Annotated in this window: 39 protein-coding genes, 2 tRNA genes, 3 rRNA genes and 1 pseudogene (1 of these 45 running past the window's edge); 22 read left to right on the top strand and 23 right to left on the bottom strand. The window is 42.0% G+C overall.

Going from position 1 to position 57671, the window contains the following annotated elements:
• The 6 genes from GKD17_RS17530 to GKD17_RS17505 all read right to left on the bottom strand — a co-directional run.
• A protein-coding gene (locus GKD17_RS17530; protein ID WP_007831188.1) for a copper resistance protein NlpE crosses the window boundary here: on the bottom strand, positions 1–291 show its 5' portion. The gene continues 135 nt to the left of window position 1, outside the view; 291 of the gene's 426 nt are visible here — the first part of the coding sequence; it begins with the start codon at positions 289–291; its stop codon lies off the left edge, out of view.
• Positions 292–329: 38 nt separating this feature from the next.
• Positions 330–1580 (bottom strand): ABC transporter permease, encoded by a 1251-nt coding sequence (locus tag GKD17_RS17525; RefSeq protein WP_007831189.1) that lies wholly within the window; start codon positions 1578–1580, stop codon positions 330–332.
• 14 nt (positions 1581–1594) lie between these two features.
• Entirely contained in the window at positions 1595–2770 is a 1176-nt protein-coding gene (locus tag GKD17_RS17520; protein ID WP_032935381.1) for an ABC transporter permease, read from the bottom strand.
• A 6-nt stretch (positions 2771–2776) separates the two neighbouring features.
• Positions 2777–3763 (bottom strand): HlyD family secretion protein, encoded by a 987-nt coding sequence (locus GKD17_RS17515; protein WP_007831193.1) that lies wholly within the window; start codon positions 3761–3763, stop codon positions 2777–2779.
• A gap of 26 nt (positions 3764–3789) precedes the next feature.
• Complete coding sequence (locus GKD17_RS17510) at positions 3790–5253, bottom strand: TolC family protein (RefSeq protein WP_007831204.1); 1464 nt, start codon at positions 5251–5253, stop codon at positions 3790–3792.
• Between the two features lie 215 nt (positions 5254–5468).
• Complete coding sequence (locus tag GKD17_RS17505; RefSeq protein ID WP_007831207.1) at positions 5469–6341, bottom strand: hypothetical protein; 873 nt, start codon at positions 6339–6341, stop codon at positions 5469–5471.
• 156 nt (positions 6342–6497) lie between these two features.
• Between GKD17_RS17505 and mdh the strand changes: the two genes are divergently transcribed.
• On the top strand, positions 6498–7439 hold the full coding sequence (mdh, locus tag GKD17_RS17500) for a malate dehydrogenase (protein WP_007831209.1): 942 nt from the start codon (positions 6498–6500) through the stop codon (positions 7437–7439).
• A gap of 158 nt (positions 7440–7597) precedes the next feature.
• Here mdh and GKD17_RS17495 read toward each other — a convergent pair whose 3' ends face one another.
• The 5 genes from GKD17_RS17495 to gdhA all read right to left on the bottom strand — a co-directional run bounded on the left by GKD17_RS17495 (position 7598) and on the right by gdhA (position 13107).
• Complete coding sequence (locus GKD17_RS17495; protein ID WP_032935382.1) at positions 7598–9385, bottom strand: GLUG motif-containing protein; 1788 nt, start codon at positions 9383–9385, stop codon at positions 7598–7600.
• A gap of 27 nt (positions 9386–9412) precedes the next feature.
• A complete protein-coding gene (locus tag GKD17_RS17490; RefSeq protein ID WP_005845588.1) occupies positions 9413–9925 on the bottom strand; it encodes an IbrB-like domain-containing protein in 513 nt (170 codons plus the stop codon).
• Positions 9922–11223: a DUF3440 domain-containing protein gene (locus GKD17_RS17485; protein ID WP_007831214.1), complete on the bottom strand. Its 1302-nt coding sequence runs from the start codon at positions 11221–11223 to the stop codon at positions 9922–9924. Before GKD17_RS17485 ends, GKD17_RS17490 begins: the two co-directional genes overlap by 4 nt.
• A complete protein-coding gene (locus GKD17_RS17480; protein ID WP_007831216.1) occupies positions 11216–11608 on the bottom strand; it encodes a hypothetical protein in 393 nt (130 codons plus the stop codon). The genes GKD17_RS17485 and GKD17_RS17480 overlap by 8 nt, the downstream gene beginning before the upstream one ends.
• A gap of 161 nt (positions 11609–11769) precedes the next feature.
• Positions 11770–13107, bottom strand: coding sequence for an NADP-specific glutamate dehydrogenase (gene gdhA / locus GKD17_RS17475; protein ID WP_005845584.1), 1338 nt, complete (start codon positions 13105–13107; stop codon positions 11770–11772).
• A 234-nt stretch (positions 13108–13341) separates the two neighbouring features.
• On the opposite strand from gdhA, the gene GKD17_RS17470 reads away from it, so the two are divergent.
• Positions 13342–16299, top strand: a complete 2958-nt coding sequence (locus GKD17_RS17470) for a PEP/pyruvate-binding domain-containing protein (RefSeq protein WP_007831220.1) — start codon at positions 13342–13344, stop codon at positions 16297–16299.
• Positions 16300–16408: 109 nt separating this feature from the next.
• Complete coding sequence (locus tag GKD17_RS17465) at positions 16409–16870, top strand: calycin-like domain-containing protein (RefSeq protein ID WP_007831221.1); 462 nt, start codon at positions 16409–16411, stop codon at positions 16868–16870.
• Positions 16871–16979: 109 nt separating this feature from the next.
• Here the strand turns inward: GKD17_RS17465 and GKD17_RS17460 are convergent, their stop codons facing one another.
• Positions 16980–17753, bottom strand: coding sequence for an IS5 family transposase (locus GKD17_RS17460; protein WP_007839296.1), 774 nt, complete (start codon positions 17751–17753; stop codon positions 16980–16982).
• A gap of 118 nt (positions 17754–17871) precedes the next feature.
• Between GKD17_RS17460 and GKD17_RS17455 the strand changes: the two genes are divergently transcribed.
• A complete protein-coding gene (locus GKD17_RS17455; RefSeq protein WP_007855744.1) occupies positions 17872–19074 on the top strand; it encodes a DUF4925 domain-containing protein in 1203 nt (400 codons plus the stop codon).
• A gap of 858 nt (positions 19075–19932) precedes the next feature.
• Here GKD17_RS17455 and GKD17_RS17450 read toward each other — a convergent pair.
• The 5 genes from GKD17_RS17450 to GKD17_RS17435 form a co-directional block, all read right to left on the bottom strand.
• A complete protein-coding gene (locus tag GKD17_RS17450; RefSeq protein ID WP_007831225.1) occupies positions 19933–20709 on the bottom strand; it encodes a porin family protein in 777 nt (258 codons plus the stop codon).
• 8 nt (positions 20710–20717) lie between these two features.
• Positions 20718–21866, bottom strand: coding sequence for a PCMD domain-containing protein (locus GKD17_RS17445; RefSeq protein WP_007831226.1), 1149 nt, complete (start codon positions 21864–21866; stop codon positions 20718–20720).
• Positions 21867–22021: 155 nt separating this feature from the next.
• Positions 22022–23356 (bottom strand): NADP-specific glutamate dehydrogenase, encoded by a 1335-nt coding sequence (locus GKD17_RS17440; protein ID WP_007831228.1) that lies wholly within the window; start codon positions 23354–23356, stop codon positions 22022–22024.
• A gap of 155 nt (positions 23357–23511) precedes the next feature.
• Positions 23512–23694, bottom strand: coding sequence for a hypothetical protein (locus GKD17_RS23440; protein WP_007831230.1), 183 nt, complete (start codon positions 23692–23694; stop codon positions 23512–23514).
• Positions 23695–23817: 123 nt separating this feature from the next.
• Positions 23818–26103 carry an NADP-dependent malic enzyme gene (locus GKD17_RS17435; protein WP_007831232.1) on the bottom strand — a complete coding sequence of 762 codons (2286 nt, stop codon included), beginning with the start codon at positions 26101–26103 and terminating at the stop codon, positions 23818–23820.
• A 449-nt stretch (positions 26104–26552) separates the two neighbouring features.
• Between GKD17_RS17435 and GKD17_RS17430 the strand changes: the two genes are divergently transcribed.
• From GKD17_RS17430 to GKD17_RS17375, 12 genes are all read left to right on the top strand, one after another.
• Positions 26553–27764, top strand: coding sequence for an efflux RND transporter periplasmic adaptor subunit (locus tag GKD17_RS17430; RefSeq protein WP_007831233.1), 1212 nt, complete (start codon positions 26553–26555; stop codon positions 27762–27764).
• A 49-nt stretch (positions 27765–27813) separates the two neighbouring features.
• On the top strand, positions 27814–31032 hold the full coding sequence (locus tag GKD17_RS17425; protein ID WP_007831234.1) for an efflux RND transporter permease subunit: 3219 nt from the start codon (positions 27814–27816) through the stop codon (positions 31030–31032).
• A gap of 11 nt (positions 31033–31043) precedes the next feature.
• Complete coding sequence (locus tag GKD17_RS17420) at positions 31044–32429, top strand: efflux transporter outer membrane subunit (RefSeq protein WP_007843391.1); 1386 nt, start codon at positions 31044–31046, stop codon at positions 32427–32429.
• Positions 32430–32452: 23 nt separating this feature from the next.
• Positions 32453–33220: an acyl-ACP--UDP-N-acetylglucosamine O-acyltransferase gene (gene lpxA / locus GKD17_RS17415; RefSeq protein ID WP_007843388.1), complete on the top strand. Its 768-nt coding sequence runs from the start codon at positions 32453–32455 to the stop codon at positions 33218–33220.
• Positions 33221–33249: 29 nt separating this feature from the next.
• Positions 33250–33903 carry a TetR/AcrR family transcriptional regulator gene (locus tag GKD17_RS17410; protein WP_007831237.1) on the top strand — a complete coding sequence of 218 codons (654 nt, stop codon included), beginning with the start codon at positions 33250–33252 and terminating at the stop codon, positions 33901–33903.
• A 36-nt stretch (positions 33904–33939) separates the two neighbouring features.
• Positions 33940–35265, top strand: coding sequence for a TolC family protein (locus GKD17_RS17405; protein WP_007831238.1), 1326 nt, complete (start codon positions 33940–33942; stop codon positions 35263–35265).
• 23 nt (positions 35266–35288) lie between these two features.
• The gene (locus tag GKD17_RS17400) at positions 35289–36311 is read left to right on the top strand and encodes an efflux RND transporter periplasmic adaptor subunit (RefSeq protein WP_007831239.1); all 1023 of its coding nucleotides are present in this window, start codon (positions 35289–35291) and stop codon (positions 36309–36311) included.
• Between the two features lie 88 nt (positions 36312–36399).
• The gene (locus GKD17_RS17395; protein ID WP_007831240.1) at positions 36400–39570 is read left to right on the top strand and encodes an efflux RND transporter permease subunit; all 3171 of its coding nucleotides are present in this window, start codon (positions 36400–36402) and stop codon (positions 39568–39570) included.
• Between the two features lie 72 nt (positions 39571–39642).
• The gene (locus GKD17_RS17390) at positions 39643–39936 is read left to right on the top strand and encodes a PG0541 family transporter-associated protein (protein ID WP_007843382.1); all 294 of its coding nucleotides are present in this window, start codon (positions 39643–39645) and stop codon (positions 39934–39936) included.
• 136 nt (positions 39937–40072) lie between these two features.
• Complete coding sequence (locus GKD17_RS17385; RefSeq protein ID WP_007831242.1) at positions 40073–41440, top strand: SGNH/GDSL hydrolase family protein; 1368 nt, start codon at positions 40073–40075, stop codon at positions 41438–41440.
• The gene (locus GKD17_RS17380) at positions 41427–42389 is read left to right on the top strand and encodes an SGNH/GDSL hydrolase family protein (protein WP_007831243.1); all 963 of its coding nucleotides are present in this window, start codon (positions 41427–41429) and stop codon (positions 42387–42389) included. Before GKD17_RS17385 ends, GKD17_RS17380 begins: the two co-directional genes overlap by 14 nt.
• Positions 42367–43848 (top strand): MBOAT family O-acyltransferase, encoded by a 1482-nt coding sequence (locus tag GKD17_RS17375; protein ID WP_007855760.1) that lies wholly within the window; start codon positions 42367–42369, stop codon positions 43846–43848. Before GKD17_RS17380 ends, GKD17_RS17375 begins: the two co-directional genes overlap by 23 nt.
• A gap of 59 nt (positions 43849–43907) precedes the next feature.
• Here GKD17_RS17375 and GKD17_RS23620 read toward each other — a convergent pair.
• Positions 43908–44434 (bottom strand): annotated as a pseudogene (locus GKD17_RS23620) (LbetaH domain-containing protein).
• Between the two features lie 1970 nt (positions 44435–46404).
• On the opposite strand from GKD17_RS23620, the gene GKD17_RS17365 reads away from it, so the two are divergent.
• The 6 genes from GKD17_RS17365 (at position 46405) to GKD17_RS17340 (ending at position 52214) form a co-directional block, all read left to right on the top strand.
• Positions 46405–47936: ribosomal RNA gene (locus tag GKD17_RS17365) — 16S ribosomal RNA — on the top strand.
• A 131-nt stretch (positions 47937–48067) separates the two neighbouring features.
• Positions 48068–48141 (top strand) — tRNA-Ile (locus GKD17_RS17360).
• A gap of 15 nt (positions 48142–48156) precedes the next feature.
• Positions 48157–48230 (top strand) — tRNA-Ala (locus GKD17_RS17355).
• 129 nt (positions 48231–48359) lie between these two features.
• A 23S ribosomal RNA gene (locus GKD17_RS17350) occupies positions 48360–51248 on the top strand.
• A 78-nt stretch (positions 51249–51326) separates the two neighbouring features.
• Positions 51327–51437, top strand: a 5S ribosomal RNA gene (gene rrf / locus GKD17_RS17345).
• The 16S, 23S and 5S rRNA genes sit together here with 2 tRNA genes alongside, the layout of an rRNA operon.
• Before the next feature lie 132 nt (positions 51438–51569).
• Positions 51570–52214 carry a MarC family protein gene (locus GKD17_RS17340; protein WP_007839407.1) on the top strand — a complete coding sequence of 215 codons (645 nt, stop codon included), beginning with the start codon at positions 51570–51572 and terminating at the stop codon, positions 52212–52214.
• 80 nt (positions 52215–52294) lie between these two features.
• Here GKD17_RS17340 and GKD17_RS17335 read toward each other — a convergent pair whose 3' ends face one another.
• The 5 genes from GKD17_RS17335 to GKD17_RS17315 all read right to left on the bottom strand — a co-directional run bounded on the left by GKD17_RS17335 (position 52295) and on the right by GKD17_RS17315 (position 57475).
• Positions 52295–53314: a zinc-binding alcohol dehydrogenase family protein gene (locus tag GKD17_RS17335; protein WP_007831435.1), complete on the bottom strand. Its 1020-nt coding sequence runs from the start codon at positions 53312–53314 to the stop codon at positions 52295–52297.
• A 23-nt stretch (positions 53315–53337) separates the two neighbouring features.
• On the bottom strand, positions 53338–54597 hold the full coding sequence (gene fucP / locus GKD17_RS17330; RefSeq protein WP_007831438.1) for an L-fucose:H+ symporter permease: 1260 nt from the start codon (positions 54595–54597) through the stop codon (positions 53338–53340).
• Between the two features lie 26 nt (positions 54598–54623).
• Entirely contained in the window at positions 54624–55547 is a 924-nt protein-coding gene (gene lgaB, locus GKD17_RS17325; RefSeq protein ID WP_008653956.1) for an L-galacto-1,5-lactonase LgaB, read from the bottom strand.
• 17 nt (positions 55548–55564) lie between these two features.
• Positions 55565–56497 carry an aldo/keto reductase gene (locus GKD17_RS17320; RefSeq protein ID WP_007831447.1) on the bottom strand — a complete coding sequence of 311 codons (933 nt, stop codon included), beginning with the start codon at positions 56495–56497 and terminating at the stop codon, positions 55565–55567.
• Positions 56498–56614: 117 nt separating this feature from the next.
• On the bottom strand, positions 56615–57475 hold the full coding sequence (locus GKD17_RS17315; RefSeq protein ID WP_007831452.1) for a helix-turn-helix domain-containing protein: 861 nt from the start codon (positions 57473–57475) through the stop codon (positions 56615–56617).
• Positions 57476–57671: the final 196 nt, after the last annotated feature.

Below are 57671 nucleotides of genomic sequence, written 5' to 3'. Positions count from 1 at the left end.
ACCTTCAACGGAGTAAGTTCCATATTCTTTGAAAGTAGCATCCTGCCGGTCAATGTATTCTGATATCAACTCAAAAGTCTTGTCTTTTTTAATAGTCAGGGCCATGTTGATACCCGGACAGTCGGCAGCTGGAAAGGTTCCGGTGTAAGTACCGTCATAATCCAATGAATTTTCTGCATTGTGCATATCCGTTGTTTCGGTGGAGGTTGCAGAATCGTTAGTGTTTTTGGGGTTACTGTTACATGAAGTAATCAGTAGGCATACGCATGCCAGAATAAAAAGTTTTTTCATCCTAAATAATTCATTTGGTTTTTAATTTATAAACAAATTCAGACGATATTTGTTTTGCGTCTTTTCTTAATCTCTTTTAATCTTTCGTATACATGTCTGCGGCTTAAGGTGATCTGACGACGGTATACGATGCAGGTGGTAAGGAAATAAACGCCTGTTTGTATCCACAATATCCGGTACTCTGTCAGTACATCGGTCAGTGTGGCACCCATATTGTTGATGCGTACAAAACCGTTGATGCCGAAAGTGGAAGGGAACAGCCATGAAATCACCTCCCAGAATTTAGGAATGGCAGTACCTGGCCACGAGATACCTGAGATAAATAGTAACGGCACTGAGGTAAATACGTAGATCATCATACAGGCTTCCCGATGGTGAATAAAGATAGAACAAGTCATCGCGAAAAAAATGCATGCCAGTATGTAAGGAAACATGAATGCCGCTAGGGTTCCGGCTTGAGCTATTTGTACCAGGCTGAACATTTTGGGAACAAGGCAGAGCATATAGGTAGCCATGACAGCATATATCATAAGGTAAGTCAGTGATTTGCCTAAAACAATGCGCAGCGTGCCATGATAATGGCGGCTCATGGGGATAAGGTCTCGAAAACGGTTGTTCTCACGAGCAGTTCCGGCAGATAGACCTACTCCTAGCAGTAAAGTTTGTTGGATAATCAATATCAGTACGGCGGGTATCAGGAAGCTGGCAAAACCGTTCTGCGGATTGAAAATGGAAATATCCTCATACGCTATGGGAGACGTGCTCACTTCATCTTGTCGGATGGTTGTGTTGCCGGAGCGTTCTATCTTTATCTGTTTGTTCATCATCAGCGAGGCATTGGTGTTGGCTGTCAGCATGGCTTTGTAGTATAGCATACCGCTCATGTCACAGTAGATGGTAACATGGGTTTGAACTCCTTTAGTAATGTCGCGGCTGAAGCTTTCAGGAATATAGATGATGCCATACACTTTGCCGTTCTTCAATAAAGTTTTTGCTTCTTCCATATCACTGCAATGAGATACTATTTCCAAGTCGGCACCTGCATCTACCAGACGCAGGTATTCACGGCTGAGGCTGGAACGGTTATTATCTACTACAGCAGCAGGAACTTCACGCACTGTTTCATTGGTATATATAAAGGTATAGAGAAGCGGATAGCCTAGTGGTACCAGAATGAAGAAGATAAGTACACCCTGATCCTTCACAACTGCTTTCAGCTCTTGCCACCAGATGTAGAAAAGGTCTTTAGTTCCTTGTGAGATGATATCTTTGAGTTTATATGCTCTCATAACTGCTTGCCGTTTTAGGGAATATATACATAATGTAATAGTATTGTGCGCAGTCTTTTCAGTATAAAGAAAGGCAACAGCATGAATAACATCAACGCGACTATTGAATGCCATGCGTAAATCAGCGGATATCCGTTAAGCGCCAAATCTACATAAATCAGGAAGTAGTGGCGTAACGGGAATAGATTGGCCAGTGCCTGTAACACAGGATTCATTGCCATAACTGGAAAACTCATACCCGATATGGAGAAAGAAATCACTCCCCATAGGGAGGCAGTGCTCAGTGCCAATCGGACTGTTGTAAACAATCCGAACAGAAATACTCCGAAAGCCTGTGAAGCCAGTACTAATAACAGACCGGCAAACAGCATGGGCAGTATACCGCTATTACAGGGATAGTGCAGGAAACCGTATAGATAAACATTATAGAAGGTGCCCATGACAAAGAAAACTAAAGTCTGAGGCAGCAATTTGCCGGTCAGAGCTACGGTGATGGAATTGCCTGCCATACCCATCCATTCTTTTTGGGTGTTGGTTTTCATTTCACTTCCAATGGTATAGACGGTGGTCATAAAGATAAGCAGCATTAGAATACCTGGTATGATAGTGTTACTCAAATATACTGAATAGTTGAGCCATGGGTTGTTTAATACATGGGAGTCGATGACTATGGGCTGCAGGAACGTCATGGCTTGGTCTTCTGTAGCTCCTTTGGCATATAAGGTGGCACGGCCGATGGCTCCACCCGCCAGCTCGGACATGGTGCGCTGGTCTTTATAGAGTAATGAACCAGCTACCAGATAGGAATAGTTGGTATAAAAAGAAACCTTGGGTTGGCGGCTTGCTAATGCCTTGTCGGTAGTTCCTTTTGGAATATAGTAGAAAGCATAGATTTTCCCTTGCTGCATGGCTTTGCGGGCATCTGCGAAACTGGGGTAATGCGCTATGATTTTAGTCTGCTGAAAAGCGTCCAGATTACGGATGATGCTGCGTGTGGTAGCTGTGTTGTCCAAATCGACCACACCTGCCGGCATATCCGTAGGGAGTCCGTTCCACATTAATGTAGTAAAGAAGAGGTAACAGAACAAGGGAGCTATGATCATGCAGAACAGATATAGCGGTCTTGTGGCGATGCGGAACACTTCACGCCGGGCTATGCGGAATATACGGTTATGGACAGTATTGTTCATTGTTTGTTATTTCTCGATGATGGCACTCATTCCCGGACGCAATCCGTCTGTTCTCTCTACAGGAACAGCTTTTACCTCGAAGGTCTTCAGGTCGAATTGCCCCGTAGTCTTGGTTGCTTTCCAGGCGGCATATGTACCCAGATCTTTCATATAAGTAATCTTGAATTTTATTTCTTTGTCAAAGGCAGGAATAAATGCGTTAATCTCATTTCCTACGGTAAAGTCTTTTAGGAAATCTTCGCGTACATTGAATGTTACCCACATGTCATTCAAGCGGGCCACGTTCATAATGGGGGCACCGGTACCTACCAGTTCGCCTGCTTTGGGAAAGATTTCGGTTACTTCTCCATCAGCTGACGCGGTCAGTATCGTTTCGTCTATGTAGGAAGAAACTTCGGCTACAGCACCTTTGGCACGTTCTACTTGGGCTGCGGCTGCGGCTTTGTCTTCACGTTGTGCACCGTTCTTTGCCATTTCGTATTGGGAGCGTGCAGCTTTTTCTGTAGCACTCATGGCATCAAATTGTGCTTTGGCTTCATCACGTTTTTGCGCGGACATTACGCCTTCTTCAAAGAGTCGGTTGACACGGTTGTATGACTTTTCAGCAATTTCTACTCCGGCTTTAGCTTTCTGCCATATTTCGTAGGCAGCTTGCAGTTGCTCTTGGCGGGTACCTCGTTGTGCTTTTTCATTCAAGGCTTGTGCTGCTTGTTCGGCAGCTTGTGCTTGAGAAAGTTTGGCTTTTACATCGGGGGCTTCAAGGATAGCCAGTGTGTCACCGGCTTTTACTTTGTCTCCTTCTTTCACACGAAATTCCAGAATGCGTCCCGGTACTTTGCTGGAAACCCGATATTCGTCAGCTTCTGCTTGTCCCTGAATGATTTCCGGGCCTTTTCCCAATGTGAAGAAACCTATCAGCGATACAATAACGATGACTGCTGTCAGTGAAATAAATGCCAGCAAAATATTGCTGTGTTGTGATCTTTCTGCCATATCTTTTCGTTTTTAATCTTTAATTTTTATTTAAGCACTCCCATTGACTTGCGCAAATAGACTTCAGTCAGTTTTACATCAATCTGAGCGTCTATTTTGTCTGATTGGGCAGATAACCAAGCGGTTTGCGCTTCCAATACATTACTGGTGGGAATGACTCCTTCCATGAATCCCAGTTTGGCATAGCGCAGATTCTCGTCTGCTTTTTCCAGATTTTTTTCGGCCATGCTCAGGCGTTTGGCTGCTTCATTTACTTTATAGCTGGCTTGGCTTACCTGCAATTCTACCTTTTCTTTTGCATCTGCCAGTTGATAGCGGGCAATGTTTGCTTCCGCTTTGGCAGCTTTTACCTTATACATTCCTTCGCCCCAGTTCCATATTGGAATTTGTACCATAGCGCCAACAGCCCACATGCCACGGAATTTGCGTTCAAAGCCGTTTACCAATGAGGGATTGGTTACCATGTAGTTGGCGGTCAGAGCCACTGTAGGAAGAAATCCCGCGCGGGTGATATTGACTTTTTGGTCATAAATTTTATTAGCTAGATCCAAACTTCGTAATTCTTCGCGATTTGCCAAAGCGGTGGCTACATTATCACCTACATGATATTCAGGGAGAGTTAAGCTTTCTACGTCTTCATCTGCTAAACGTATTTCATCATTTAAAGGCAGACCGCATAATTGGCATAGTACCATTTTAGATAGGCTTAATCCGTTGTCTACTTGTGTGAGCTTCATTTCGGCTTCATTCACTTTTACTTTTACACTTAGTCCGTCGGCTTTGGTGGCGACACCTTCGGTTATCATTTTATCTACATCACTGTCCAGTTGGCTGACCAGTTGCAGATAGCTTTGGGCTAGTTTTTTCTTGTTTATCAGTGAGATGACTTGCCAGTAAGCTTGGTCTGTATTCAAAATGATATCCTGCATACCGGTGGCGTGCTGTGATTCGGCCAGCTGTTCTGCGTATTGGGTGATTTTATTGTAGGCAACAATTTTTCCTCCCATGAAGATGGGTTGGGTAAGGGTTACAGCTCCTGCATACATATTGCGTGTGTCGGTGCGCAGCGCATCTACCAAACCTTGTCCGACCTTGTTCAGTGCATTTCCAATACCTGGGATGAGGGGAGCAAGTGGTTGCAGTATTTGTGCGAGTTCGGGATTGGAAGCTGCCAGTTGTTGGAAAGTTTCCTGTATAGAGCCTTGGGCGGTAGTCCCTATCTGACTGATAACTCCCTTTTGTTCGTCACTTAATAAAGAGATTTCTTTCTGAGTGCGCATATACGTTCCTATAGCTGCAATCTTAGGAAGATAATTGGTAAAAGCCGCTTTCTTTTCATAATGTGCAGCTGTAATCTTTTCAGCTGAAATGCGCAACTCTTTATTGTTGGATAATGCTAAAGCACGACAACTATCTAAGGTGAGTGTGCTTTGGGCTGAAATACTATCTAAAACACCGATAAATAGGATAAAAGCTGCAATCTTTTTCATTATAGTGTTCTTGTTTTGTTGTTTTTAAGTTGTTTATGCAACAAAAATAAGACAAATCTTTAAGAAAGCCATATTCTAGATGTTATTTTAAAATATTTTTATAATTCTGCAATCTGTATGTTCACTGCTTTTGTTTATGTGGAGAAAAAACAGCCGGTTCGTTTTCAACCGGCTGATTTTTTTAATTAAATATATTTGGGGGAGAATGTTCCTTGTTATTTCATGCTGAAAGCTTGTTGTCCTATCATGGTTCCATCAGCGAAGATATAAACATGATAAGTTCCGGCAGGCAAATATTCTTCTACATCCCAATATACGGTTACATTTTGTTCTTCTCCGGTGTATTCTATGTATTTCTTGATGGAATAAACCAAACTACGGTTTTCGTATGGGAATGTGTTTGAAGGGTTTTTGGTTAGTATGTCATTGTCCGGTTTGGCAATACGTATATATAAAGTACGTTCACCTGTTTTGGCAGTAATATTCTTGACAATGGTGAACGAGATAGCTATCTTTTTTACATCTTTTACCTTCTTGGCTGTTTTACCGCGTTTGTTTCTAGGCTCTACACTAATTGCTGTGGCATCCAATTGAGCTGCCAAGGTGACCTTTTCATTCAGATTTTTTTTCTCTTGAGATAAATTATTGATTTGGCGGGTTGCCTGCGTATATTTTTGTTTCACTTCTTGATTTTCTTCAGCTAGTGCTTGGTTGAGTTTGTTCAGTGAATCTATTTGGATAACATAGGTGCGTAGTACGGCACGCACTGTTTTCAGTTCTTTCTTCAAACGCATGATTTCAGCTGCGTTACTGGTCTTTACTTGTCGTAATTCTTCTAGCAGCCGCTGTGTTTTCAGCTTCTCACTCTCCAGCTTTTCGCGCAAGGAATCATTGTTTATCTGTATCTGAAGTTCATCATATTGGGTGGCGAAAGTTGTATATTCGTTTTCCATTTCCAGTTTTTCCACAGCGAAGAGTTCGCTCATTTCTTTATTTTCTTTTGCTTGATGAAAAGCATAAAAAGAAACTCCGCCGATAATCACAACCAGCAGAATAATGACAATAATCAGTTTTTTGCTCTTATCCATAGTGTTACATTGAATTTTGGACAAAAGTACAATAATTTATGTAGACTGCTCGAAAAATATTATGGAAATTTTTCTTTAATTCGGAATATCATTGTAACTTTGCGGTGCTTTTAAGAAGGCGATTTTATTATCAACTTTAAACAAAATATAGAGATTATGTCAAAAGTAACCGTAGTAGGCGCAGGTAACGTAGGTGCTACATGTGCAAATGTTCTTGCTTTTAACGAAGTAGCAGACGAAGTAGTAATGCTGGACGTTAAAGAAGGCGTATCAGAAGGTAAGGCAATGGATATGATGCAGACTGCTCAGTTGTTGGGCTTCGACACAAACATTGTAGGTTGCACTAACGATTATGAAAAAACAGCTAACTCTGACGTTGTGGTTATCACTTCAGGTATTCCCCGTAAGCCGGGTATGACCCGTGAAGAACTGATTGGTGTTAATGCAGGCATCGTTAAGTCAGTTGCTCAGAATATCTTAAAGTATTCTCCTAATGCTATCATCGTAGTTATCTCTAACCCGATGGATACCATGACTTATTTGTCATTGAAAGCTTTGGGCTTGCCTAAGAATAGAATCATCGGTATGGGTGGTGCTTTGGATAGTTCACGTTTCAAATATTTCTTGTCTCAAGCTTTGGGTTGCAACGCTAATGAAGTGGAAGGTATGGTTATCGGTGGTCACGGTGATACTACTATGATTCCTTTGACTCGTTTTGCTACTTACAAAGGTATGCCTGTTTCTAACTTCTTGTCTGAAGAAAAATTGCAGGAAGTTGCTTCTGCTACTATGGTAGGCGGTGCTACTTTGACTAAGTTGCTGGGTACTTCTGCATGGTATGCTCCGGGTGCAGCTGGTGCATTTGTTGTTGAATCTATTATCCACAACCAAGGTAAGATGGTTCCTTGTTCAGTTTATTTGGAAGGTGAATATGGGGAATCAGATATTTGCTGTGGTGTGCCTGTAATCTTGGGTAAGAACGGTATTGAAAAGATCGTTGAATTGCCTTTGAACGAAGAAGAAAAAGCTAAATTTGCTGCAAGTGCTGCTGCTGTTCGCAAGACTAATGCTGCTTTGCATGAAGTAGGTGCTCTTTAATAAGAACAAACTATAATTTTATATGAAAGCCGTTTTTTCTGTGAAATGAGAAAGCGGCTTTTAATTTGTATAGAATCTTTGAAAAAGTAAGTGAACTTCGTGAGCAAAGTAAGTGGGCTTAAATGGCAAAGCAAGTGGACTTACTTGTCTCGCGAAGTTCACTTACTTTTTTGTGTTTCTGAAATGAAAACGGCAGGAAGATTTTCTCCTCCATCAGTCCATCGGGTAAAGAGGTAACCGGGATAAAGGGTAGGAGCGGTTTCATTTATCCATTGGTTGAGAAGCTGGTAGATAGGAATGTTTTCCTTATTCATAAAAGTACCTGTGTATTGGGCATTTTTAGACAACTGATTCCCACTGTTATTTTTTCCGATAAAGGTTATTTTTGCATTATCATAGTAGTTGTGGATGAAGAAAGAGTTGGCAGCTATACCTGCAAATAATCCTTTGGTCGTAATTAGATCTATGTTATAGACATAACAATTTTCAATGTGCGCTCCATCCAAAGCCTTTCCGCATATTCCACCATTGTAACTTTCTCTGTTCTTTATTATGTTGTTGGCAGAGTAGCAGTTTGTTATCAAACCTTGAGTTTGGATGGAACCTGCTATTCCGCCGGCTGGTTCTGCTTTTATTTTTGAATCTGCGTCATAAACGATTTGGGTGTTGGTAACATAGCAATTGGTGATTTCCCCTGTTGAAGTTCCTGCTATGCCTCCTGTATTGGCTGATTGGTTCGTTTTGGTTGGATTGGCTGTAATTTGGCACTCTTTAACGAAACAATTTAGTATTTTGCCTTTATTGCGTCCGACTAAAATGCTTGTACCTTCTGCTGTGCTCTTGCTTTTTGATGTGATAGATACTTTGCTGGATTCGATATGAAGATTTTTAACTATGCCGGTGATATTGACAGCTCCGAATACACCTGTGGTGCCATTGCTGGAATTGATAGGTATATTGTAAAGGGTGTGATTTTGTCCGTCAAAGATTTGGGAAAAGTAATAGTTTGTTTGGGCATATCCTATTTGCTTTAACTCAGTACAATCCACATCTTTAAAATCAATGTCATTCAATAAATAATAAATGGTTATTCCATTCATCGTTTCTCCGAAATCGTCCAATGTTTTTCCTTTGTATTGGGTAAATGTATTGCTATTAATAAGTTGGCTGAACGCAATCCAATCTTCAGCAGTAATAATTCCCGGAGTTTTTTCAGATGTCTTTAAGTGATAAGTATATTCTTTGTTACCAGTAAAAGACTTTGTTTCTAGTTGTGTTGTATATTTCTTTCCATTCGTCACCATATTTATGGCGATGACCATGTTTTTGACAGGAGGGACTATAAACGAATAATTTCCGGAAGGAGAAACTTGGGCAATAGTAGTCGTATGTGTTTCATTATCCGCTGGAACTATTTCAGCGGATTTTGGGATAATAGAGGAAACAGCAGGACATGTTATTTCTATTTTCTGAAGATTGGTCTGTAAATCTCTGTCCAAATACAGTGTCAGAAGAGAAAATAAATGTTTGAACTGTAAATGGATGGAATTTCCGGTTGGAAATTCATCCTTGACATACAGTATGTCTTCCAACGAATTGTTTTTATAAAGATTTTCTTGGATATAGTCCAAATCAGGATAGACAGGATATAGCGCCGTAATATTTGTTTTTCCTGTTATGTCACTCCAGCTAAATTCATTTTCTGCTTTCCATTGGTTGTCCATATAAGTCAGAATTCTGTTGTCTATTTGAAGACTGCCGGAAGCATTCAGCAGGATTTGATTGCCGGAGTTAAAAGTGGAAACAGGGGAGCTTTCTGTGAAAGCTGCTTTGTATGTATTGCCTGTGAGTACTACCTCGATATCGGCCCCTGTATAAACAAGATTGTCGGTGCAGCTTTGCAAAGCTAGGACCGACAATCCTATTATTAATGAGTTATATTTCAACTGAATAATGTATTAATGAAAATTGCTTTATGGTTCAGGTATTGTGAATTCCCTGTCAGCAAAGAGTTCCATTAAGCCGGATATCTGTTTGAGTCGTAAAAGTTCGTCGGCATCCATACCAATATTCTTTTTTATCCATTCGTCACTCATTCCGGCTTTGGTCAGTTCTGCCACGATATCTACCATCAATTCAATGCTGTGAGTGCCGCGGGCGCGGTTGTGGCGGATAGTGCTTGCCATTCTGTTTGAAAGGTCTTTTTCTATAACGACCACGGGAAGTAAACCTTTTTCTCGTTCGAACACACGTTTTGAAGTTTTAAGCACACAATAACGATGATACCCGTCTACCAGTTCATATATATCTTCATCGGGAATATAATAACATACACAAGGCATAGTATAGCCATCTTCCCAAATGCTTAATTCCAGCAACTTCATTTCAGGAGCAGCTACGTGGTTTGGATTATAACTGTTGGCACGTACCTTTTCCACCGGTACTCTGTGCACGTGATACACAGGACTTTCGAATTCTTCTTTCATCTGATAATGTTTTTATATTTCTGCATCACTCTGTCTCTTCTTAACTTTTCTTTTTTAGTTAGGGCAAATCCCATATATTTACATACATGGTCATTTTTCAGAATGCAAATACACATACGTTTATAAGTGGGGATTTCTTTGAACTCTGCGATGTCTATATCGTCTAGATAATCCATTTGAACAGGAAGTTTGTCTGTCTTGTAGTTTGTTTTCTTTTGTACGTAGAATTTTATGCCCAAATCAGTTAACTTGCGTATAGTTGATAAATCTAGGCATCCTCCCTTGTATTTCCAGAATTCCCGGCTTACTCTTAGTTTTTCCAAATAAGACTGTTTGGTTTCTTCGGGTAACGTATCTAACAGGAAGTACATATACTCTTTCCATGTGTAGCCTTCTGGTAATTTGATGTTTTGCCATCCCATGGCACGGGTTCCACCATAGATTCCGGTAAAGTTTACTCCGTTTACTCGGCCTAACATTCTCCCCCAAGTATTGGGATCGATGGCTTTGTACAATTTCAAGGTTTCCTGTGCTGTGCTGAGGAACGGACTGGCTACACGTTGTCTGTCCAAAGGTACTCCGGCTTTATAATAAAGCTCGTACATTTGGTTGAATGGCCATTTGAAACGGGCGTATGCTGTCCATATATCTTCGGTAGTCCAGTCATAGATAGGGTAGGCATTGTATAAATCGTATCCTAGTCTGCGGGTCCACATCAGGTTGTGATAGCTGTTCAGACGATTGTTACCGTGAATAGTTCTCCATCGGTCTAGGCTCTCTTGAGTTCGGATGCCAACCAGGCAGCAAGTGCGTACTGCATCATGCTTTTTATGGTACCACGAGGCGAATGAAGTTTGGAAGGTGTAGTCCCACATTTCCTCATTGTAGAATGGGAAATCTTCTTTCTTATAACAGTTTTTAGGCATAGGCCTTACCCAGTGGGCGTGCATGCTTTCGTCCCAAGGGCGCCAATAAGTTTGGAACATAGAAGCACAAGTCACTACTTTGAAAGGGACACAGACATGGTAGATTTCCAATATATCCTGATTTTCTCTGAACGTTTGTTCCACATACTCTGTGGTCATTTGATACTGTGCTTCATAGTCCATGTGGTATACTCCGATTTTCCTGTCCAGATTATGCTCTCTGATATATTGGATACATAAATTGAGCAAGACACCACTATCTTTTCCTCCAGAAAAAGAAACATAGATATTATCAAATTCGTTGAATAAGAATTTGAGCCTCTTTTGAACGAGTTGATAAACATTTTCCCCTTTAGTTCTTTTATTATTCATTTTTGTTCGTGTTGTAAATCATTTTAATATAATTAGTCCAGCGGTGTTCGGTTTGAAAACCACAGTTGGAAAAAATTGCTTCGTGTTTGGTTTGAACAATTGCATACAAATTGTTTTTAGGCTTTACTGCTTCCAACAATCCAGCTAACACTTCCTGATCATCGTTATGGACATAGTAGTTGTTAATAACATAACCGCCACTTTTCTGCTCTACAGGGACAAAACCGGTTACGTCACTATCTTCGACAGCAATGTACCATTGAAAACGTTCGGTCGTTTTAAAGGGATAATTGTTATTTGCCCTCAGGACTTTAGGATTCATAGCCAATGGTCCAATTAAATTAAATAATTGAGGTTCAAGGCCATCTAGTTGTAATATTTCCATAACTTAAATTTTACATACGTTTACTTGAAGCTACAAATGTATAAAAAAGATTGGATATACCATAAAAAAACGCTGCCATACCTTCACAGGCGGGCAGCGCAAGCTACAATACAAAATACAAATACAACTAAACGAGATATTTTTATGCTAATAGAATGCTTTTAAACAATTCCTTGGGCCATCATGGCATGAGCTACTTTCATAAAGCCTGCAATATTTGCTCCTTTTACATAGTTGATATATCCATCAGGTTCAGTACCATATTTCACACATTGTTCATGAATACCATACATAATTTGATGTAACTTATCATCTACTTCTTGTGCACTCCAACTCATATGCATCGCATTTTGACTCATTTCCAAACCTGAGGTAGCTACACCTCCGGCATTTACGGCTTTACCTGGTGCATACATTAGTTTGTTTTCAATAAACGCATCAATTGCTTCCGGAGTACAACCCATATTAGAAATTTCTCCAATGCAAAGAACGGAATTTTTTATTAAATTACAAGCATCTTCGCCATTTAATTCGTTTTGAGTTGCACACGGAAGTGCAATATCTACTTTAACTTCCCACGGACGACGTCCGGCAACGAATGTTGAGTTTGGATATTTCTCTGCGTATGGAGCTACGATATCATTGCCTGACGCACGTAATTCCAACATATAATCAATTTTATCGCCACTTACACCGTCCGGATCATAAATATAGCCGTCGGGTCCGGAGATCGTGACTACTTTTGCGCCTAATTCAGTTGCTTTAGTCACGGCACCCCAAGCTACATTACCGAAACCGGAAACAGCTACCGTTTTACCTTTAATATCAATTCCTTTTGCTTTCAGCATTTGGTTTACGAAGTAAAGACCACCAAAACCGGTTGCTTCAGGCCGAATTAACGAACCGCCAAATTCCAAGCCTTTACCAGTGAAGGTACCTGTAAATTCACGGGTTAACTTTTTATACATACCGAACATATATCCTACTTCACGGCCACCTACACCGATGTCACCGGCAGGAACATCCATATCAGGACCTACGTGGCGCCACAATTCAAGCATGAATGCTTGGCAGAAACGCATGATCTCAGCATCGCTCTTACCACGTGGTGAGAAATCGGAGCCACCTTTACCACCGCCCATAGGCAATGTGGTCAGTGCATTTTTGAATGTTTGCTCAAATCCTAAGAATTTCAGAATGGAGAGGTTTACAGAAGCATGGAAACGGATACCGCCTTTGTACGGACCGATTGCATTATTGAATTGAACGCGGTAACCTAAGTTTACCTGTACTTTTCCTTTATCATCTACCCAAGGCACCTTAAATGTAAAGATACGGTCGGGTTCCACCAATCTCTCAATCAAGGACGCTTTCTCAAATTCCGGATGTTGATTGTATATATCCTCAATAGAAAGCAGGACTTCTTTTACAGCCTGCAAGTACTCTGATTCACCAGGGTGTTTTGCCTCCAGGGAGGTCATGATTTGATTAATATCCATAATTATTATGCATTTAAGGTTTTGACAAAATGAAAATCATTTCTGATGCAAAGGTATGTTTTTTGGTGAATTGGCAAAATATTTTGGGCTAAATTTTAGTTTGGTGGTGATAAAAAGTTAATCGTTGTGGTAAGACCACTCTACCCAAAAGTTCTTTTTTATTGCGAATAAGTTGCATAAAACAATATTATTGACGTATTTTGCTATTACATTATCCATGTAAATCGAATAACCATGCTCAGCAAGTTAAAATTAAATCAGTTGTATTTCAAGGATACCTCGTTTGTAAACCTCATGACCAAACGGATTTTTAATGTTCTTTTGGTAGCAAATCCGTATGATGCTTTTATGTTGGAGGATGACGGGCGTATAGATGAGAAGATATTTAATGAATATATGAACCTCAGTCTTCGCTATCCGCCGCGTTTTACACAAGTTTCTACTGAGGAGGCTGCCTGGAAGCAATTGGAGAATACTACATTTGATTTGGTGATTTGTATGCCCGGATCTGATAACAGTGATACATTTGAAATTGCACGCAGCATAAAAGAACAATACCCTCATATTCCGCTGGTGGTACTGACCCCGTTCTCGCATGGTATTACGGCACGTATGGAGCATGAGGATCTGAGCATTTTTGAATATGTGTTTTGCTGGTTGGGGAATACGGACCTGTTAGTATCTATCATCAAGCTGATAGAAGATAAGATGAATTTGGAACATGATATTAAAGAGGTGGGAGTGCAGATGATTTTATTGGTGGAAGATTCCATCCGGTTCTATTCTTCCGTGTTGCCTAACTTATATAAATTTGTGTTGAAGCAAAGTCAGGAATTTGCCACAGAGGCTTTGAATGCTCACCAGCGTACATTGCGTATGCGGGGACGTCCCAAAATTGTATTGGCACGTACTTACGAGGAGGCGATGGATTTATATAATAAATATCAGAATAATGTATTAGGTGTGATTACGGATGCACGTTACCCACGTGGTGGTGTGGTGGATCCAATGGCAGGTATTAAATTGCTGGCGGAGATACGTTCCAGGGATCCGTTTGTTCCTCTTATTTTACAGTCGGCCGAGGTAGATAACAAGGTGTATGCTTCCCGGTATGGTGCTAGCTTTGTGGATAAGAATTCCAAGAAGATGAATATAGACTTGCGTGAAATTGTGTCTGATGATTTTGGTTTCGGGGATTTCATTTTCCGTAATCCCGATACATTGGAAGAAGTGGCCCGTGTTCATAATTTGAAGGAATTACAGAATGTTATTTTTGCTATTCCTAAAGAATCTCTTCTTTACCATATCAGTCGTAATCACGTATCCCGCTGGCTGTATTCTCGTGCCATGTTTCCACCTGCCGAGTTTTTAAAGCAGATAACTTGGGATTCTTTGCAGGATATTGATGCTCATCGCCGTATAATCTTTGAGGCTATTGTGAAGTATCGTAAGATGAAGAATCAAGGTGTGGTGGCTGTGTTCCAACGTGATCGTTTTGACCGTTATTCTAATTTTGCCCGTATCGGTGAGGGGTCATTGGGGGGGAAAGGACGTGGTTTGGCTTTTATAGACAATATGGTAAAGCGTCACGTGGAATTTGATGAGTTTGAAAATGCGACGGTAGTCATTCCTAAAACGGTGGTGCTTTGTACAGATATCTTTGATGAATTCATGGATACCAACAGCCTATATCAAGTAGCATTGAGTGATGCGGATGATGACACGATATTGAAGGCTTTTCTTCGTGCCAAGTTGCCCGACCGTCTGGTGGAAGATTTCTTTGCTTTCTTTGATGTGGTGAAATCGCCTATAGCCATCCGTTCCTCTAGCTTGCTTGAAGATTCTCATTATCAGCCTTTTGCTGGAATATATTCTACTTATATGATTCCTTATTTAGATGATAAATATGAGATGCTCCGTATGTTGAGCGATGCCATAAAAGGGGTGTATGCTTCTGTTTTCTTCAGAGACAGCAAGGCGTATATGCAGGCAACCAGCAATGTGATAGACCAGGAGAAGATGGCTGTTATTTTGCAACAGGTGGTCGGTACACAGTATGGTGACCGTTTTTATCCTTCTATTTCGGGGGTGGCACGTTCGCTCAACTACTACCCCATAGGAGATGAAAAAGCCGAAGAGGGAACTGTGAGTCTTGCTTTGGGGCTGGGTAAATATATTGTAGACGGAGGTCTGACTCTGAGGGTGTGTCCTTATCATCCTAACCAAGTGTTGCAGACCAGTGAGATGGAAATTGCTCTTCGTGAGACGCAGACTCAGTTTTATGCGCTTGATTTGAAGAATACGGGGCATAACTTTTCTTTGGATGACGGTTTTAATTTGTTGAAGCTTCCGGTGAAAGAAGCTGATAATGATGGAGCCTTAACTTTCATTGCTTCCACGTATGATCCGTATGATATGATTATCCGTGACGGAATTTATCCGGGAGGCCGGAAGGTGATAACATTTGCCAATGTGTTGCAACATGATGTATTTCCTTTGCCTCGTATTTTGCAATTGGTACAGGAATACGGGCAAAGTGAGATGAGGCGTCCTGTTGAGATAGAGTTTGCTGTGACATTGAACCAGCAAAAGAAGAATGGTACTTTCTATTTATTGCAGATTCGTCCGATGGTCGATGTGAAAGCCAATCTTGAGGAGGATTTGAACCTTATTAAGGATAAGGATGTTCTTTTAAAGAGTAATAATTCACTGGGACATGGCATTATGGAGGACATTCAGGATGTGATTTATGTGAAAACAGATGGTTATACTGCTTCCAATAATCCGACCATTGCTTATGAAATAGAAAAGATGAACCGTAAATTCTTGGATGAAGGGAAACATTATATATTGGTAGGTCCGGGACGCTGGGGAAGCAGCGATTCGTGGCTGGGCATTCCTGTGAAATGGCCCCATATTTCGGCCGCACGTGTCATTGTGGAGGCGGGGCTGACTAATTATCGTGTGGATCCTAGTCAGGGAACTCACTTCTTTCAGAATCTGACTTCCTTCGGAGTCGGTTATTTCACAATCAATGCCTATATGAAGGATGGTATCTATAACCAAGAGGTACTGGATACCCGGCCGGCTATTGAAGAAACCAGGTTCATTCGTCATGTACGGTTTGATAAACCATTGATAGTGAAGATGGATGGAAAGAAGAAGCTGGGGGTAGTGATGTTGCCGGAATAATGTTCTAAATTACGTAAAATGTGTCCTAATTTTCGATAAAAATAGTTATACGCTTAACTTTTTATTATATTTGCACGATTTTTCGAGTATAAATTAAATTAACTAAACAATGAAAAAGAATTTGTTTTATTACCTGTTTGCAATGATCTGCTCAGTGGCATTGTTCGCATCTTGTAGCGATGATGACGATGAGGTAACAGGATTGACTATTGATCAGGTGGTGGGTACTTTCACTGGCCAATTGGAAGTGTTGAATCAATCAATTCCTGGCACTTCTATCTTTGTAACTAAGGTAGATGCCAATACAGTGAAAGTGGAATTGAAAGATTTTAAATTCAGTGGATTGACAATTGGTGACATTAGTGCAGAGTGCAAAGTTGCTTTGGATAGAGAAGGGGATGATTTTGACCTGAATGGACAGGCTACTTTGACTGTGGCAGCTTTGGGGAACATTGAATTGCCTATTTCTATTACAGGTGAGGTGGATGCCAAAGAACTGGATATTGATATCAATATCACCAATGTACCGGCACTTAACACGTTGAAAGTGGAATTTGAAGGAACTAAATAATCGGGTTAAGGAAAAATAAAAAAAAGGTAGGAGCTTGCAAGGAAAGGTTCTGCCTTTTGTTTGTTGATGACAAATACTATTTAAAGAATAATTAGAAGCTGTTTTGATTTCATTCGATAAATCTGTTAAGCATGATTTGGATGAATGCAATCTGTACCATAGCTTCTGCGGTTTCAGCAAGGAATTCGTAATCGATGGTCAGCCTTCTGAAGTTTTCCAGCCATGAGAAAGAGCGTTCCACAATCCAGCGTTTGGGCAGTACCTGAAATTTGGATGGACATTCGTCCGGTCTGAGTACGACCTCCAATATCCATCCGAATTTCTTCTTGACCCAATCAGCCAAATCTCCCCTGTAGCCTCCGTCCGCCAGGATTTTCACCAAACGCGGAAATTTATAAGCGAGTTTTTCTATGGCTTGTGGGGCGCCCTTGCTGTCATGCAGGTTGGCCTCATGGATTGCGACGGCTAACGGAAGGCCAAGCGTATCGACAATGATGTGCTCTTTCCGTCCTTTGATTTTCTTGTTCCCGTCTATACCACGGTCTGAATCAACATGATGGGAAGTCTTTACGCTTCTGGAATCCATGATGCCAAGACTGGGACTTTCCTGCCGTCCTGCCTGTTTACGGATGAAAGCGTGCAAGGTATCCATCACTTCTTCAAACACGCCTTCAAGCTTCCATTTACGGAAGTAGTAATAGACGGTTTGCCAAGGGGCGAAGTCAGAAGGAAGCATACGCCACTGGCAGCCGGTCTTGTTGATATAAAGGATGGCATTCATTATCTCTTTAAGCGAATGTTTTCGGTTCCTCGCTTGCGGCTCTAAAATATTTTTTATAACTTGCCACTGTTTTTCAGTCAGGTCGGTTGGATACTGTGTCATAACTTTATTGTTTGGTACCTTTAAAGATATAACATTTTTCCAATTGACCGGCTGATTCTGAATTGTATGTAGCCCTATAACATTATTCTTAAATCAATTCAAAACAGTTTCTTAGACAATGAAAAAAAATTTATTTTATTACCTGTTTACAGTGATTTGTTCGGTGACATTGTTTGCATCGTGTAGTGATGATGATGAAAAAGTGGTAAATCCTGTGCCTCAGACAACTTTTACTGGTGAAAACGGTTTGCAACTTACATATAATGGTGCGCCGATGCTGGGTAAGAAAGTTACTTTTACTCCCGATGCAACCAATGCTCAGAAGGCAACTCTACGTTTGGAAGGGGAATTTGACTTAAATGGCATCTTGGGGAAAGCAAAGAGTGCTGCAGCTCGTGAAGAGGTATCGATGCCTACTGCTCCCGGTGTGTTACCAGGAAGTCCGGTGGTTACCTTGCCGGTTGATTTGACTATCAATGGTGATCAATGTTCTTTTGCCGGTACATCAGAAACAGATTATTGTACTTTCTCTTATAAAGGTGAGGTTTCAGCCGGAGCTATGGAGCTGGCTTTGAGTGAAGTGAAATTGAAGAATGCGAAACTGGCTGGAATGACTTGGAAGTTGAAACCGTATAACCAGGAAGTAGAAGAGTCGGATCCTGTTCGTCTGGTATGGGAGTCAGAAAAAGGAATTCCTCTTTTCGGTTCTTTTGAAATACCGGTTGAGTCGGTTTTGAAAATCGCATTACGCATGCCGCTGATTGCTGTTGGAGCAGAAAATAAAGTTTCCGCTACTGATATGTTGGGAACAGTTTTGCAGGATGTCACTTTCATGGAAGACGGTAACATCGTGGCTACTTATAAAGATGCTGCTAATGGTGGTACAGAATGGACGAAGTCTCCTGTAAACTTGGCTCAATACGTAGTAGAGAATGACAATCAGATAAAGGTGTTTCTGAATCCTGCTGCTATCATCGCTGCTGTCAATAATGCAGGGAGAGCTGTTGATATTCAGACAGTTATCCAGCAGGCCATTCAAATGTTGTATCCTATGTTAGTGAATGGTGTACCTGTAGCTTTTGAACAAACAGAGGATGCTTTAAGTGTATATCTGAATACAGAATTACTGTTGCCTTTGTTGAAAACACTAGTTGTTCCTTTGCTGTCAGACGAAGAAGTGGTTGCTATGCTGGTGGAATTGATGAAAAAAGACCCTGATTTCGGTGATATGGCTGGTTTAGCTGAGCCAATGTTGAAAGCTTTTCCTGAGATCATAGAATCTACTACTAAAGTGGAGATTGGTTTGAACTTTGTTAAGTAAAGAAGAAAAGCTGAAATTATTTGTATAGTAGTAAGGCGAAGAGAGCTACCTCTCTTCGCCTTTTTTCATAGTTATTTTTATTTTTGTATTTCACCTTCGATTACCTGAGCAAAGTTTTTTTATTTTCTACTACAACTAGGATCACCTGTAAAAATATGAGAAGTGTAATGGACACACTGTTTTTCTCATATCAGAAAATGGATTTTTGTACGTATATCTGTATAGAATTATATAGACGTATGTGAAATCTTATATGTCTCAAATAAAATTCTACATCAAAGATAAGGACGTTTTTTAAAAAGATCAAGAGCTTTTAAAAAAAGACAAAGAGCTTTTTTAAAAACGTCTTGATCTTTTTTACTACTACTGGGACTTTGTAAGCTATCATTCTGTGGAAGTACAAAGTCTTTATGCGTATTATTGCGAGGAAAAATCCTGAAAATATCTACTTTGTATCAAGTCGAAACAACTTATAAAAAAGAATATATAGCTGAAAACAAGTAGATTACGAGAATATCTGTTTCGGAACGTAATGAGGGCATGAGAGTATAAGTGAGAGCATATATTATTACTACTTATGTATAAGTCATTTATAATTAACATATTATACATGTAGTGAGAGCATGAGGGTATAAACGTCCCCAACTTTCTAGAGAAAAAAACTGATATGTCAAGAACACTTCTAAAAGTTGCCGGAGAACAAAATGATCCTTTAAGAGTAAAAGTCTTCCCTCATGATTTTGTAAATAAACCACTACTCCTCCTTATCCTACTTCAGAAATGTGTTGTTTATCGGGAAATTGAAGTAAGATAAGGGGGAGTAGAATAACAAATCTTCAGTGGTGGAAAACTTTTGGATTAGAACGCATACCCGAATCCTACATTCAGGTAGATGGCATACATATCAAAAGTAACGGTCTTGAAATCTTTGTTGAATATATCGTTCAGGCCCCAATTCAGGTCGGCGTGTACCTTCAGGTGCTTGAACGCTTTCCAATCCACACCTGCCTGAACTCCCCATTGGAACTTGCGTAGATCGCCGGAGAAGTCGTAAGTAGCAATGGCTCCGTTGGTGAAATTTATCTTGTCTCCGGTGGGATTGGTTTCACGTAAATAGCCTTCATATACATGACCACTGAAATCTCCGTCCATCAGATAAGAAAAGTACGGACCGAGTTTCAGCGTGGTGCGTGGATTCAGTTTGTAGGCTGCTAGTACGGGGATGGTGATGTAAGAGTTCTGTACTTTGGTGCGTACTCCTCCGGTCCAGTTTCCTTTTAGGCGGTTTCCGTCATAGCCTATGATTTCCATATTGTAATTCTTCACAGTTGCTTTGGTACGCATGCCTTTATTTTCCAAACGCAGTCCAGTGATGATCCCCCATTTTTTTTTCGAGTCCAGCCACTTGGTCATGTTTCCCTCGATAGTGATAGACAGGGTTGGATTATATCCGTCTATGCTGCGTATTTCTTCGGGGAAAGGCAATGGGGCGGTACCTCCTAGGTTGACTCCCGCTTTGATTTCGTACTCCCAACCATGCAATGCTGCATTGATGATTGTTTTGTTTCTGTTTGTCTGCGCATACAGTCCGAGGCTTACCAAAGCCAGTATCAGGGTTAATGTATATTTTTTCATATCTGTTTTTATCTAAGTGGTTGTTTGCATACCAGTTCCAGGTCATCAATAAGCAGGGTGCTACCCGGTGCGCCTTGGAATACATCACCGTCCTTGCTTGCCGACAGGACAATGCTGACGTTGTATCCTCCGTTTGCCAATTTTTGAGGATCTATTGTTTTTCCATAATGCTCATAGTCGAATTCCAGTTCAAAGCGGGTCCATTCGCTTGTTTCATGCGTGTCGGTTATGACAGCAGCGGCTACCATGTTTTCATGCTCGTAATTGTTCTTTGTGATATGACCGTCCAGCATCTGCACATCTTTGGTCTTTTCGTAAAACAGGGCATAGATATTGAAAACGTCTTTTCGGTTAGTATATTCTCCGTTCTCATAGAATTTTGGTCCTGCCTTGTATTTGTAGTAGCCGACCAATTTAATGGGTTCGTAATAGAAGGTTGTTCCGAATTTGGTTGCAGACAACGCATCGCTCATGGCGGAGCCTATGTCGAAACTGCCAATGAACAGGTTACCTGCTGCAATGGGCATACCTACCAGAGTCCCCAAGCTTCCTGTCTCGCGAGTAATCAGTTGCAAGCAGTTACCTGTGCGGCCGTTTGGACTGATGCTGGTGGGGAAGTCATTCGGAGCGTAACCGCTTCCGGTTAAGGCAAATCCCTGATTGCCACTGGACCATGTCAGTGTGGAGTAGCCAGAGGCTGCTTCGTATAGCACATAATATTCATTTTTATTATAAGGTACAGTTTTTACGTTTTCAAAGTTAAAGACCGTCGGGATACTTTTGGTTTCTGGATAATGGATATTGATAGCGTAGGTGCGGTGCCAATTCTTGTCCTCAGATGTTACAGTATAGCGCACTGGGTTGGTGAAGTTCTGTGTGCTTCCGCTGGCCGGTTCGATAGATGCTCCTTCAGTCAGCTCGAAAGTGGGGGCTAGTCGGGTCAAGTCGGTGCCGTTGTTTACTTCTATGTAAATAGGGTAAGCATTCAGGCTTTTGTCGTAAGGACGGTTATAGTCAATGTCTGTACCTGTTAGCATCTCGGCAGGGAGGATGCAGCTCAAGATGTCCGCTTCCGCATTGGGGGCTTCGTCCTTGATACAGGAGGTGCAAAGGAGCAGTCCTGTTACTGTGCAGGTGAATAAGTTTTTCAGCTTCATGAATTTGTAATTTAATAGTTGTTCTTATACATAACAGATTGCAAAGGTACTGATTTTCCGTGAAAGTGTTTGCATTCAAAATAGAAAGGTGCGGAAAATTGTCTTTCCCGCACCTTGAACTGCAAATATACTTAATAATAAAGGAATGGTTTTTATTAAACAATACCTTGAGCCATCATAGCTTTGGCTACTTTCATGAATCCTGCTACATTAGCACCTTTCACATAGTTTACATAACCGTCTGCTTCAGTACCATATTGTACACAAGCTTCATGAATATTTTTCATGATACTTTTCAATTTTTCATCTACTTCTTCTTGACTCCAGCTTAGTTTGATAGAATTTTGAGTCATTTCCAATCCAGATACAGATACGCCGCCTGCATTGGCTGCTTTGCCCGGGGCATACAGGATTTTGGCTTCTTGGAATACGCGGATAGCTTCAGGGGTAGAAGGCATGTTTGCACCTTCGCTGACAGCTATGACACCATTGGCAACCAATTGTTTGGCTTCATCACCGTTCAATTCGTTCTGAGTGGCAGAGGGTAATGCGATATCTGCCTTTTCACTCCAAGGACGAGCGCCTGCTACATATTTGCAACCATATTTTTCAGCATATTCACGAATACGTCCACGGTATAAATTTTTCAGTTCCATGATGAAATCCAATTTTTCACGGTCTATTCCATCCGGATCATAGATGTAACCATCTGAGTCGGACATGGTAACTACTTTACCGCCCAACTCTATTACTTTTTCTACCGTGTATTGAGCTACGTTACCTGAACCTGAAACCAAACAAGTTTTTCCCTTCAGGTCTGTGCCTTTGGTTTTCAGCATTTCCATCAAGAAATAGATATTACCATATCCGGTTGCTTCAGGGCGAATCAGAGAACCACCGAATTCGCGACCCTTGCCGGTCAGTACACCGGAGAATTCATGAGAGAGTTTCTTGTACATGCCGAACATGAAACCTACTTCACGGCCACCTACACCGATATCACCTGCAGGTACGTCAGTCTCAGGACCGATATGACGCCATAATTCTAACATGAACGCCTGACAGAAACGCATTACTTCAGCGTTTGATTTGCCACGCGGAGAGAAGTCGGAACCTCCTTTGCCACCACCCATCGGAAGAGTAGTTAGTGAATTTTTGAATGTCTGCTCGAAGGCAAGGAATTTCAAAATTCCCAAGTTTACAGAAGAGTGAAAACGGATACCACCTTTGTAGGGACCAATGGCATTATTATGTTGTACGCGGTAACCCATGTTTGTCTGGATGTTACCTTTGTCATCCATCCATGTTACACGGAATTGATACACACGATCAGGAATACACAAACGTTCAATCAGGTTTACCTTATCGAATTCGGGATGTTTGTTGTATTCTTCTTCGATTGTACTTAGTACTTCCTCTACCGCTTGATGATATTCAGGCTCATTGGGGAATCTTCTTTTCAGATCTTCTAATACCTTAGCTGCATTCATAATCTACTTCTTTTTATAATTGTTAATTAATTCTTCTTGTTTCTTTTGATGGCGCAAAATTATAGATAAAAATTGAAATGTGCAACAAATTATAAAGAAAATGCATGTAAAAATATCAATCTGTACAAAATGTAAGCTAAAAAGCGGATAAAAGATTATTTTTCTCTTTCCTTGAGATATTTTAATAGTGGAATAAAGACTAAAGCTCCCGAAATGATAATGGATAGTATTAAAGGACCGTCAATATGTTCGCTTCCTGTTAGAATAATATAGCAAATGGTAATCCATAATAGGGCTAGGATTACGATTTGTGGGAGGGAAAGCGGTTTTCTTCTCATAGTATTGTTTTAACGAATTGAATATAATTTCACCACAAATTGCATTGATTTACACAGATAGAATTTGCTGGTACTAATAACTAATAATCTGTGTAAATCTATGCAACCTGTGGTGAATGTTATTTATTTTTCTTTCTTTTTCTTGTCAACGATAGCGTCAATAACCGCAACCGCAGTGATGTTTACGATATCGCGTACGGAAGCTTCACAATCAGTGAAATGGATAGGTTTGTTCAATCCCATTTGTATCGGGCCGATTACCTCAGTTTCACTCATAGACTGAATGAGCTGGTAGGTAGCATTGGCGGAACTTAGATTCGGGAATACTAACGTGTTTACTTCTTTACCTTTCAAACGTGTGAAGGGATATTTCTCATCACGTAATTTAGTGTTCAGTGCAAAATTGACCTGCATCTCACCATCTATAGCCAGTTCCGGATATTCTTTCTGCATGTAGTCCACCGCATCATGTACTTTAGCCGGGCTGCCTTCTGTATCTGAGCCGAAGTTGGAGTAAGACAGCATGGCCATTGTCGGAGTGTGATTAAAGAATTCTACCGTTTTCTTTGACAATTTAGCGATGTCAATCAGCGTGTCGGTGTCCGGGTGACGGTTAATCAGAGTATCGGCTACAAAGTAAGTACCTTTCTTTGAATTCAAGATATGCATTGTACCGAAATGTTTATATTCCGGTTGGATGCCGATAACTTCTTTCGCTACCTTGATCGTGTTGGAATATTTGGTATATAGTCCGGTGATGAATGCATCGGCCTCTCCCGTTTCAACCATCATCATACCAAAGTAGTTACGCTCGAACATTTTGTCGTTGGATTCCTGGAGGTTGGCTCCTTGGCGTGCGCGTTTTTCCGAGAGGATGCGAGCATAACGTTCACGACGTTCAGCTTCACGGTCATGACGAAGGTTGATGATTTCAATTCCTTCCAAGCTCAGATCCAGTTCTTTTGCCAGTTTCTCGATGCGCTCGTCATTACCTAATAGGATAGGATGGCAGATTCCTTCGGCTTTGGCTTCTACTGCAGCTTTTAACATGGTAGGATGGATACCTTCGGCAAATACTACTCGCTGTGGGGCGCGACGGGCTGTTTCGTAAAGTTGACGGGTTAATTTGCTTTCTTGTCCCATCAATTCGCGCAGCCGGGTCTTGTAGGCTTCCCAGTTGGTGATGTTTTTGCGTGCCACTCCTGATTCCATTGCTGCTTTTGCCACAGCCATGGAAACTTCGGTAATTAAACGAGGGTCAACCGGTTTCGGGATGAAATAATCAGGACCGAAAGTAAAATTATTCACATGGTAGGCTTCGTTCACTACGTCGGGAACAGGTTGTTTTGCCAAATCGGCGATAGCATGCACGGCAGCCAGCTTCATTTCTTCATTGATAGCTTTGGCCTGAGTATCCAAAGCTCCGCGGAAAATATAGGGGAAACCAATTACGTTATTGATCTGGTTAGGATAGTCTGAACGTCCGGTAGACATCAGTACATCGGGGCGGGATGCCATGGCGTCTTCGTAAGAGATTTCCGGAGTCGGATTGGCTAATGCGAATACGATAGGATGATCTGCCATGCTGCGGACCATATCCTGAGTCAACACATTACCTTTTGATAGTCCTAAAAATACATCTGCGCCTTTGATGGCTTCTTCCAATGTATGTACATCGCGACGGTCAGTAGCAAAAAATTTCTTACTTTCTGTCAAGTTAGGACGGTCACTGGTAATCACGCCTTTGCTGTCTAGCATCAAAATGTTTTCTTTCCGTGCTCCTAATGCTACGTACAGTTTTGTACAGGAAGTGGCTGAAGCTCCGGCACCATTTACTACGATTCTTACATTTTCAATTTTCTTTCCGGCAACTTCCAATGCATTTAATAAGCCGGCGGATGAAATGATAGCTGTACCGTGTTGGTCATCATGCATTACTGGGATATCCAGTTCTTCTTTCAGCCGGTTTTCTATCTCGAAACATTCGGGAGCCTTGATATCTTCCAGATTGATACCTCCGAAAGTGGGAGCGATGGCCTTTACTGCCTGAATAAATTTTTCAGGGTCTTTCTCATTCACTTCGATGTCAAAAACATCAATACCTGCATAGATTTTGAAAAGCAATCCTTTACCTTCCATGACAGGCTTTCCGCTCAATGCACCTATGTCGCCTAGTCCTAAAACGGCTGTACCATTAGAAATAACGGCTACTAAGTTGCCTTTCGCAGTATAGTCGTATGCAGTTTGTGGGTCTTTCTCTATTTCCAGACAAGGCTCAGCTACTCCGGGAGAGTAAGCCAGTGACAGGTCTGTTTGTGTGCTGTACGGTTTTGTCGGTACAACTTCAATCTTTCCGGGCTTGCCTTGCGAGTGGTATAGCAAAGCAGCTTCTTTGGTAATCTTGACCATAATCTTTTTCTTTTAATTAGATGTCGTTTTAAATTGGTGGCAAAAATACAAATAAAATTATAATTTGAAGTCTAAAGAGTGTAAAATGATGTCGAATTGATGATTTTTAAAGTATTAGTTTTGATCAGTGTGAAAATCAGATTTCATTCTTTCGTGTTTTGTAGGACAAAGATAGTGAAAAAATAGTTTCATTCATGTCCGTATTATGTATGAGTTATAGTATGGTTTACTTGTTTAGATCTGGAAACAGATTGAATATATGTGAAATATATTTTACATAATCAGTATCCTTCTATTGCGCACGTTATTTATAGTTAAAGCTAATGGGCTAAGCGAACAAATGCCGGAAAAATGACTAATTTTGCGGCAGTAAAAACTAATTGGGTTCAAAAAGTTTTCTATAAACCTCTGTTAATTCGATAAATAAGTAAAGTTCAATAATATTAGTTATGAAGATGACAGTAAATAGTATGAAATGTTTTTCATGGAGCCGCCTCGCGATATTTACGGCGGCAATGGCCGTTTTAAGCAGTTGTGGAGGCGGTCAGAGCGGTATGAAGTTGGGTGATGACGAGTTTACCGTCGTGGCTGTACAGTCTACAGCCAGCCAGCAGTCTACTTCTTATCCCGCTACCATCAAAGGTGTTCAGGATATCGAGGTGCGTCCTCAGGTTTCCGGCTTTATCGTAAGGCTTTGTGTAGACGAAGGTGCAACGGTAAAGAAAGGTCAGGCACTCTTTCAGATCGATCCTACACAGTATGCGGCTGCCGAACGTCAGGCAAAAGCTGCTGTAGAGATGGCAAAATCGAATGTCAATACGCTGACTTTGAACGAACAACAGAAGAAAAATTTGTATGATAAGAAAATTATCAGTGATTTTGAGTATCAAAGCGCAGTAGACCAATTGCTTTCTGCAAAAGCCAGTTTGGCACAAGCTGAGGCTCAGTTGACCAGCGCTCGTCAGAATTTAGGTTTCTGTACAGTGACCAGTCCTTCAGATGGTGTGGTGGGTACATTCCCGTATCGTATTGGTAGTTTGGTGAGTCCTTCGGTTACACAACCGTTAACTACCGTGAGTGAAATCGGTGAAATGTATGTGTATTTCTCTATGACTGAAAAGCAGTTGTTGGGTTTAACAAGAGCCGGTGGCACACTGAAAGAACAACTGGAGAAGATGCCGGCTGTGAAATTGGAGTTGGCTGACGGTACGATGTATACTGAAGAAGGTAAGATTGACGCTGTAAGTGGTGTTATTGATCAGACTACCGGTTCGGTAAGTATGCGTGCCGTTTTCCCGAACAAACAGCTTGTATTGCGTAGTGGTGGTATGGCTAATGTAATTTTCCCTTATACTATGGAGGATATTATTTTGATTCCTCAGTCGGCTACACAGGAAATTCAGGACAAAAAGTTTGTTTATGTGCTTCAGTCGGATAATACATTGAAGCATACTGAGATCAAGGTATCGAATTTGAGTGACGGTAAGAATTATATTGTTACCAGTGGTTTGAAGCCCGGCGATAAAATTGTAGTTGAAGGTGTACAAACGTTGAAGGACGGACAAACAATTACTCCGATTACTCCGGAACAGAAAGAGGCGAAATATCAACAACACCTGAAAGATCAGAAGGAAGGAAATATTGCCACGGCCTTTAAATAATCAAAAATAAACAGATTAACTTCGTTTATATAAATAAGGTATATAGAGAATGAAACTAGATAGATTTATTAACCGTCCGGTGCTATCAACGGTAATCTCCGTCTTGATAGTTATTCTGGGTATCATCGGACTTGCTACATTGCCGGTTACGCAATATCCGGATATTGCACCTCCTACGGTGCAGGTACGTGCCACCTATACCGGTGCGAACTCCACAGCTGTATTGAATTCGGTCATTGCTCCGTTGGAAGACCAGATAAACGGCGTGGAGAACATGATGTATATCCAGTCATCAGCATCCAATAACGGTGCTGCCGATATTAACGTTTACTTTAATCAGGGAACAGATCCGGATATGGCGGCTGTTAATGTGCAGAACCGTGTTTCTATGGCACAAGGATTGTTGCCTGCTGAAGTAACCAAAGTGGGTGTGACTACTCAGAAACGCCAGAACTCCATGTTGATGGTCTTTTCATTGTATGATGAAACCGACTCGTATAATATCGAGTTCATTGAAAACTATGCTAATATTAACTTGATTCCTGAAATCAAGCGTGTAAAGGGGGTAGGTGACGCTAATGTGTTGGGACAGGATTATTCTATGCGTATCTGGTTGAAACCGGATGTGATGGCACAGTACAAACTGGTTCCTACTGATGTTTCGGCAGCATTGGCCGAACAGAATATTGAGGCGGCTCCGGGACAGTTCGGTGAACGTGGTGATCAGACTTTCCAATATACGATCCGTTATAAAGGACGTTTGCAGCAAACAAATGAATTTGAAGATATTGTTATCAAGGCCTTGCCGGATGGTAATGTACTTCGTTTGGGAGATGTAGCCGATATAGAATTAGGGCGTCTGGCTTATACATTCAATAATACGGTAAATGGCCACAAGGCTGTATCTTGTATCGTTTATCAGATGGCAGGTACTAATGCTACCGAAACTATTTCTAATTTGGAGGAAGTGCTTGCAAAGGCACAGGAATCACTGCCGACAGGTTTGAATATCAATATTGCCCAAAATGCCAATGACTTCTTGTTCGCTTCTATCCATGAGGTAATTAAGACATTGATTGAAGCATTTATTTTGGTGTTTATTGTGGTATATATCTTCTTGCAGGATATGCGTTCAACACTGATTCCGGCTATTGCCATTCCGGTGGCGCTGGTGGCTACTTTCTTTGTGCTGAAACTGATTGGTTTCAGTGTGAACCTGCTGACTCTTTCGGCGATGGTGCTTGCCATTGCGATTGTGGTCGATGATGCCATTGTCGTCGTCGAGGGGGTTCATGCCAAGTTGGATCAGGGATATAAGTCTTCCCGTGAGGCTTCTATTGATGCCATGAGCGAATTGGGTGGCGCTATCGTTTCTATTACATTAGTCATGATGTCTGTGTTCATTCCGGTAAGTTTCATGGGAGGTACCGCTGGTACGTTTTATCGTCAGTTTGGTATCACTATGGCTATCGCTATAGGTTTCTCTGCTTTAAATGCGTTGACTTTGTCACCAGCATTGTGCGCTATTTTCTTGAAACCGCATGATGAAGGACATGGAACAAAGAAGATGACTCGTGTGGAACGATTCCATACAGCCTTTAATGCGGCTTATGATTCTATATTGAAGAAGTATAAGAAGCATGTAGTGTTCTTTATCCATAAGAAATGGTTGTCATTCGGGTTGGTTACCGCTTCTATCATTTTGTTGGTATTCTTTATGAAGGTTACTCCGACGGGCATGGTGCCTAATGAAGATACCGGTACCATTATGGGTGCAGTGACGCTGCCTCCTGGTACTTCACAGGAACGTGCAATGGAAATCTTAAACCGTGTAGACAGCTTGGTGGCTGCCGAACCGGCTGTAGATTCCCGCACGGTGATTTCCGGTTTCGGTTTTATTGGTGGTCAGGGTCCTTCTTACGGTTCTATCATTATTAAACTGAAAGATTGGGAAGAACGTTCCATGATGCAGAATTCGGATATTGTGGTAGGTACGTTGTTTATGCGTGCACAGAAGATCATCAAGGATGCGCAGGTATTGTTCTTTGCTCCTCCTATGATTCCGGGTTATTCGGCATCCAGTGATATCGAGTTGAATATGCAGGATAAGACCGGTGGAGACTTGAATCATTTTTATGACGTCGTTTTGGACTATATGGATGCGTTGAAGGCACGTCCCGAAATTAATTCGGCTCAGACTACCTTCAACCCGAACTTCCCCCAATATATGTTGGATATTGATGCTGCTGCTTGTAAAAAGGCAGGTATCAGCCCCAGTGATATTCTAACTACCATGCAGGGATATTTCGGTGGTTTGTATGCTTCTAACTTCAACCGTTTCGGTAAGATGTATCGTGTTATGATTCAGGCGGAACCCGAAGCAACTAAGAATCTGGAATCTTTGAATAGTATCAAGATACGTAATGGGAATGAGATGGCTCCTATTTCCCAGTTCGTTTCTGTCAAGAAAGTATATGGACCGGATGTTATCAGCCGTTTCAATCTTTATACTTCTATCAAAGTGATGGTGGCTCCTGCCAGTGGCTATACTTCCGGACAGGCTTTGCAGGCTATTGCGGAAGTTGCCAAAGAGAATTTGCCTACCGGTTATGGTTATGAGTTGGGAGGTATGGCTCGTGAAGAGGCATCTACCAGTGGCAGTTCCACAGGTATCATCTTCATTCTGTGTTTTGTATTCGTTTACTTGTTGCTAAGTGCACAGTATGAAAGTTACATTCTGCCCTTGTCCGTATTGCTTTCAGTACCGTTCGGTCTGTTGGGTAGTTTCCTGTTTGTAAACGGATTTGCAGCATTGGGAAATATTCCGGCTTTGAAGATGATTTTAGGAACCATGTCAAATGATATTTATATGCAGATTGCATTGATCATGTTGATGGGGTTGTTGGCGAAGAATGCCATTCTTATTGTAGAGTTTGCTTTGGATCGCCGTAAGCAGGGAATGAGTATTTCCTGGGCTGCGGTCTTGGGTGCGGCGGCCCGTTTGCGACCGATCTTAATGACCTCATTGGCCATGATTGTAGGTTTGATTCCGTTGATGTTGGCTATGGGAGTTGGTGCTCATGGTAACCGTACTTTGGGAGCTTCGGCTATTGGTGGTATGTTGATTGGCATGATTTTCCAGATCTTTATCGTACCCGTATTGTTTGTGGTATTCCAATGGTTACAAGAGAAATTCAAACCGATTGAGTGGGAAAGTGTGGACAATACAGAGGTTGAACCCGAAATTGAACAATACACCCGTAAATGAACAGAAGAACAATGAAAAAGATAATAGGATTATGTTGCGCGACGTTTTTATTAAGCGGTTGCCACATCTATAAATCATACGATCGCCCCGAGTCGATAGATGCCACAGGCATCTATCGTGACCCGGTTGCCGCCAACGATACATTGGCTGCTAACGATACAACCAATATGGGTAACTTGTCATGGAAGGAAATTTTCCGTGATCCGAAATTGCAGATGCTGATTGAAGAGGGATTGGCAAACAATGTAGATATGCAGGCTGCTATCCTGCGTGTGAAGGAGGCGAAGGCGTTATTGACATCAGCTCGCTTGTCTTATCTCCCTTCTTTGGCCCTTGCCCCACAAGGTTCGTTGACTAGTGTGGACAAAAGTACTCCTGTAAAGAACTATACTTTACCTGCTTCTGCAAGTTGGGAAGTTGATTTGTTCGGCAAATTGCTGAATGCCCATCGTGGCCAGAAAGCATCTTATTTGCAAAGTAAGGCCTATCAGCAGGCAGTGCGTTCACAGTTGATTGGTGGTATAGCCAATGCTTATTATTCTTTATTGATGCTCGACCGTCAAGTCAGTGTGACCGAGCAGAATGTGGCGTTAATGAAAGAAACAGTGCGCACTATGGAAGCAATGAAGGAAGCCGGTATGACTACCGAAGCTGCTGTGGCACAGAGCAAGGGGACTTATCATCAGACGGAGGCTTCATTGGCTGACTTGAAACGTCAGGTGCGCGAAACTGAGAATTCTATTTCCGTATTGTTGGCAAAGGCTCCCCAGAATATAGATCGTGGAACATTAGAAGAACAAGTGATGCCTGCAGATTTGGCTGTGGGAGTTCCTTTACAGTTGCTTGAGAACCGTCCCGATGTAAAAGCGGCAGAATTGGCATTAGCTAGCGCTTATTATACTACCAATCAGGCGCGTTCCGCTTTTTATCCCAGTGTCAATATTACAGGTACTTTGGGATGGACTAATGGTTCCAATGGTACAGTGATTTCTAATCCTGCCGTTATGCTTTGGAATGCTATCGGCTCATTGACTCAGCCCATTTTCCAGCGTGGAAAATTGATAGCCAATTTAAAAGTATCGAAAGCGGAAGAACAGATTGCCAAGATGAATTATCAGCAGACTATTCTGGAAGCTGGTAAGGAAGTAAGTGATGCTTTGTTCCTGTATGATACGGCAGACAAAAAGTTGAGTGAGCACCAGGCACAGGTTTCCGAAATGCAAAAAGCGGTGGAGATGAACAATGATTTGTTTCAGGCGGGAAAGGCCACTTATCTGGAAATCATTACTGCACAACAGTCATTGCTGAGTGCACAGTTGAACGAAGTATCCGATACTTTCCAGCGTATGCAGGCTGTTATCAATCTGTACAGCGCATTGGGCGGTGGACGTGAATAATTAACCTTAAAAATAATATGAATATGATTAGTCCGTTAGCTTATGTAGACCCGTCAGCAAAAATCGGGAAAAACGTAACTATTCACCCGTTTGCCTACATTGATAAGAATGTGGAGATAGGTGATGATAATGTAATCATGCCCAACGCCAGCATTATGAGCGGCGCACGCATCGGTAACGGAAATACCATTTATAACGGAGCTGTAATTGCTGCTACTCCGCAAGATTTTAAATATACGGGTGATGATACCATCGCCCGTATAGGTAATAATAATACAATCCGTGAGAATGCGGTAATTATTCGCGCTACTTTCGCCGGAGATGAGACTGTGGTAGGAAGCGGTAACTTTATTATGCAGGGAGCACGTATCTCACATGATGTGACCATCGGTAACAACTGTATTATTGGTAACGGTTCGCAGGTGTCAGGTTGTTGTGTAGTCGAGGATTATGCTATTCTTACTTCCAATGTATTGATGCAGGGAAAGACTCGCTTGGGGGCTTATGCTGCCGTACAGGGTGGGTGTCGTTTTACCAAGGATATTCCTCCTTATTGTGTAGCTGCCCATGAGCCTACGGCTTTTTATAGCATCAATACCACCGTGTTGCAACATGAAGGTTTCTCGGAAACGGTTATTAAACATATAGCGCATGCTTTCCGTATATTGTATAAAGTGAATACATCTACAGAGGATGCATTGCGTCGTATTGAAGAACAGGTTCCGTTTAGTCCTGAAATTGCACATTTGATAGAGTTTGTCAGAAATTCTAAGTTGGGTATTATAAAATAAATGTATCTTTGTTTCCCTTTATGTTAAGAATGAACAGCGTCAGGAAAAAAAGAACGGATAAAACGGTAGTGAAGGAACACATTGTTTTGGCGGCAGCGAAAGCATTTGCACAGAAAGGTGTCAAAACAGTGAGAATGGATGATATTGCTACCGGATTATCTATATCTAAACGCACGCTTTATGAATTGTTCCATGACAAAGAGGATTTATTACTTGATGTTATGAAACTACATCGGGAGGAGATGCAGGAATATATGACTCAAGTGGCTTCCAAAGCAGAAAATGTTTTGGAAGTCCTCTTGAAGTTTTTTCAAAGAAGTGCTCAGGATTTTCAGAATACAAACAGGAAATTCTTTGAGGATATTGAGAAATATCCCAAGGTAATGCGTTACATTGATGAAAGCCGGAAGGAGAATTTAGATTCGGCTATGGAATTTTATCGCAAAGGAGTGGAACAAGGCATTTTTAGAAATGATGTAAATTATAATATTGTACGCGCCATGGTATGTGAGCAGATGGACTTGTTATTGCATTCGGAAATATGCAAGTCCTATTCGCTTGGTGAAATTTATGAAACAGTTGTATTTATGCATATGCGTGGCATTTCCACTGAAAAGGGGTTGAAGATTGTGGATGATTTTTTATTGAATTTAAAAGGAAACGAACATAATAAGTATGGTTAGAAACTAAATAAGTCACTAAATAAAGAGTAATAGTTAATGAAATTTTATTGCAAACCTACGTTAACCTTGTTTTTGCTGCTTTATGTAGCAATACAAAGTGCACAAGCACAAGACACATTGAGGATTACCTTACAGGACGCAGTCCGGATAGCATTGAGCGACAATCCCACCATTAAAGTCGCCGGTCAGGAAATCCTGTTAAAGAAAGAAGCCCGCCGGGAAGCTTATGCCGGTCTTTTCCCAGAAGCCAGTTTGGTGGGCAGTTATTCACGAGCCATAAAAAAGCAGTCATTTGCCATGATGGGAGAGGTGATTGAAGTCGGTACAGATAATACTTATAGTGGTGGTCTGTCTGTCAGTCTGCCTGTCTTTGCTCCGGCTCTTTACAAAAGTATAAGTTTGACAAGTACGGATGTGAACTTGGCTGTAGAGAAATCACGTGCTTCACGTCTGGATATGGTAAATCAAGTAACCAAAGCCTTTTTTCAGTTGCTTTTGGCACAAGACAGTTATGAAGTGCTGCTTAAAAGTTATAAGCAGAGTGAAGATAATTATAATGTGGTGAAAGCTAAATATGAACAGGGAACTGTCAGTGAATATGATAAGATTAGTGCGGATGTGCAGATGCGCAGCTTGAAACCTACCGTGGTGTCTGCCCGTAACGGAGTGAATTTGGCAAATCTGCAGTTGAAGGTCTTGATGGGAATGGAGTCTGATGTAAAGGTAGCGGTTGAAGGCAACCTGAAGGATTACGAAATGTCTATGTTTACTCGTCAGGCAATGCCTCGCCCAGACAATTTGATAAATAACAGTACGTTGAAACAATTGGAACTGAATGCATTGCAATTAAAGCAGACGCTGAAGTTGCAGTATACCAATTTTATGCCGACCCTTTCTGCTAGTTTCCAATATATGTATACTTCAATGAATGATAATTTCAAGTTCAAGGAATACGATTGGAGGCCCTATTCTACTATCGGTCTGAATCTAAGTATTCCTTTATTCAAAGGAAGTAATTTTACTCAATTGAAACAGACCCGTATCCAGATGAAGCAACTGGAAGAGAACCGTATCAATACAGAGCGGCAGCTCACTATGCAAGCTACCAGTTACTTGGATAATATGGCTGCTAGTACGGAACAGGTGGTAAGTAATAAAGAAGCTGTATTTCAGGCGGAGAAGGGGCGTACTATTGCCGAAAAAAGATATGAGGTAGGAAAAGGAACTATCTTGGAATTGAATAGTTCGGAAGTAGCTTTAACGGAGGCCCAACTGACTTATAACCAGTCCATCTATGACTATCTGGTAGCTAAAGCTGATTTGGACTTAGTCTTAGGCATTGATGAAGTAACGGAACAATAACACATTAACATAAAGATAACAGTATGAGAAAATATTTTCAATTCGCAGCTTTGCTGGTGGTAACTATGCTGAGTGCATGTTCAGGTGGAACGGAGAGTAAGGAAGCTGCTGATACCGCTATGGAGGACAAACCGGTAGTGCGGCTTGCTTCCGTAACTTCCCGCGATGTAGATCAGATAGAGGAATATACTGCCACTGTTGAAGCGGAAGCGAAAAATAATATAGCTCCGACCTCTCCCGGGCGTATAGACCGTATTTTTGTTGAAGTGGGAGATCATGTATCCAAGGGACAGAAATTAGTACAGATGGATGCGGCAAATCTGAAACAAATGAAATTGCAGTTAGAAAATGAAGAAACGGAATTCAGACGTATGGATGAACTGTACAAAGTGGGTGGAGCTTCCAAATCTGAATGGGATGCAGCGAAAACAACTTTAGATGTACGTCGTACTTCCTATAATAATTTGTTGGAGAATACGCAGTTATTAAGTCCTATTAATGGAGTGGTTACAGCGCGTAATTTTGATAACGGTGACTTATATTCTTCCGCCTCCACTCCTGTGTTGGTCATAGAACAGATCACTCCGGTTAAACTGTTGATTAATGTATCCGAACCTTATTTCCCGAAAGTAACTAAAGGTATGACCGTAAAGGTGAAATTTGATGTGTATGGTGATGAGGAATTCGAAGGAAAAGTTAGTTTGGTTTATCCTACTATTGATGCTACTACTCATACTTTTCCTGTAGAGGTAAAATTGGCTAATACCCATCAGCGTATACGTCCGGGAATGTTTGGCCGTGTGACTGTGAGTTTTGGTACATTGCGGCATGTGGTAGTTCCTGATCAGGCTATTGTGAAACGTGCCGGTTCGGGCGATCGTTATGTATATGTCTACAAAGACGGTAAGGTTTCCTATAATAAAGTAGAATTGGGACGTCGGATGGGAACCGAATATGAATTGATTTCCGGGGTGGAGGATAATTCGCAGGTGGTGGTCGCCGGTCAGACCCGTTTGGCCGATGGTGTGGAAGTGGCAGTAAATTAAAAATTGAGAGTTAGTTGATAATACTCTATATTTATTTACCTATATATGATTTTTTAGTTCTTAATTTTCAATTTTTAATTTAACAAACATGAGTCTATACGAAGGAGCGGTTAAAAAACCGATTATGACCTCGCTATGCTTTTTGGCCGTAGCAATCTTTGGTCTGTTCTCATTGTCGAAACTTCCGGTAGACTTGTATCCAGATATTGATACCAATACCATTATGGTTATGACATCTTATCAGGGTGCCAGTGCTTCCGATATAGAGAACAACGTAACCCGTCCGTTGGAAAATACGTTGAACTCGGTTAGTAATTTGAAACATATTACATCCAAGTCTTCAGAAAATATATCAGTTATCACTTTGGAATTCGAATATGGCTATGATATTGATGTGTTGACTAATGATGTGCGTGATAAATTGGATATGGTGAGTTCACAACTTCCCGATGAAGTCAATACTCCGATTATCTTTAAGTTCAGTACGGATATGATTCCTATCCTGCTGTTGTCCGTTCAGGCAGAAGAAAGTCAGCCGGCTCTATATAAGATATTGGATGATAATGTAGTAAATCCATTGGCTCGTGTTCCCGGCGTGGGAACGGTGTCCATTGCCGGTGCGCCAAAACGTGAGGTGAATATTTATTGTGATCCCAACAAACTGGAAGCGTATGATTTGACGATTGAGACCATCAGCTCCATTGTCGGGGCTGAAAATAAGAATACTCCGGGCGGAACTTTCGATGTGGGCAGTAATACCTATTCCTTGCGTGTGGAAGGGGAATTCAAGGACCCGAAAGAAATGGAGAATATCGTAGTGGGTACACGCAATGGTGCTTCGGTGTATTTGCGTGACGTGGCAACGGTAGTCGATTCTGTAGAAGAACGTGCTCAGGAAACCTATAATAACGGGGTGCAAGGAGCTATGATTGTTGTACAGAAACAATCGGGTGCAAACTCTGTGAACATTTCCCAGAAAGTAATGGACCAGTTGCCTAAGTTGCAGAAGTCACTACCCAGTGACGTGAAACTGGGGGTTATTGTGAATACTTCAGATAATATTTTGAATACCATCGACAGTTTGACGGAAACTATTATGTATGCCATTCTGTTTGTGGTTTTGGTGGTATTTGTTTTCTTAGGTCGTTGGCGTGCTACAGTGATTATCTGTATCACTATCCCCATGTCATTGATTGCCTCTTTTATTTATTTGGCCATCACGGATGGGGGATCGCTGAATATTATTTCTTTGTCGTGCCTTTCTATTGCGATTGGTAATGTGGTGGATGATGCTATTGTTGTTTTGGAAAACGTGACGACCCATATCGAGCGTGGCTCCGAGCCGAAACAGGCGGCTATCCATGGAACAAATGAGGTGGCAATTTCTGTTATCGCATCCACATTGACTATGATTGCGGTATTCTTCCCGTTGACGATGGTCAGTGGTATGTCGGGAGTTTTGTTCCGTCAGTTGGGCTGGATGATGTGTGTTATTATGACTATTTCTACTATCTCGGCGCTGTCATTTACTCCGATGATGTGTGCGCAGATGCTTCGCTTGCAAAAAAAACAAAGCAAGTGTTTTGTCACATTCTACAAACCAATAGAACGTGCGTTGGACGGGTTGGATAACTGGTATCAGAAACGTTTGAACTGGGCTGTTCGTCACCGCAGGACTATTATTGCCGGTTGTTTCGGGTTCTTTCTGCTGAGCCTGATTTGTGCGAAAGGAATTGGTACAGAGTTTTTTCCGTCACAAGACAACAGTCGTATTTCTGTTCAATTACAATTGCCTATCGGAGCTCGCGTAGAACGTGCCCAGGCATTGGCTCAGGAATTGACCGAAAAGTGGCTGAAGAAATATGAAGGGGTGATGCGTATCTGTAACTATACTGTGGGACAGGCTGATGCAGATAATACTTGGGCTTCTATTCAGGATAATGGTAGCCATATCATTTCATTCAATATCAACCTTTATAATCCCGATCAACGTTCTGTTACGTTGGCAGAAGTCTGCGATGGTATGCGTGAGGATCTGAAAGCCTATCCCGAATTGGATAAAGCTCAGGTTATCCTGGGTGGTAGTAGTGGAGGCATGGGTGGACAGGCCACTGCCGATTTTGAAATCTATGGATATGATTTTACAGAGACAGATAAAGCTGCAGCTGAATTGAAAGAAGCTTTATTGAAAGTGAACGGTGTATCTGAGGTGAATATCAGCCGTCAGGATTATCAGCCGGAATATCAAGTGGATTTTGATCGTGAAAAATTGGCTTTACATGGTTTGAATCTTTCTACAGCAGCTTTGTATCTGCGTAACCGTGTTAATGGTGCTTTATCTTCTTACTATCGGGAAGATGGTGACGAATATGATATCAAGGTGCGTTATGCTCCCCAGTTCCGTACCAGTATTGAAAGTTTGGAGAATATTCTGATTTATACTAATGAAGGTAAAGCGATTCGGGTGAAAGATATCGGTACGGTGGTGGAGCGTTCCGCTCCTCCTACTATTGAACGTAAAGACCGTGAACGTATTGTAACAGTTTCCGCTGTGATTTCAGGTGCGCCTTTAGGTAGTGTGGTGGTGGCAGGTGAGTCTATTATTGATAAGATGGATTTACCTAGCGGTATCAGTATCCAGGTGGCGGGTTCTTATGAGGATCAGCAGGATTCATTCAGCGATCTGGGAACTTTGGCTGTTTTGATTATTATATTGGTATTTATTGTAATGGCTGCCCAGTTTGAGTCTCTGACCTATCCGTTTATCATTATGTTCTCTATTCCGTTTGCATTCAGTGGGGTATTGATGGCATTGTATGGAACGGGGACTACATTGAATGTCATGAGTTTGTTGGGAGGTATCATGTTGATTGGTATCGTAGTGAAGAATGGTATCGTGCTTATTGATTACATTACCTTATGTCGTGAGCGGGGCATGTCTGTTATTCATTCGGTCGTTGTTTCGGGCCGTAGTCGTTTACGTCCGGTTTTAATGACCACTTTAACCACTATTCTAGGCATGGTGCCGATGGCGATAGGAGGAGGGGAAGGTTCTGAAATGTGGCAGCCTTTAGGGGTGTCCGTAATCGGTGGTTTGACTGTATCTACCGTGCTCACCTTGATTTTGGTTCCGGTGCTCTACTGTTCATTTGCCGGTACAGGTATCAAGTGTAACCGTAAGAAGATGAAAGCTGCCCGTGAGCTGAATGACTATTATCAAGCGCATAAGACAGAGATGACTAAAGGTAAAAAAGAATAATTAATATATTTGTTATCCGAATCGAAATGAATAGGGGACCGGATGACAGAACTTAAAATAAAAAATGGAATAATGAAATCTGTTTTCATCACTTTCGACCAAGCTTTTTACGAACGTATTCTGGCATTGTTGGATCGCCAGAATTGTCGTGGATTCAGTTATTGGCAGCAGTTGCAGGGGCGCGGCTCTGTAAAAGGAGAACCGCATTATGGCAGTCACGCGTGGCCCAGTATGTGCTCGGCTATTATGACAGTGGTAGATGACACCAAAGTGGATCCGTTATTGGACGCCTTGCATAAAATGGATAAGGAAACCGAACAATTGGGATTACGTGCTTTTGTGTGGAACATAGAAAAGACGATTTGAATCTGTCTTTTCATTATTAAAGAAAAAGACTGTTGCCCTCTTTCTGGCGCAGTCTTTTTTCTTTTTTTAGCCTCTATCATGAAGTACTCCGTCTAAAAAATCACTACTTTTGCGGTTAATTTACAAATATAGCAATATGAAAAACTATATACCGGCTACTTTTCTTCTCACTTTTATCGTAGTAGGAGCGTTAATGGGGCTGTATTTCCTTCCCCCCATGTCGGTGGGAGGCAAACCGTTGCGCAAGGTGGACCTGTTGGCTGATATCCGTCCGGATGTGGAAGAAGAAGTATGTGATTCCGACACCATTGTTCTTCCTCCTCCTGTAAAACCTATTTTTGTGGATACATGTAAAACGGGTATTACTTGTATTGAGGATTATTCGGATTCCACCATGCGGGGAATGAAACATTTTTATGAGGCACTTTCCAAAGTGAAAACCATGAAACGCCCTGTACGCATCGCTTACTTCGGTGATTCTTTTATAGAAGCTGATATTTTTACTGCCGATTTGCGCGAAATGCTTCAACAAGAATTTGGTGGGTGCGGAGTGGGATATGTTCCTGTAACCTCTTCCATCAGCGGTTACCGTCCTACGGTACGCCATACTTTTGGGGGATGGAGCAGTCATTCATCCAATGACTCTGTTGGTTTTGATAAAATACAGCAAGATATTTCCGGACATTATTTTTTCCCTCGTGAAGGTGCTTATGTGCAGTTAAAAGGACAGAGTAAATATGCTTCCCGACTGGATACCTGTGAGGTTTCTACTTTTTATTTCCTAAATAAAGGTTTTGCCGCTGTCCGTTCTAAAGTGAATAATGCTGCGGAAGGAGAGTTGCATGAGGAAGTAGGAACAGGAGGTGTGCAGGCTGTTTCGGTGAAAGGAAGGATAGGACAAGTACGGTGGAGTGTGGAACATGCTGATTCTGCTACTTTCTATGGAGTGGCTATGGATGGCAAGCAGGGAATATCTTTGGATAATTTTAGCGTACGTGGTAGCAGTGGGCTTCATTTACGTAGTATTCCTTTACATACGCTTCGCGATTTCCAACGTCTTCGTCCATACGATTTGATTGTGGTCCAATATGGTTTGAATGTGGCTACGGAACGAGGCGTAAAATACGATGGCTATAAGAAAGGGATGCTTACGGTGATAGAGCATTTGAAGACAGCTTTTCCTGAAACCAGCATTTTACTGGTCAGTGTGGGTGACCGTGAATATAAAAACGAGAATGGAGATCTCCGCACCATGCCCGGAGTCAAGAATCTTATCCGTTATCAACAGTCCATTGCGGCTGATAGCCATATCGCTTTTTGGAATATGTATGAGGCAATGGGAGGTCAAGGAAGCATTGTCGATATGATCGGGCAAAAAATGGCGAATCTTGATTATACCCATATCAATTTTAAGGGAGGCAGGCATTTGGCAGGTATCTTATTTGAAACATTGATGTATGGCAAAGAGCAATACGAAAAGCGGAAAGCCTATGAGGAGGAATAACAGATTTCTTGGTCTGTCCGGTGTAGCAATGGTATTGTTTTTGTTCTTGCTGTTTCCATGTCTTTATGCCCAGGATGCTATTCCGGCATTGTCCCGACCGTTGGAGCCGCTTCGCATACCCGGTGAAACAAAGGAAATGCATCGTGGTATGCGGCTGATAACAGTACATGATTCACTTCCGGCGAGTTTTACTCATTCTTTAGATAATGTGATAGAAGATGAGAGCCGTTCGCTTTCTCCTTTCTTTCAAAAACTGAATGATATGACGGGACCGGTACGGATAGTCCATATAGGTGATTCTCATGTGCGGGGGCATCTTTATCCATTAATAACCCGTCGTTGTCTGGAACATGATTTTGGTGCTGAGGCTGTTTATCCTGATACCATTTCATATCGTACCGAAGGGTTGGCACATGAGACGGGCGAACCGGGTATTGTTTATCATATGCTTGGCATTAATGGAGCTACTTCTGTTACTTTCTCTGACGATGAAAAAATAAAAAAAATAGCTTCTTTGCATCCTGATCTGATTATTGTTTCTTTTGGAACCAATGAGGCACATAGCCGCCGTTATCTGGCTCAGGCTCACAAAATGCAGATAGGCAGACTGTTGGGTATGTTGAAAGCTGCCTGTCCTGAAGCGTTTTTTTTACTTACTACACCTCCCGGAGCATATGTGGGACGTCGTCGTGCACGTACTATTAATCCGAGAACCGTAACGGCTGCACGTATTATAAAGGAGTATGCACAAGAGCATAAAATGGCAGTTTGGGATATGTATAATATAGTAGGAGGAAAGACAGATGCTTGTCGTAACTGGACGAAGCACCACATGTTTCGTGCGGATGGCATTCATTTCACTCCCGATGGATATCGTTTACAAGGTAATTTATTACATCAGGCACTGATTAAAGCGTATAATGAATATGTGGCAACTGGATTGGAGTAAACTGGCTGAAGTATTGACTTATAATGCCAAGCAACCGATGATTTTTAGCAGCGGCTTGTTTTTGTTTCTGTTTTTGGGCTTTAGCCTGATTTATATGTTATTGCAGAAACAGGATACGGCACGCATCCTGTTTGTAACGCTGTTTTCTTATTATTTCTATTATAAGAGTAGCGGTTTTTATTTTTTCTTGCTGGGGGTGGTGACAGTGACGGATTTCTTGCTGGCAGGGCGTATGGCGCATACCGAAACTCAATGGAAACGGATGTTTTTGCTGCTGGCAAGTCTGGGAATAAATTTAGGATTGCTCTGTTATTTCAAGTATACCAATTTCTTTTATCAGATGCTGGCTCCTTTGTGGAATGGTAAATTCCAGCCGTTGGATATTTTCTTGCCGGTGGGGATATCGTTCTTCACTTTCCAGTCTTTAAGTTATACCATAGATGTTTACCGTCGTGAATTGGTTCCTTTGAACAGGTTGTTGGATTATACATTTTATGTGTCTTTTTTTCCACAGCTGGTAGCGGGTCCTATTGTACGTGCCCGCGATTTTATTCCTCAAATCAGGCAACCGCTGTTTGTTTCCTCGGAGATGTTTGGTACCGGTGTTTTCTTTATCATCAGCGGATTATTCAAGAAAGCTGTAATCTCCGATTATATCAGTGTAAATTTTGTGGAACGTATTTTTGATAATCCGGCTCTTTATTCCGGGGTTGAGAATTTGTTTGGTGTATATGGGTATGCTTTACAGATTTATTGTGACTTTTCCGGATATAGTGATATGGCTATCGGGCTTGCTTTGCTGTTGGGCTTCCGTTTTCCTATGAACTTTAATTCGCCTTATAAAGCCGATAGTATAACCGATTTTTGGCATCGTTGGCATATCTCTCTTTCTACATGGTTGCGAGATTATCTTTATATCTCATTGGGGGGAAACCGCAAGGGGAAGGCCCGTACTTATATTAATTTGTGCCTTACTATGTTGTTAGGTGGTTTGTGGCATGGCGCATCTTGGAATTTTGTGATATGGGGAGGATTTCATGGAATAGCACTGGCTGCACAGAAATTCTGGCGTAACTTGCTGCATAAGCCTAAGACGGCCACTAGTAAGGGCATTCGTAAATTTTTTGCAGTTCTTATTACTTTCAATTTTGTTTGTTTCTGCTGGATATTTTTCCGTAATACGACTTTTGAAGCTTCGGTTGTTATGCTGAAGCAGATATTTACAGCTTTTCATCCCGAGGTATTCATGCAGCTGATAGAAGGTTATTGGAAAGTGTTTGTTTTGATGGGAATAGGGTATTTGCTACATTTTGCTCCTGATAGTTGGCAGGATGCGTGTTGTCGTGGAGTTGTAAAATTACCTTTATTGGGAAAGGCATTATTGTTGGTAGTACTGATTTATTTGGTTATCCAGATAAAGAGCAGTGATATTCAGCCGTTTATTTATTTCCAGTTCTAACGGAATAGTTATCAATGGGGTGTCTGAAAAGATATCTAGTCAGACACCCTAAAATACGATTATAGTAAGTATTTATTGATATATCTACGATCCCAATTTATACCTCTCTTTATAATTTTTGCAGGGATGCCTGCTAATATTATATTCGGTTCGTGGAATACTTTTGTTACAATACTTCCCCAACCCACAATACTGTCATCGGGTATTTTTGTATTTTTACCAATCTTTACATCTTTTCCTACCCATACATATTTGCCAATTTCTATACTTTGAGCAAATTAATCGGTTTTCCCTTTAAATTTGTTATAGTATGTGCGTCGGTACACCAAATACCAATGCCCCAGCTTAATTAACCGTGTTACTGTTTCCTTTGATAATCAACAGAAAATATTCATTAAAAAGTAGTTTTTCAACATTCTCTTCTGAATCGAAATGCATGGAAACATGATTGTTGTTTCCTGTAATTATGATGTTGGATCGATTGATGATTTGATTGAATTGTTCATGATGGGAGGATGCACAATCTATTTTTGTCATGTGGTAAAATAATTGTAATTTCATTGCCTTGACCATTGATATTTTTCATCTCATTCTAATTTAATAGTTTATACAACTTCTTTTATTTTATATTTGAAGAATATTCTTGTATTATCGTGTTGGTTAGTTTAGAGAATATTTCTGGAGATAGTAAATAAAAAGGAGTGTCTTCTTTTTCTTTTTTAAAGCGTATAAATAGATGTTTGATGTCTCGGGCTTCCGGATATTCATAAGCTTCTATTCTTTCTATATGTATTCCTTCCTGTTCCAATAGTTTTAATATGTGTCTCCATTGTTGCTTGGATAGAAATCGGCATACATCATATAAGGAGAGGGGTGTTCCGTCCGAAGCTGTTATGATAGTAGAAGTTATATTCATTTTGATGATTTGATGAGGACAAATATAGCAATAAAAAATTATATAGTTTATTGGAGCATTGACTAAATGCTAGAATATTATTTATTTTCAGTTCCCTTTATGATATAAAGCGGGGATGAAACTTGCAAACTTGCAAAACTTGCAGCACTTCCACACCCACACACGTGCGCGTACATTATAATGTGGAAAAATGAGAGGGTACAAGGAGGGTATGACAAGCAACGGTGGAGGAGGACAAACGGACGATGCAGGGGAGAGCTGAAATGGAGGAAAGTATGACGGGACACAGAAGGTGGAGCGGGGGAAAAGGGAGAGATGTGACAGGATTTTTGGTGGAAAGAGGTGGGACCGTATAAGGAGAAAAAAGGAAAGTGGAAGACAGAAACCGGAATCGGACAGACACAGGTGGCAAAGGGATGACTGTCCGAACCTTCAGCAGGTATCTGTACAGACCGGAGACTTCCGCCAATCATGCTGGTACAGCTTGCATAATTCCGTGGAGAACAAGCTGTCGGCATGCAGAATAACGCGCTATCAATCTAAATGGAACACGTTACTAACGTGCAGACCTGTATGTTAGTAACGTATAGGGCCACACGTTACTAACTTTACGGAACACACGTTACTAACCCTTCGGAGCACATGAACTGTATGAAGACACACGGCACGACATCCCGTTTCCGAGGCACTGTCCTGTCAGAAGACCTGCCGCCTGCTGTTCTCCAGCCGGCATTGGCTGTAGTAATGGCCTTTTAAAGGAATCTCCTCATCAAGACGCATATATTTCACAAAAGAGAAAAAACGTGAACAAGAAAACAGGAGGGAGATCAGGTCATTCACAGATCACAATAAAGAAATAGAGTGGAATTTTGGAACATATTATTTTGTTGCATTATTAATGTACGCGCACGTGTGTGGGTGTGGAAGTGCTGCAAGTTTTGCAAGTTTGCAAGTTTGCCTTCCGTTTTTTTCTTTTTCCGTTTTTTCCGGCTTTTGTTTGCGTATTCGTTTTTTCTTTTTCCGTTTTTGTTTACGCGCGTGCGAATATTATAATGTGTCTGTCTTTTTCCTCCCGTGTCCTCCGTTATAAAAACCTTCTTTGTAACACATCTGTGATTCAGCGTATTACAAAAAAGTTTCAGGGAATCCGGATAATTTGTCTTGTGAAAGTTTGCCTGTTAGCGTTAAAAGGTCTACTTTTGCACCCGCAATCGAGAGAGATGCGGCACTTCAGACAGTGTTACTGACTTGGTGAAACAAACGTGGGAGATTTTCCTTGATAGTGATCTGCACCTGGTATCTTACCTTAGCGGGGCTAAGGGAGCGAGAACGGATAAGACCTCGGGAGGATGGGTGGTCCGCCTTTTATGGAAGTTTCGAAAAAAACTTTTTCAAAAAAACTTTCGAAAACATTTGGTGGTTACGATAAAATCTCTTACCTTTGCATCCGCTTTCGGAAACGATGGCAAACAAGAATAAGAGTTCTTTGAAAGATTTAAGATAAACAAACAAGTAGTACAAGCCGGTGCACCGTATATATATGGTGTACGGAAAAACAAGAACCGTCAATATTTTTATTGTATTGATAGATTTGGAGTCCTTGAGCGTAAAGTCAACTTAAGTGTTGAAAGAATATTTTTACAATGAAGAGTTTGATCCTGGCTCAGGATGAACGCTAGCTACAGGCTTAACACATGCAAGTCGAGGGGCAGCATGGTCTTAGCTTGCTAAGGCTGATGGCGACCGGCGCACGGGTGAGTAACACGTATCCAACCTGCCGTCTACTCTTGGCCAGCCTTCTGAAAGGAAGATTAATCCAGGATGGGATCATGAGTTCACATGTCCGCATGATTAAAGGTATTTTCCGGTAGACGATGGGGATGCGTTCCATTAGATAGTAGGCGGGGTAACGGCCCACCTAGTCAACGATGGATAGGGGTTCTGAGAGGAAGGTCCCCCACATTGGAACTGAGACACGGTCCAAACTCCTACGGGAGGCAGCAGTGAGGAATATTGGTCAATGGGCGATGGCCTGAACCAGCCAAGTAGCGTGAAGGATGACTGCCCTATGGGTTGTAAACTTCTTTTATAAAGGAATAAAGTCGGGTATGCATACCCGTTTGCATGTACTTTATGAATAAGGATCGGCTAACTCCGTGCCAGCAGCCGCGGTAATACGGAGGATCCGAGCGTTATCCGGATTTATTGGGTTTAAAGGGAGCGTAGATGGATGTTTAAGTCAGTTGTGAAAGTTTGCGGCTCAACCGTAAAATTGCAGTTGATACTGGATGTCTTGAGTGCAGTTGAGGCAGGCGGAATTCGTGGTGTAGCGGTGAAATGCTTAGATATCACGAAGAACTCCGATTGCGAAGGCAGCCTGCTAAGCTGCAACTGACATTGAGGCTCGAAAGTGTGGGTATCAAACAGGATTAGATACCCTGGTAGTCCACACGGTAAACGATGAATACTCGCTGTTTGCGATATACGGCAAGCGGCCAAGCGAAAGCGTTAAGTATTCCACCTGGGGAGTACGCCGGCAACGGTGAAACTCAAAGGAATTGACGGGGGCCCGCACAAGCGGAGGAACATGTGGTTTAATTCGATGATACGCGAGGAACCTTACCCGGGCTTAAATTGCACTCGAATGATCCGGAAACGGTTCAGCTAGCAATAGCGAGTGTGAAGGTGCTGCATGGTTGTCGTCAGCTCGTGCCGTGAGGTGTCGGCTTAAGTGCCATAACGAGCGCAACCCTTGTTGTCAGTTACTAACAGGTGATGCTGAGGACTCTGACAAGACTGCCATCGTAAGATGTGAGGAAGGTGGGGATGACGTCAAATCAGCACGGCCCTTACGTCCGGGGCTACACACGTGTTACAATGGGGGGTACAGAGGGCCGCTACCACGCGAGTGGATGCCAATCCCTAAAACCCCTCTCAGTTCGGACTGGAGTCTGCAACCCGACTCCACGAAGCTGGATTCGCTAGTAATCGCGCATCAGCCACGGCGCGGTGAATACGTTCCCGGGCCTTGTACACACCGCCCGTCAAGCCATGGGAGCCGGGGGTACCTGAAGTGCGTAACCGCGAGGATCGCCCTAGGGTAAAACTGGTGACTGGGGCTAAGTCGTAACAAGGTAGCCGTACCGGAAGGTGCGGCTGGAACACCTCCTTTCTGGAGAGGATCCAAAGTAAAGGTTTTTGTTTTTGTACTGCTGTTGTTGTTTATTCAAGATATGATTCCGTATTAAGACGGAAGAGAGAAAGTAAGAAGCCGGGTCTAATGAAACAGACTAGGTTGAACTTAGTCCTATAGCTCAGTTGGTTAGAGCGCTACACTGATAATGTAGAGGTCGGCAGTTCAACTCTGCCTGGGACTACGAATCTTGAGATTCGGGGGATTAGCTCAGCTGGCTAGAGCATCTGCCTTGCACGCAGAGGGTCAACGGTTCGAATCCGTTATTCTCCACTCCATCAGAGACGTAAGATACGAAGATGACCGATCTATGACATATTGTACAAGCAAACAGTAATTTTAGTAGTAAAGAGCTGAAAGTATATATCATCCCGCTGGCACGCAAGTGTGGGCGAATGAATAAGGAAAGTAAAGAAGGGCGCATGGCGGATGCCTTGGCTCTCGGAGGCGATGAAGGACGTGATAAGCTGCGATAAGCTCCGGGGAGGTGCAAATAACCTTTGATCCGGGGATTTCCGAATGGGACAACCCGGCGTGTTGAAGACACGCCACCTGATCATTTCAGGAGCTAACGCAGGGAACTGAAACATCTTAGTACCTGCAGGAAAAGAAAATAACAATGATTCCCCCAGTAGTGGCGAGCGAACGGGGAATAGCCCAAACCGTTCATGTTACGGCATGATCGGGGTTGTAGGACTACGTCGTTGCATGAAGACATCGGAGAAGAACTTTCTGGAAAGAAAGACCATAGAGCATGACAGTTGCGTATTCGTATGTTGTCGAAGCATAGTAGTATCCTGAGTAGCGCGGAGCACGAGGAATTCTGCGTGAATCTGCCGGGACCATCCGGTAAGGCTAAATACTCCCGAGAGACCGATAGCGAACCAGTACCGTGAGGGAAAGGTGAAAAGCACTTCGAACAGAAGAGTGAAATAGTTCCTGAAACCGTGCGCCTACAAGCGGTCGGAGCTGCTTAAAGCAGTGACGGCGTGCCTTTTGCATAATGAACCTACGAGTTGCCTTTGCCGGCAAGGTTAAGTGTGACGACACACGTATCCGAAGCGAAAGCGAGTCTGAAGAGGGCGTATAGTCGGCAGTGGCAGACGCGAAACCAAGTGATCTACCCTTGGCCAGGTTGAAGGCTGGGTAACACCAGCTGGAGGACCGCACCAATAAGCGTTGAAAAGCTTCTGGATGAGCTGAGGGTAGGGGTGAAAGGCTAATCAAACTTGGAGATAGCTCGTACTCCCCGAAATGCATTTAGGTGCAGCCTTGTGGGTTACTGATGTGAGGTAGAGCGACTGATAAGATGCGAGGGCTTCACCGCCTATCAAGTCTTGACAAACTCCGAATGCGCATCAGTTTTACCTCAGGAGTGAGGGCATGGGTGCTAAGGTCCGTGCCCGAGAGGAGAAGAATCCGGACCACCTGCTAAGGTCCCGAAATGACAGCTAAGTTAAACTAACGAAGTCTGACTGCTAAGACAGCTAGGATGTTGGCTTGGAAGCAGCCATTCATTTAAAGAGTGCGTAACAGCTCACTAGTCGAGGAGTCTGGCGTGGATAATAATCGGGTATTAAGTTGTCTACCGAAGCAGTGGGATCATTGAAATGATCGGTAGGGGAGCATTCCAGTCAGCGTCGAAGGCGTACCGCGAGGTATTCTGGAGCGTCTGGAAAAGCAAATGTAGGTATAAGTAACGATAAAGGGGGCGGGAAACCCCCTCGCCGAAAGACTAAGGTTTCCTGATCAACGCTAATCGGATCAGGGTAAGTCGGGTCCTAAGGCTCAGCCGAAGGGCGATGCCGATGGCAGAAACGGTTAATATTCCGTTACTACCTCCAGGAGTGATGTGGAGACGCAGTAGTGACAATGCCGCCATCTGACGGAATAGATGGTTGAAGGGTGTAGATGTTGATCTTGGCAGGCAAATCCACCATGAGAATCGAACCTGATAGTATGCCGCGTCCCTCGGGACAAGGCAATAGTGCATGTAATCATGCTGCCAAGAAAATCCGCTAAACTAAATCCTGTAGGTACCCGTACCGTAAACGGACACACGTAGTCGGGATGAATATTCTAAGGCGCTTGAGTGATTCACGGTTAAGGAACTAGGCAAACTGACCCTGTAACTTCGGGATAAAGGGTCCCTACCCGGTGACGGGAGGGCGCAGAGAATAGGTCCAGGCAACTGTTTAACAAAAACACAGGGCTGTGCTAAATCGAAAGATCCTGTATACAGCCTGACACCTGCCCGGTGCTGGAAGGTTAAGAGGAGACGTCATCGTTGAGAGAAGCGTTGAATTGAAGCCCCAGTAAACGGCGGCCGTAACTATAACGGTCCTAAGGTAGCGAAATTCCTTGTCGGGTAAGTTCCGACCTGCACGAATGGTGTAATGATCTGGACGCTGTCTCAACCGTGAGCTCAGTGAAATTGTAGTATCGGTGAAGATGCCGATTACCCGCGATGGGACGAAAAGACCCCGTGAACCTTTACTATAGCTTATCATTGAATCTGGGCACGTGATGTGTAGGATAGGTCGGAGGCTTTGAAGGGGGTACGCCAGTATCCTTGGAGCCGCTGTTGAAATACGACCCTTCATTTGTTTGGATTCTAACCCGTGTATATGGGGACACTGATTGGTGGGTAGTTTGACTGGGGTGGTCGCCTCCAAAAGCGTAACGGAGGCTTCTAAAGGTGCCCTCACGGCGATTGGTAACCGCCGTTAGAGTGTAATGGCATAAGGGCGCTTGACTGGGAGACTGACAAGTCGATCAGGTAGGAAACTAGAGCATAGTGATCCGGTGTTTCCGTATGGAAGGGACATCGCTCAAAGGATAAAAGGTACTCCGGGGATAACAGGCTGATCCCTCCCAAGAGCTCATATCGACGGAGTGGTTTGGCACCTCGATGTCGGCTCGTCACATCCTGGGGCTGGAGAAGGTCCCAAGGGTTGGGCTGTTCGCCCATTAAAGTGGCACGCGAGCTGGGTTCAGAACGTCGTGAGACAGTTCGGTCTCTATCTATCGTGGGCGTATGAAATTTGCGTGGCTCTGACACTAGTACGAGAGGACCGTGTTGGACAGACCTCTGGTTTACCGGTTGTGCCGCCAGGTGCATTGCCGGGTATCTAAGTCTGGATCGGATAAGTGCTGAAAGCATCTAAGTACGAAGCCGGCCACAAGATTAGATTTCTGAGGGTCGTTGTAGACTACGACGTTGATAGGATGCAGGTGTAAAGGTAGAGATACCAAAGCCGAGCATTACTAATTGCCCGTCCACTTTCCTTATATTTAGGATGGTGTATACGTTCGGTTATTACTACAGGATAAGATAACGCTGATGGCTTGTCGATATGTCGCCCTTATTCAGGTGGCTATAGCACAAGGGTTCCACCTCTTCCCATTCCGAACAGAGAAGTTAAGCCTTGTCACGCCGATGGTACTGCGTCACAGTGGGAGAGTAGGTAGCTGCCGTTTTTGATTGAAGCCTCCGGACTTGAAGAAGTTCCGGAGGCTTTTTTTTGTATCCACGTGTGAAATATGACCTCTACTATTGCTCATCTCCCAATTATGGATTACTTTTGCCCATAACCTAAAAATAATACGTCAATGGATACATTATTACCATTTGCATTACTATGCTTTACCTCTTTTTTCACATTAACCAACCCGTTGGGAACCATGCCTGTATTTTTGACTATGACTAAAGGAATGGATGATGAAGAACGGCGTCATATTGTGAAACGCGCTACTATCATTTCCTTTATTACACTTCTGGCTTTTACTTTCTCCGGGCAATTTTTATTCAAATTTTTTGGAATATCGACCAATGGCTTTCGTATTGCTGCCGGTTTTATTATTTTGAAGATTGGATATGATATGTTACAGGCACGTTTTACTAATACTAAGTTGAAAGACGAAGAAATTAAAACGTATGCCAATGATATTTCAATTACCCCATTATCTATTCCTATGCTTTGCGGTCCCGGTGCTATAGCTAACGGAATAATGTTAATGGATGATGCCAATACTTGGACTATGAAGGGGGTATTGATTGGGATGATTGGTTTGATTTATTTTATCACTTATCTTATATTGCGGGCGTCTACTCGGTTGGTTTCTATTCTTGGCGAAACTGGAAATAATGTAATGATGCGTTTGATGGGACTTATTTTGATGGTAATAGCTGTGGAATGTTTCGTTAGCGGACTTCGTCCGATATTAATTGATATTATCCAATCAAGTAGGGTTTAACCAACGAAAGAATGTGCTGAAAGTAGAATATGATTATTTAATTCACTTTGAGCACATTCTTTGTATCTGGGTGCTGGTTATTAGTCAAATTCAACTAATATACGGAATACTTTTTCGGGGGCTTTCGCCCACTCTTCCATAGCTTGTAGTGCGGTTTCGGGTTTGGCTACTTTGCTGATTAATTCATCCTTTGGACAAGTACCTTGCTCCATATAGCGGATAACTGCCCTGAAATCTGCGGGTAGTGCATTACGAGAACCTCGGATATCAAGCTCTTTCTGTACAAAATATTTAGTCTGAAAAGACACCTCTGATTTTGCATAACCTATGCATACGACCCTTCCGGTAAATCCAACTTCATTGACTGCCATGACATAGGTTGCAGGGCTGCCGACAGCTTCGATGACCACATCAGGACCAAATCCTTCTGTAATCTTTGTCAAGCGTTCGTGTACATTCTCTGTCATGGAGTTGATGGTGTGGTGAGCGCCTACCCGTTTGGCTAGTTCCAATTTTTCATCGTCCAAATCTACGGCAATAACGGTAGCTCCACGAAGAGTTGAACGTACAATAGCACCCATACCGATCATTCCGCAGCCAATAATCATAACTGTATCGATGTCTGTAACTTGCGCTCGTGAAACTGCATGGAAACCTACACTCATTGGTTCGATTAGTGCACAATCACGAGGAGAAATATGGCTTGCCGGGATTATTTTGTTCCAAGGCAGTGCGATATATTCACACATGGCACCATTACGCTGTACTCCCAGGGTTTCGTTATGTTCGCAGGCATTTACTCTGCCGTTACGGCATGAAGCACATTTTCCGCAATTGGTATAAGGATTGACTGTGACGCTCATACCCGGTTTTAATGATTCTGGTACATCCTTGCCTATGGCTTCAATAATAGCTCCTACTTCGTGTCCCGGAATGACAGGTAGTTTTACCATTGGATTACGTCCTAAAAATGTATTCAGGTCCGAGCCGCAAAAGCCTACATATTTAATTTTTACAAGAACTTCTCCCGGTTTAAGAGCGGGTTTCTCAATGTTTACTACCTTCATCTCGGAAGGAGCAGTAATTTGAATTGCTTTCATCTTCTGTTTATTTTTATAAGTTTTTAATCAATTACTTTGTATCCTTTCCAACCATAGTAGGCACAAAACAGGAAACAAATCATAGGAATAGCATAAGCTATATAATAAATGTGTTCGTTCAGATGCATCACATAAGCAGTGAGTTGGGGCAAGCAAGCATTTCCAACGATGGCCATAACTAGAAATGCCGAGCCGCTTTTTGTGTTGCTGCCTAAATCAGTCAAAGCAAGCGAGAACTGAGTGGGATACATGATAGACATGAAAAAAGAAATGCCCAGCATGGCATAAAGACCTGTCCAACCACCAAAACAAACCACAACAATACATAGCAAGACATTAATCAGCGCATATACCAAGAGCATGTCTTGTGGACGGAATTTTACCATGAGTAGTGTGCCTGTCCATCTTCCTGCCAAAAAAGCCAGCATATAAAGACCGAAAAAGGTGGTGGCTGTATTTTCAGGTAGTTCTGCATAGGTACAACAGTAGACTAGAAATAAACTGTTAATGGCTGTCTGACCACCATTGTAGAAGAATTGTGCAATGACTCCCCAACGAAGGTGAGAACGTTTTAAGACTCCGAAATCAATTAATTTTTCTCCTTTATATTCTACTCCTTCCATCGTATTTCCTTCTTTGATTTTAGGTAATTTGGAGAAGATAAAGATGATGGCAATAACAATGAGTAACATAGCTAGCAGCAGATAAGGAAGTTTCATGGCGTCTGTTTCTGTTTGAATGTAACCTTCCCAGCCACCGGGAAAAGAAGCGGGCAGGGTGTTGCGGGTATAGTGGTTGCCACTCAGAATCAGTTTGCTGAGAAACATGGCGGCTATAAAAGCTCCCAGCCCATTGAATGATTGTGCTAGATTCAATCGACGGGGCGCACTTTCTGGATCTCCCAAAGCGGTTACATAAGGATTGGCTGCTGTTTCTAAAAAACACATTCCAGTGGCAATGATGAAGAATATACATAGATATGCCCAATATTCTTTCAGCATAGCAGCGGGGAAGAACAGTAACCCACCACATGCTGCCAGTAATAACCCGAAAATAATTCCCGATTTGTAGCTGTATTTTTTCATGAACATAGCGATGGGAATGGGACAGATGAAATAGGCAAGCCAGTAGGCTGTTTCTGTGAATGATGCTTCGAAAGCGTTTAACTCACAGGTTTTCATCAGCTGTCTTATCATAGTAGGTAGTAGATTGCTGCTGATAGCCCATAGGAAAAACAGGCAGAATATGAGCATCAATGGTACATAATAGGTCTTATTTTTCATGGTATGGATTAATAAGTGTCAGTTGATTATTCTGACATGTTTTTAATGTAAGGAAGAGATATGAGATTTTTGAAACCATAAAATCTTTCGGCGTTTTTACCTAAAAAAAGTGCTTTCTCTTCTTGTGTCATTTCAGTCGTTTTAAGGATGAAATCGTAAGACATCTTGTAAGTAATGGCCGTAATGGTCCGCGGGTAATCCGATCCCCACATCAGTTTGTCCATACCGACCAAATCTGTTGCTTCTTTGATAGCCTTCACCGCTCCTGCAAACGGGTAGAATTCACTGTTGAACAACCAGGTAATGCCTCCTGACTCTATCATGACATGGGTATGCCGGGCCAGTTTTATTTGTTCCTGCCAATGAGGAGTTGTAACCATACCGAAATGTCCGATAGCGATTTTTAGTTGCGGACATTCCTGGATAATTTCTTTCATCTCCTGCACTTGCGTGTTTCCATCAGCCAGATCAATGGAAAGGATAATGTTTTTATCTTCCATGTAATGGAACATTTCCATCATTTCGTCACAGTTCAGCATGACTCTTCCTTCTTTTAGAAAAAGGCGGTGTGCTGGGATTTTTATTGCTTTGAAACCAGAACTTATTAATTCCTTGGCCTGTTGCAGATAACCGGGTTTACGAAATTCGCACATACCGCATACAAAGAAACGGTCCGGGTATTTATGGGCCACTTTTGCGAGGTATTCATTTTGGATGCCATCAATAAATTCCTGAGTGACTACGGCAGCCGATACTTGTGCATAGTCCATGTTCGAGAGAAAAACCTCGGCACTATTCCGCCCGTCAATCATAAAGGGCGGAACCATCTGACGTTCTTCTCCCATAAATAACGAACGTCCGTTGGTTAAAGTACGGATAGGCAATCCGTTGACTTCCGTATTTTGCCGTAACCAAAGATGGGAATGTGCATCTATTATGTTAAAATCCATCATTATTCTCCTTTGTATTATGAATTAGCCCAACTGACACGCATTTGTTTTCCGATAATTTCTTGTACTTCCTTTACAAGGTTCCAATCGATGGGTTCTTCAGCGTATGTTATATTTTTCAATACATTATCTGGATTGGCCGAACTGAACAAAGTGGTGGCGATACGTGGATTGCTGACAGAATATTGAATAGCCAGTTTCTCTATAGGATAATTTTTGGACAGGCAATGTTGAACAGCTTTCCGACAGGCTTCTACCAGTGATTGGGGGGCCGGATGCCATGCAGGAACCCCACGTTGGGAGAGCAAGCCCATTGAAAGGGGGGAGGCATTGATGATGCCGATATTCTTTGATTCAAAATAATCCAGATAATCAGTCAGTTTCTCGTCATTCAGACAATAATGGCAGAAGTTAAGTACGCTTTCTACTGTTCCTGGTTCCGAGTGATCAATGACCCATTTTAAGTTTTCTAATTGCAAATCTGTGATACCTACATGTCCCACAATACCTTTCTTTTTAAGTTCTACCAGTGCAGGTAATGTTTCGTTGACTACCTGATTCATGTCTGAAAACTCTACATCGTGTACATTAATCAGATCGATATATTCAATGTGGAGTCTTTCCAAGCTTTCATAAACGCTTTCCGTTGCACGTTTTCCGGAATAATCCCATGTGTTGATTCCATCTTTTCCATAGCGTCCCACTTTGGTAGAGAGATAATATTTGTCACGTGGGATTTCTTTCAATGCTTTGCCTAATACGGTTTCGGCCTTGTAGTGCCCGTAGTAGGGAGATACATCAATAAAATTCATTCCATTCTCTACTGCTGTGTAAACAGCTTTGATACCCTCTGCTTCGCGGATATCATGAAAAACTCCTCCTAATGAAGATGCGCCGAAACTAAGATTGGAAACCCGCATACCGGTTTTCCCGATTTCATTGTAATTCATAGTTCTATTTATTTTTAGATTTATTTCCGGAATCAAAAATAGAGGAATAACCTTTAGGTATGTGGTGGAAGAGGTTGAAAAAAGTACGTAAACCTTTGCGTAAAAATAATAAGACGGTTACTTTTTATATAGTTCTCTATATTGCTGAGGAGTAACGCCTGTGATTTTTTTGAATAAGCGGTTGAAATAAGAATGGTCTTCATAAGCAAGGAGATAAGCTATGTTTTTTACAGGAATATCCTCTGTAATCAGAATTAATTGGGCTTTCTCTATTTTTTTCTGATTAATATATTGCAGCGGTGTGTTACCGACTTCTTTTTTGAAAAGACGGATAAAATGATCTTTTGAGAGGCATGAGATTGCTGCCAATGAGTCTATATCTACTGTTTTATAGATATTTTTTCGGATGTGGGACAAGACTTTTTGGATACGGTTATCGTTGACTTCCACTTTAGGTTTGGCGTCTTTTAAAAAGCGGGCAATAAGTTGATATACTATACCTCTGGATTCGACTTTGTCACAGAAGGTACGCTGTTTATTTTTAATGATGTTTCTGATTAATGTGGGGTTGTTGTCATAGCTTGTCGGGTCGGATTGAGGAAGCTGCATGGTAGGATTTATTTCACATAACCTTTTAATAAGTGGTAATTCCAGGTTGTCCGCAGGTATTTCTATCGGGAAATTCCAATCTTCCAGAATGCCGGATTCTGATTGATGGTCTTCATATATATGGAGATAATAATGAGTGAAATGAGAATTGCACTGATAACTATGGGTAGTGAATGATGGCACCAGATATAGATGATGTGGTTTTAGTTCCTGTATTCCGTCGGGAAATATTATTTGGGCAGTTCCTTCCATTATATAATAGAGTCTGGTAAAAGGGCTGCTTACGTTTTTCCAGTTCCAGTCTGCATTGTGAATGGCTAGTCCTACATTTAATATAAGTAAATGTAATTGGTCGATTGATTGTGTCATATTCCTTAAGGTATTAGAATGAAAGATTCAGTTTCGTACAAAGTAAGCAAAAGTATATATATAATCCAATGGGAAATCGATATTTTCATATCAAATCACCTGTTTTGGTATTCGTTTTTGAATTATCTCAGGTAAAAGTCGATATTGTCCTACATAATGGCGCATTTGGATAATATAAATTGGTTTCAACTCTGTA

Source organism: Phocaeicola dorei, from assembly GCF_013009555.1.
Lineage (GTDB): Bacteria > Bacteroidota > Bacteroidia > Bacteroidales > Bacteroidaceae > Phocaeicola > Phocaeicola dorei.
The sequence above is the reverse complement of the archived record's forward strand: the minus strand, read 5'-3'. Positions and strand labels throughout refer to the sequence as shown.

What these genes read in the sequence shown, in the direction of transcription:
- fucP (WP_007831438.1), bottom strand. Translation starts at nt 54,597, where the DNA reads ATGAAAAATAAGACCTATTATGTACCATTGATGCTCATATTCTGCCTG.
- GKD17_RS17485 (WP_007831214.1), bottom strand. Translation starts at nt 11,223, where the DNA reads ATGAATAATAAAAGAACTAAAGGGGAAAATGTTTATCAACTCGTTCAA.
- GKD17_RS17375 (WP_007855760.1), top strand. Translation starts at nt 42,367, where the DNA reads ATGTGGCAACTGGATTGGAGTAAACTGGCTGAAGTATTGACTTATAAT.
- GKD17_RS17405 (WP_007831238.1), top strand. Translation starts at nt 33,940, where the DNA reads ATGAAATTTTATTGCAAACCTACGTTAACCTTGTTTTTGCTGCTTTAT.
- gdhA (WP_005845584.1), bottom strand. Translation starts at nt 13,107, where the DNA reads ATGGATATTAATCAAATCATGACCTCCCTGGAGGCAAAACACCCTGGT.
- GKD17_RS17455 (WP_007855744.1), top strand. Translation starts at nt 17,872, where the DNA reads ATGAAAAAAAATTTATTTTATTACCTGTTTACAGTGATTTGTTCGGTG.
- GKD17_RS17445 (WP_007831226.1), bottom strand. Translation starts at nt 21,866, where the DNA reads ATGAAGCTGAAAAACTTATTCACCTGCACAGTAACAGGACTGCTCCTT.
- GKD17_RS17390 (WP_007843382.1), top strand. Translation starts at nt 39,643, where the DNA reads ATGAAATCTGTTTTCATCACTTTCGACCAAGCTTTTTACGAACGTATT.
- GKD17_RS17380 (WP_007831243.1), top strand. Translation starts at nt 41,427, where the DNA reads ATGAGGAGGAATAACAGATTTCTTGGTCTGTCCGGTGTAGCAATGGTA.
- GKD17_RS17420 (WP_007843391.1), top strand. Translation starts at nt 31,044, where the DNA reads ATGAAAAAGATAATAGGATTATGTTGCGCGACGTTTTTATTAAGCGGT.
- lpxA (WP_007843388.1), top strand. Translation starts at nt 32,453, where the DNA reads ATGATTAGTCCGTTAGCTTATGTAGACCCGTCAGCAAAAATCGGGAAA.
- GKD17_RS17490 (WP_005845588.1), bottom strand. Translation starts at nt 9,925, where the DNA reads ATGAAAGAAGAATTCGAAAGTCCTGTGTATCACGTGCACAGAGTACCG.
- GKD17_RS17435 (WP_007831232.1), bottom strand. Translation starts at nt 26,103, where the DNA reads ATGGTCAAGATTACCAAAGAAGCTGCTTTGCTATACCACTCGCAAGGC.
- lgaB (WP_008653956.1), bottom strand. Translation starts at nt 55,547, where the DNA reads ATGGATTTTAACATAATAGATGCACATTCCCATCTTTGGTTACGGCAA.
- GKD17_RS17395 (WP_007831240.1), top strand. Translation starts at nt 36,400, where the DNA reads ATGAGTCTATACGAAGGAGCGGTTAAAAAACCGATTATGACCTCGCTA.
- mdh (WP_007831209.1), top strand. Translation starts at nt 6,498, where the DNA reads ATGTCAAAAGTAACCGTAGTAGGCGCAGGTAACGTAGGTGCTACATGT.
- GKD17_RS23440 (WP_007831230.1), bottom strand. Translation starts at nt 23,694, where the DNA reads ATGAGAAGAAAACCGCTTTCCCTCCCACAAATCGTAATCCTAGCCCTA.
- GKD17_RS17320 (WP_007831447.1), bottom strand. Translation starts at nt 56,497, where the DNA reads ATGAATTACAATGAAATCGGGAAAACCGGTATGCGGGTTTCCAATCTT.
- GKD17_RS17480 (WP_007831216.1), bottom strand. Translation starts at nt 11,608, where the DNA reads ATGGAAATATTACAACTAGATGGCCTTGAACCTCAATTATTTAATTTA.
- GKD17_RS17505 (WP_007831207.1), bottom strand. Translation starts at nt 6,341, where the DNA reads ATGGATAAGAGCAAAAAACTGATTATTGTCATTATTCTGCTGGTTGTG.
- GKD17_RS17470 (WP_007831220.1), top strand. Translation starts at nt 13,342, where the DNA reads ATGCTCAGCAAGTTAAAATTAAATCAGTTGTATTTCAAGGATACCTCG.
- GKD17_RS17450 (WP_007831225.1), bottom strand. Translation starts at nt 20,709, where the DNA reads ATGAAAAAATATACATTAACCCTGATACTGGCTTTGGTAAGCCTCGGA.
- GKD17_RS17425 (WP_007831234.1), top strand. Translation starts at nt 27,814, where the DNA reads ATGAAACTAGATAGATTTATTAACCGTCCGGTGCTATCAACGGTAATC.
- GKD17_RS17340 (WP_007839407.1), top strand. Translation starts at nt 51,570, where the DNA reads ATGGATACATTATTACCATTTGCATTACTATGCTTTACCTCTTTTTTC.
- GKD17_RS17525 (WP_007831189.1), bottom strand. Translation starts at nt 1,580, where the DNA reads ATGAGAGCATATAAACTCAAAGATATCATCTCACAAGGAACTAAAGAC.
- GKD17_RS17410 (WP_007831237.1), top strand. Translation starts at nt 33,250, where the DNA reads ATGAACAGCGTCAGGAAAAAAAGAACGGATAAAACGGTAGTGAAGGAA.
- GKD17_RS17430 (WP_007831233.1), top strand. Translation starts at nt 26,553, where the DNA reads ATGAAGATGACAGTAAATAGTATGAAATGTTTTTCATGGAGCCGCCTC.
- GKD17_RS17440 (WP_007831228.1), bottom strand. Translation starts at nt 23,356, where the DNA reads ATGAATGCAGCTAAGGTATTAGAAGATCTGAAAAGAAGATTCCCCAAT.
- GKD17_RS17510 (WP_007831204.1), bottom strand. Translation starts at nt 5,253, where the DNA reads ATGAAAAAGATTGCAGCTTTTATCCTATTTATCGGTGTTTTAGATAGT.
- GKD17_RS17335 (WP_007831435.1), bottom strand. Translation starts at nt 53,314, where the DNA reads ATGAAAGCAATTCAAATTACTGCTCCTTCCGAGATGAAGGTAGTAAAC.
- GKD17_RS17460 (WP_007839296.1), bottom strand. Translation starts at nt 17,753, where the DNA reads ATGACACAGTATCCAACCGACCTGACTGAAAAACAGTGGCAAGTTATA.
- GKD17_RS17465 (WP_007831221.1), top strand. Translation starts at nt 16,409, where the DNA reads ATGAAAAAGAATTTGTTTTATTACCTGTTTGCAATGATCTGCTCAGTG.
- GKD17_RS17400 (WP_007831239.1), top strand. Translation starts at nt 35,289, where the DNA reads ATGAGAAAATATTTTCAATTCGCAGCTTTGCTGGTGGTAACTATGCTG.
- GKD17_RS17385 (WP_007831242.1), top strand. Translation starts at nt 40,073, where the DNA reads ATGAAAAACTATATACCGGCTACTTTTCTTCTCACTTTTATCGTAGTA.
- GKD17_RS17515 (WP_007831193.1), bottom strand. Translation starts at nt 3,763, where the DNA reads ATGGCAGAAAGATCACAACACAGCAATATTTTGCTGGCATTTATTTCA.
- GKD17_RS17315 (WP_007831452.1), bottom strand. Translation starts at nt 57,475, where the DNA reads ATGACACAATCAATCGACCAATTACATTTACTTATATTAAATGTAGGA.
- GKD17_RS17520 (WP_032935381.1), bottom strand. Translation starts at nt 2,770, where the DNA reads ATGAACAATACTGTCCATAACCGTATATTCCGCATAGCCCGGCGTGAA.